Consider the following 57,671-nt stretch of genomic DNA (forward strand, 5'->3'; position numbering starts at 1 on the left):
TGTCAATTATACCGCTGATGCAAAAAAAGATGACGGAACTTGCACTTACCAAACCAGAGTGTCATTTTGGTTCAAGGAAAGCATGTCAAATACGCTGATATGGGGCGGGGTTGAAATACTGACCATGTATTTTGATGATGTTGCTCAGGGTACTATTGACCCCGCTAATTGGACACCCGGCCCTGATTGCGGCGGTGACGATTTTAATCTTGACTTGAACATGGGTTCTGAAAAATCAAAAACTATTTCATGGACCGCACGTGACCAATTTGGCAATTTACATTCCTTTGGTACTTTTACCATTGGTCCTAATGATTGTATGAGCATTGAATTGAATTAGTTTTTATTGTTTTAATCCGGATTTTAATTTGCGAAATCTATTTCAAGAGTTCTGCTAATACTTGGGGATAGTTGTTGGTAATAAGTGAGATCAATAATTCTTTTATTTCAATACCAACTCCCAACATCAAATTGAATTATCATCATGCTGTTACTTCCTTTATCACGTGAAATAATGCCTGTGAGCAAATTGGTTTCACTGTCATACACAAATTGAAATTCAGTTTTAAAAACATCACCCTCATAATAATTCATAGAATAGATATTTTTATTTTCATCATACGCGTAGGTATATTTAGATGCGTAATTTCCCATGTAGCTGCTTTGTGATGCACGTGACAAAATTTGATTTTCATTATTGTAATCAATTTCAGTAGTCTCTTTTCCTGAGCCTAATTTTGGATAAGATTCGGTTTTTGTTATTCTTTTTTTATGGTCAAGATAATAGTACTCGTTCTTGTAAATTTCATTGGCTGAATTGTGATAGTGTTTAATGTAGCTGGAGTCGCTGAGTTCAGTATACGTATATTTTTCTTTGAAATTTACAGTTTCTTCAGGCGGAATGTAATTGGTTTTATCTTGATTTGTGAAACTTTGCGCACGGTGTTGTGTTGAGGTAATTCGGTTTGAAGCATCATAGGTGTGATGTATAGAAAAGAAACCATATTTATCTGCCGAGCTTTTGATGATTAAATTGCTGCGTTCATCATAAACGTAGAGTGTATAAACGGTGTCACCATAATAGGTTTTGTATTCAAATGTCAATTCACCGAAGCGATTAAATTTATAATAGGCAGATTGATTTTCCGGTCTGATCACGTCATTGTCTGCTTTGCTGGAGTAGGTACAAAAAATTGATTTTATTCCCTTGGACATAATGAAAGTCCGATTGAATTCAGGCTTGCCCTCAAATGCGTGTAAGCGAGAATTGTCAAGCATTTGCGCATGTGCAGTGCAAGTTAAAATAAAAATAGAAATTAAGAATGTCCTACTCATTGAACTGCAAAGTAAAAGTTTATTCAGAACGGTTTTTGTGGTAATGGTTTCAAATCGTCAACAGCTTTGTTTTAATCAGCACCTCATCTTCTTGCGCATCTCCTTGATTTTAATTGATATTTTTGTACAAGAATCGTGCTGAACATGAAATTTACTATTCAGCATTAATATGGATAACATGAAGACAATGATTAGTCAATTCAAAAACCGGTGGAATGTAGTTTTATTTCTTTTGGTATTGCTTTCCTCAGCAAGTGCTTTTTCAACAGACACAACAAAGTATAAAACACGCTACGTCATTGTAATGGTGATGGACGGACCAAGGTGGACAGAAACTTGGGGTGATACTACGCATCAATATATTCCACACATGGCAAATGATATGGCGCCTCTGGGTATTGTTTCAACAGCTTTCAGAAATAATGGACCAACCTATACCAACGCGGGGCACACGGCAATTACAACGGGTATTTATCAAAACATCAAAAACAATGGATTGGAATTCCCGAAAAATCCTTCCATGTTTCAATATTGGTTAAAAGCAACCAGTAAACAACGCAATGCAGCGTATGTCATTGCCAGTAAAGATAAATTAGCTATTCTCACAGATTGTAAAAATAAAAAATGGAAAGGAAAATATCGCCCATATTCTGACTGCGGTGTAAATGGTTTGTACACCGGTTATCGCGGTGATGATGTCACGTTTAAAAACTCAATTCGCATTCTGGATACTGAACACCCTGAGTTGGTTTTGATCAATTTTCAGCAACCTGATTCATGGGGTCATGGAAATAATTGGGAGAAATACCTTAACGCCACAAAACTCTCAGACAATTACATTTATATGGTGTTTGAGTTTTTAAGAACCAACGAGTTCTACAAGGATAAAACAACCATTTTTGTAACAAATGATCATGGCCGGCATTTAGATGGACACAAAGATGGTTTTGTTTCTCACGGTGATAATTGTGAAGGATGTCGTCATATTAACTTCTTTGCTTACGGTCCCGATTTTAAATCAAATGTAATTCTTGATACTCCGGCTGAACTTATTGATATTCCGGTTACCATTGGTGAATTAATGGGTTTCACTATAGATGGTTCTGAGGGACGGGTTATGACTGAATTATTCAAGTAGTTTGAATATTATTTTTCTGTAACCTGATGTAAGCCGCATCAAATCAGGTTTATATAATATTTTTGTTTTTTTAAATGGTCGTGTTTTCAAAAGTTTAAATAGCTATATTTGCCTTCCTTAAAAAAAAGAACCATGGCAGAAGTTAGATATTCAGACAAGGATTTGACAATGTTCAAAAAGATTATTGAAGAGAAATTGGTAGAGGCAAAAGAAGATCTTGCATTGCTTAAAGGACAACTCGACCATAGTGATGATCACGGAACAGATGATACCGGTCGTTCATTCAATATGATGGAAGATGGTTCTGAAACTATGTCACGTGAAGAGATGGCGCAATTGGCATCTCGTCAAGAAAAATTCATTCAGAATTTGCAAAATGCGTTGGTACGTATTGAAAATAAAACATACGGAATTTGTCGTGTAACCGGAAAACTCATCAGCAAAGAGCGTTTGAAATTGGTGCCGCACGCAACACTGAGCATTGACGCAAAAAACCAACAAGGATAGTCTCTTGACACTGGGTAGAAAAATTATCCTTCTTATTGCCGCGATTTTAATCATTGACCAGTTGGTTAAAGTCTGGGTGAAAACATCTTTTTATCCCTATGAAGATGTAGATGTAATCAAAGGATTTTTCCAAATGTATTATATTGAAAACCGCGGTATGGCGTTTGGTACCACGCTGGGTTCAGGTGTTTGGGCAAAATATGTTTTGTCTATTTTCAGATTAATTGCTATTGTGGTTATTGCCTGGTATTTATTCAAACACATTCGTGAAAACAAGGTACACAAAGGACTGATATTTTGTATGGCACTTATTTTTGCTGGTGCCACCGGCAATTTGATTGATGGCATGTTCTATGATTTTATTTTTCCATTAGATCCTGATGTGACCTGGAATTATGAGTTGGATAGTAATGATCAGGTGATGCTTGACGAGTTTGGAAAACCCGTTTTGCGTGACACCGGATTTTTATTGGGTAGCGTTGTGGACATGTTCCGCTTTACTTTGGTGTGGCCTGATTTCATGCCAAAATCAATGGCAGGCAAAGAAATTTTTGGCGCTATCTGGAATATTGCTGATGCTGCAATTTCAGTTGGTGTTTTGCTTATCATTTTTAGATATCGCACCTTCTTCAAAAAACCGGTTGACACTGAACAAAAAGAGTCGGTTAATTCTTGAATTTTTTTAAAATTATTTTCATCTGGTGTAACTTCTTTTACTTGCAGAGTTATTTAAACAAACTGGTGCTATGGGAAGAGGAGGTATGTTGCTGTTAATGCTCTGTGCGGCATGGTCAGCCAAAGGGAAAGATATTTTGCTTGAGTGTGGAACCAACACCGGAAACGGTTTCAACGGCTGGAGCATTGCCCCTTATAAAGTGTTTTCTGAAGTAAATTTTTCTGAAGAAACGGTTTCATTTTATTCTGCTGCAGGAGGTGATTACAACATCACGCTCACAAGAAAAATTTCTGCCCTGCGTGAATATGCCCATCTCTATTTTAATCTTGATGTAAAAACCTTGCAAAATTGCGCTGTTAACGGGGTTGATATCTATACTTCTGCTGATGAAAAAGAGTGGACTGCTGTTAAAACGGATCAATCTAATTATGAAGGTGAATACCTCAATGAATCAGGGCATGAATTTGTGAAAATTGTAGTAAACGTGAGTTTTAAAAATGATGGATTGATTGAATGCGCATATTTGAAAATTGAAGGAGAAAATGATGCAGAAATGGAAACCGTAGAATTGGAAGATTCTGCCATTACCGATGAGCCGTTTTTTATTTTCAGCTTCAATCGCAGTATCAATGTGGAAACAAAACGTGAAGATGAATATCAAGTGATCATTACCAACCTTGCAGGTCAAGTAGTATACGTTGAAACAACAACGGGTAGTACCCGCATTGAACCTGAGCTAACAGATGGAATTTATATTCTGTCAGTCATATGTAAAAATGAAATTGCTGAGAGTAAAAAAATAGTATTGCAGGCAAATTGATTATCTCAGATTTAGCAAAGGAATTTTGAAGATATATTTTCGGGTTGCAAATTATATTTTTCCATTGTTTAATCTTGGATTATAAAAATCCTAATTCAAGCTGAGCTTCTTCACTCATCATGTCTTTAGTCCAAGGTGGATCAAAAACAATGTTTACTTTGCACTCAGTAACTTGCGGCAAACTTTCTATTTTAGATTTCACATCTACCGGTAATGATTCAGCCACCGGGCAATTTGGTGAAGTGAGGGTCATGTCAATTTCAACATAACCATCATTTTTTATTTTTACTTCATAGATGAGACCGAGCTCAAAAATATCTACCGGAATTTCAGGGTCGTAAATTTCCTTTAGTGCTGTGATGATTAAACCTTCCAGCTCTTTTTTATCTTCTGTTTCCATACCTGTTTCGTCTGAAATAATCATGATTTCATTTTCAATGCAAGTGCGTAAATTTTCATTTGTTTCACCATAGCTAATAATCCATTGGAACGGGTTGGTGAAAGGTGTTCATGTAATCCAATTTCTTTTATAAAATTCAAATTTGCGTTGATGATGGTATCAGGTTCTTCACCTGACATAGCATAGATCAATAAAGCAATCATTCCTTTTGTAATAATGGCGTCAGCATCTGCCGTGTAAACTATTTTTCCATCTTTTTTTTCGGCATGCAGCCATACGGTTGATTGACATCCTTTGATGATATTATCGTCTGTTTTATACTGTGCATCAATCATGGGCAAATCTTTACCCAGTTCAATGATGTATTCATATTTTTCCATCCAGTCAGAATAGACAGAGAAATCATCAATAATGCTTTTTTCTTTTTCAGCCAGAGTCATCCGCGCAACATATTTACAGCCTTGTCAAGGGCTTTGATGAAGTAATCAATTTCGTCTGCAGTATTGTATAATGAAAAGGATGCTCGGATGGTTCCGGGTATACCAAAATAATCCATTACGGGTTGAGTGCAGTGGTGTCCGGTTCTTACGGCAATGCCTTGTTGATTCAATAGTGTTCCAATGTCGTATGGGTGAGTGCCATCAATTAGAAAAGACAGAATTGCTGCTTTACTTTTTGCGGTTCCAAAGATTTTAATGCCTTCAATTTTTTGAATTTCATCCGTAGCTTTTTTAAGCAAATTTTGCTCATGCGATAATGCTCCCGCACGATCAATATTTTGCAACCAATTAATGGCTGAAGCCATGGCAATACCTCCACTGATATGAGGCGTGCCTGCTTCAAATTTGTGCGGCAATTCATTATAGGTGGTTTTCTCCATGGTAACTGTTTTGATCATGTCTCCCCCTCCTTGATAGGGAGGCAATTGATCAAGTATTTTTTCTTTACCATATAAGATTCCTGTGCCGGTTGGTCCAAAAATTTTGTGTCCGGAAAAAACTAAAAAATCACAATCTAATTTTTGTACATCTATTGGCTCATGCTGAATTGACTGTGCTGCGTCTGCCATTACCCAAGCACCAACTTTGTGCGCTTTTTCAATAATTTGCTCAATAGGATTTATTGTGCCCAGCGAATTAGAAACATGGACAACTGAAATCAATTTTGTTTTTTCAGTTATTAATTCATCAAGTGCTTTTAATTCCAATTCACCACCAGGTGTGATGGGAATATATTTCAACTTCAGATTTTTTTCTTCTGCTATCATTTGCCAAGGAACAATATTGGAGTGATGTTCCATTTGGGTAATGATAATTTCATCGCCGGGGTTAAGTAGTTTTCCAATAGATGAAGCAACTAAATTGATACTTCCGGTTGTGCCTGAGGTAAAAATTATTTCGTGCGCATGGTGTGCATTGATAAATTGCTGTATAGTGTTCCTAGCCTGCTCGTATTTTTCTGTTGCAAGTTGACTCAAGAAATGTACCCCGCGATGTATGTTGGCATTTTCATCAGAATAATACTGATTTATTTCTTCAATTACTTGCAATGGTTTTTGTGCAGTTGCTCCATTGTCAAAGTAAACCAGTGGATACTTACCAACCTGCCGACTGAGAATCGGAAATTGTGCTCGTATGTCATCTATATTAAACAAGAGAATCTTTTTTTCTGCAAATTTACATGGTGTTTTCGGGATATTCAATCAATATTTAGAACAATTCTAAATAACGATGATTTCGATTCGCTAACTTGCACATGCTGTTAATTAAATTAGACTTTGATATCTTGTTTGAAAGACGTGATAACTAGCAGTGGCATCGCAGGCAATATTCCTGTTGCCATCAACCAAAAAGAATAAGAAAGAGATGAAATCAAAATTACCACAAGTAGGCACCACTATTTTTACCGTGATGTCAGGCCTGGCGAATGAATGCGGAGCAGTCAATCTATCACAGGGTTTTCCTGATTTTGAACCTGACCCAAATTTATTGCCTGCCGTTGAAAGGGCAATGAAAGAAAATCAAATTCAGTATGCACCTATGCCCGGTAGGTTAGATTTGCGCACCACTATTGCTCAATTGACGGGCAACAGATACAAAATTGCTATTCAACCTGAGAGTGAAATAACTATAACAGCCGGAGCAACTCAGGCAATTTTTACGGCTTTGGGTGCATTGGTTGAACCGGGTGATGAGGTGATTCTCTTTGATCCGGCGTATGATTGTTATGATCCCGCAATACGTGTTTTTGGTGGTGTGCCCGTTCACCTGAATTTGGTTTATCCAAGCTTTCATATTGATTGGCATGAAGTGGAACAAAAAATTACAGCTAAAACAAAAGTGATTGTTGTAAATAATCCGCATAATCCAACTGGCTCTGTCTGGTCATTGGAAGATCTGAATAGTTTAGAAAAATTATTACTGAAGCATCCGCAGCTATTTGTTATTTCAGATGAAGTGTATGAATATATTCGGTTTGATCAAAAACATATTTCTGTTCTTCAAAATGAAATTATTAGACAGCGCAGTTTTGTGATGTTTAGTTTTGGAAAAACACTGCATGTCACCGGTTGGAAAATCGGCTATTGTATTGCACCACCATCATTAACAACTGAGTTTAGAAAAGTTCATCAGTTCAATGTTTTTTGTGTGAATAATACCATGCAATATGCCATACAACATTACCTCACACATCATGCTCAACTTGAAAGTATATCGGTGATGTATCAAGACAAGAAAAATTTCTTTTTAAATGGTTTGCAAAACACCAAATTGAAACCGCTTGCTTGTAACGGAACCTATTTTGTGCTATGTGATTATTCTTCTATTGCGCAAATGAATGATGTATCTTTTGCAGAAAAGTTGACGCGTGAAATTGGAGTTGCGTCAATACCCGTGAGTGTTTTTTATGAAGATCAGACAGATCATCAGGTATTGAGATTTTGTTTTGCAAAAAAAGAAGAAACCTTAACCAATGCACTTAATAAACTATGCAAAATTTAACCGTTGCAATTATACAGGCAAACCAATTTTGGCAAGACAAAGAAGCGAATTTTGCTCACTTTGAAAATTTACTTGAACAAGCTAGCGGCTCAACTTGTGATCTGATCATACTGCCTGAAATGTTCAACACATCTTTTTCAATGGATGCAAAAAGCTTAGCCGAAGACTTAAGTGGAAAATCAATTCAATGGCTGACCAAGCAAGCAAAAAAATATAATACACAAATTTGCGCCACCTTGATTATTGAAGAAGAAAATAAATACTTTAACCGCTTAGTAATTGTTTCAGATAGAGGAATTGAAGCCAGTTATAATAAGCGACATCTTTTCCGTATGGCAGGTGAACATCAATATTTTGAGGGCGGATCAGAGAGGGTTATCTATCACTTGCAGGGCTGGCGCATTTTATTGCAGGTATGTTATGATTTACGATTCCCTGTATTTTCAAGAAATTGCACGTTGGAAGGTAAGCCTGAATATGATCTGGCTATTTATCCGGCTAACTGGCCAGAGCGCAGAGCTTATGCTTGGACCACCTTATTAAAAGCACGTGCCATTGAAAATCAAGTGTATGTCATAGGCGTAAACAGAGTAGGTAAAGACGGGAATGACTTGGCATATTCAGGTGACTCTGCCGTGATTGATCCCTGGGGGAATGATGAGTATCTGGCTACAAAAAATACCGAACAAGTGAAAATTTTAACTCTGGATGCTGATAAGCTTAATCAAGTGAGAGCAGTTTTTCCAGCATATTTAGATGCTGATGCATGGATTTCACCGTTCAATCAGAAAAAGATACCGTTCAATCAAGATCAGCCATCCAATTAGGAAGTTCAACAATTTTACCCTATTTTTACGACTCACTAACATTTAAACAAAGGAAAAATGAAAAAAGTTTACTTAGCTGCATCTGCACTTTTTGTTGCAGGTATCGCTGGTGCACAAGTTCAGTCTGAATCAAATCTGAAACATATTGCACCATACACAACTCAGGTTCATCAGGAGCATGTCGCCGGACAAGACCGTACTGGTGGTGATCCAATCCCTGGTGGAACAGATAATTTCTCAGCATCTACCAACTGGAACATGCCTGCTGATGCCAACTCACACACTTGGTTTTATGCAACATCAACTCCAACTGACGTTACTTCTTACATGGGCGCAATGGCATCATCAACTGCGGCAAACGGTTTCTGCGGATTCAATGGTGTTGAGCACTTGCTTGCAGGTAACGTAGAACCTCAAGATGTAGTTCTTGAATACATTCCTGCAGTTAACTGTACAGCTTATCCTGCAGTTACTTTGAAATTTGAACAACGTTATCGTGCTTTCAACTCTGATCAAACTTTTGTTGAAGTTTCAGGTAACAACGGATCAACTTGGACACAATTTGAAATCAACACATCTTATGCAACTAACAGCCCTGCTGTACAAAATGAGGTGGCTTTGAACATTTCAACTATTGCCGGTGGTCAGTCACAAGTAAAAGTTCGTTTCAGATGGTTTGAAACATCTGGTGACGATTCTTATGGTTCTGGTTACGGATGGATGGTTGATGATTTTGGTTTGTATGAAGCGTATAGCTATGACCAAGAATTAACTGCTGTTTATGCTCGTTCTGGAGTTGTTTATGATCCAGGGTTGGATTATTATTTGATTCCAACTTCACAAATTACTGCTATTGAATTCTCAGGTAAAAGAACTAACCAAGGTGCCTTTGCTCAACCGGGTGCTAAATTGAATGTTGAGGTTACTAAAGGTGGTGTAGTTTATTCAGGTACTTCTACTCCTGGTTCTATGGCTTTTGGTGCTTCTGATTCTGTTGGATGTACTACTACTTTCACGCCAGCTGCCGGTACAGGGGTTTATGACATTACTTATTGGGTAGATCAAACCAACCCTGAAGATGTAACAACCAATGACACTATGTATGGTTTTATTGAAGTAACTGACTGGGAATATTCACGTGATAATGGTGATGTGAGCGGTTCAATTGAGGCGGTATCTTCAAATCCTGAAGGTGTTTTAATGATTGGTAACGTGTTTGAAATTTTTGGTGATGCTACCATTTCAAAAATTCAAATTGGTATTGCTGATGAAGGTTCTAGCGAAGGTCAATTGATCTATGCACAAGTGTACAAATTTGACGGTACTGATTATATCTATGTTGAAGGCACTGATGACTATACAGTTCAAGCTGGTGACTTAGGTATGTTGATTTCTATTCCTTTGAACGCATGTTTGGATGTTACTACCGGTGATGACTTGTTAATTGTTGCTGGTCACTATGGTGGAACTGACCCTGTAGATTTCTATATGGCACAAGGAACTGATGAAGGAACAGTATTAGGTTATATTGACGGAAGTGCTTTCTATCTTTCATCTCCTCAAGCTATCATTGTTCGTGCTGACATGACTGATCCTTGCGATATCGGATTTGATGAAATCACAGTAGACAATTTCTCAATTGGTCAAAACGTACCAAACCCATTCAATAATACTTCAACTATTGCTTATACATTGAATGAAGGTGCTTATGTAACTGTAACAATCACTGATGTAACCGGAAAAGTAATCCAAACTATCGTTCCTGGTAACCAGGCTGCAGGTAGCTACACAGTAACTGTTGATGCTTCTAATATGGCTGAAGGTGTATATTTCTACACATTCACAATTGGTGGCGACACAATGACTAAACAAATGGTTGTTTCAAAAAAATAATTGAATAATCAGATATTAAAACCTCTCTTGCTTCTGGCGAGAGAGGTTTTTTTTTGCGCTGAAATTTGTAACTTGGCGTCATGAGTTCAAAACTAATTACCGTTTGTCTTGTCTTGCTGTGCAGTTTTTATATGAGCGCATGCGCAAAAGAAAATCAAACGAATAATCCATTTGATGTGTACAAATTCCCAATGAAGAATAGTTTTGTTGCTATATCTCCACTACCCGGCAGAGTTGATCTAGAGGCAGACATGAAAAAAATTGCAGACAATGAAATTACCCATGTGGTTACACTTGTATCACAGGAAGAGCTGAACAAGTATAATGTGCCCGCCTTATTAACAAGATTTGATGAAGCGGGTATTGAAGTGTTGCATTCTCCCATTCAGGATTACGGCTTGCCTGAGCCTGAGCAAATGAAATCTATTCTCACCTGGCTGCACAAGCGCGTAAAGTCTAAGCAAAATGTATTGGTGCATTGCGTGGGTGGTTTGGGTCGCAGTGGAACAGTAATGGCTGTTTACGCAAAAGCATATCTAGGCAAAAGCGGAGAAGAAGCTATTCAATACGTGAGATCAATTCGCGGACAAGACGCCGTGGAAACTGAACAGCAACAAGAGTTTGTAATCAACTGGGAATAATTCAGAATTGTAGATTTTCAAGGGATATAAAATCAGTATATGGTGATAGATTTGCCTTAGCTTGTAATTCAAGATATCTTTTCTCAAAAACATCTTCATTTTCTGCCGCGTTCAGATACTCCATTCTGTAACGGTCGTAGTTTTTTAACGCAGTTTTTTCATCATCTGTCATGGGTAAATCGTCAAAATATTTATCGCGAATATCATTGATTGATACCGGCAGTTGATTGATTTTACTATGTACAGAATCTTTGTTCACCTTGTTACAAAGGTATAAAATATCTGCCTCTTGAATTTTACGTCATTTTGAAATTTTCACAAGCGTATTGTGTAAAAGCTTACCCTGCAGTGGGATTCATGAGCTTAAAAATAATCTGAACGTTTCGACAACTAATTTGTACTTTTAGTCAAATCAATTAATTCAGAGGTATGAAACGCCTGCTTTCCATCATCATTGTAATGCTTTCAGTAAGCACTGTAATAGCTATTACTTCATCAGCCAGTTCTAAACCAATCTCTACCGGTACTGATCCGGAATTTAAAAAGGAATGGGCTAAGGTAGATTCATTAGAGCGTAAAGGATTATATCGTATGGCGCTAACTGAGGTTGGGCTAATATTTGATCAAGCTGCAAAAAATCAACAGCACACACAAGTTATTAAGGCGGTTTTGTATGAGTTGAAATACAATTCATATTTAGAAGAAGATGATTATGTACTTGGAATTTATCGGTTGAATGAATTGGTAGAAAAAGCGCCATCACCGTCAAAAGAAATTTTACACTCATTAATAGCTGAGGTTTATTGGGGATATTATTATTCTAATTCATGGAAATTTGCTGATCGTACCAACGTGGTTGAAATGGACATCAAAGACGTGCGCACTTGGGATTTAAAACGCATTGCCGAAAAAGTTAGAATGCACTATTTTCTCTCTCTTCAGAACAGAGAGTTGAGTCAGTCTGAGGACATTTCAAACTATGACGCCATTGCATCATACACGTATGAATCAAATGAAATCAGACCAACTCTTTTTGATTTTCTTGCACACCGCGCGTTAGATTTTTTCAAGAACAATACGTTTGCTGTTCCCGGTCCTGCTGAAACTTTTGTGATGGAGGATGAAAAATATTTTGGAAGCAGCTCTACTTTTTTAGGTATTCAGCCACAAACAAATGATTCACTAAACACACAATTTTTTGCCGTTCTTGTATTGCAAGAGCTCACCAAATTTCATACAGAAAAAGGCAATATAGCTGCCTTGTTTGAAGTAGATCTTGAGCGTATAAAATTTACCTATAACAAATCTGTTTTATCAAATAAAGATGCACTCTATTATGATGCGCTGAACAGACTCACAACAGCGTACGAAAAATTACCTTACGTATCTGAAGCATGGTATGAAATTGCCTTAGTTCATTCAACGCGTGGTGATCAATACAATTATCTTGCTGATACAACACATCGCTGGGATAAAAAAGTAGCCGTTGAAATTTGTACTAAAACCATGGCACGATACAAAGACACGTATGGAGCAAATCTTTGCGCTGCATTAAAAAGTGGAATTGAACAAAAAAATCTTACCCTGCGAGGAGAAGAAGGAATTATCCCTGATACGCCTTCAAAAGTTTTACTTGAATACAAAAATGTAAACAAGGTATACATGAAGGTTGCGCCGTATGATTATAAAAAGTATTACAACAATCGTATTGATTATGATAAATTCATCAAAGAACTGCGAGGTATAAAGGGTATTTATTCAAAAGAAATTGAGATCACTGATCCGGGAGATTATCAAAATCACTCAACTGAATTATTGTTGCCTGAACTCGGCAAAGGTTTTTATTTTGTGATCATCAGTACTGACCCATCTTTTGCTGACAGTAAAAATGCATTTGCCTTTATGCCTATGTGGGTTACCAATATTACATATCAAAATCGTACCACAAAAGAAAACAATCAAATCATGGTATCTGACCGTGCATCAGGTAAACCCATGGTGGGCGCTAAGGTTAATGTAACCTATGAAGAATACAATTATAAATTGCGATTCTATGAGCAAAAAACACTAGGCAATTTTACTACGGATGAAAATGGTTTAGTTGAGTATCCTTTGGGTGAAGATTACCGCACCTATATGATTTCAGTAACACATAACGGTGAAGTATATGCGCCAAATCAAGGTATCTACAGCTATAACTATTATTCATACTACGATTACCAGCAAGAGGTGTACACGTATTTTTTTACTGATCGTAAATTGTATCGTCCGGGGCAACCCATTTATTTCAAAGGTATTTGTGTAAGCTACTCAGGTAAAGACAGAAAAGTACTTGCTGATTATACCAGCAGTGTTGCACTCTATGATGCAAACGGTCAAGAAATAAAAAGACAAGATTTCACAACAAACAAATTTGGTTCTTTTGAAGGTACGTTCAATGCTCCGTATGATGTGCTTACCGGCAACATGACTATTTCAAACAGTTCAGGTTCTGCTTATTTCAGAGTGGAAGAATATAAGCGTCCGAAATTTGAAGTAACCATGAATCCGGTTGAGGGCGAAGTAAAAGTGAATGAGCCGGTAACTGTAACAGGCTTTGCTCAGGCTTATGCCGGCAACAGATTGGATGGCGCTGATGTCAAATATCGTATTACACGTACTACCGGTTTCAGTTGGTCATACTACTCTTATTGGTATTGGTGGAGACCATACTATCAGCCAAAAGAAATTCAACATGGTGACATGGTAACAGATGATAATGGAGAATTTAAAATCACCTTCAATGCTTTGCCTGATAAAGAAGTTGATCCAAAAAATCTGCCTTTGTTCACATATACTGTTTACGTTGATGTCACAGATATTAATGGTGAAACGCATACTACATCAACCAGTTTTGTGGTGGGCTATCAAAGTCTGCAACTGGGCAATAACTGGTCGGCAGATATGAATAATGAAGATGATCATTTCATTCGTCTTTCAGCAACAAATTTGAATGGTCAGAAAATTCCTGCTCAAGGAAAAATCACTGTTTCAAAATTGCAAATGCCTGATCGTCCGTTCTACAATAGATTGTGGCAACAGCCGGATATGCAGACTATTTCAGAGATCGAATTCAAAAAACTTTTTCCAAATGAACAATTCAAAAATGAAAGTGATTTCTATACCTGGAAAGAGGAGAAAACTGTTTTTGAAACAAACTTTAACACCAAAGAAACGGATAGTATTGTTATTGCAAACTATAAAACATGGACGCCTGGCGTATACAAATACTCGGCTGTGGCAAAAGATAAAAATGGTATTGAAGTGAAGGATGAATATTATTTTACTGTATATAATCCATCTTCATCTACAGCACCAAAGAACGATGTATTGTGGGTAAAAAATGTACAAAACACGGCGCAACCTGGTGAAACAGTTGATGTACTCATTAGCTCTAAAGAAAAAGATTTGTCTGTTTTTTATGATGTGGAAGTGCAGAATAAAATTGTTGAAAGCAAACGAATCACGCTGAATGATGAGCAGAAAAAACTTTCTTTCACGGTAACAGAAGAGCACAGAGGAAACTTCACGATTCACTTCACTGCCATCAAAAACAATCGTAAATTTTCTTCTAGCATTACTGTTGTTGTGCCTTATACCAACAAAGAACTTGATTTGTCTTTCTCAACTTTCAGAAACAAACTTTTACCCGGCGCAGAAGAAGAGTGGACACTGACCATCAAAAACAGAAAAGGAAGTGCTGAGCAAGCTGAATTATTGGCGACACTCTATGATGCTAGTCTAGATCAACTCTATACACCAAATTCATTTTACATGAGTATATGGCAGAGCTATTATGGATCAATGTACTGGGGAGAACCAGAAGGAATGCAATCTACAATGGCATACAATATCAACTATTATTGGAATGACTATGTAAACTATCCGTATCGCTATTTCCCAACACTGAATTATCATGGTTTCAACGCGTACTATTATGGTCGCTATTATTACTACGGTTATTATGAAGACGGTGATTATTCGTTGGATGCTGTATCCATTCAGACTAAAGAAGAAGGAGGTGGACGCCGAGACAACGAACGCAGCAAAGACAATAAAAACATGGAATTGTCAGAAGCTGAAGCTCCAATGGATGCCCCTGCAGGAGGTGCTTTATTTAGCACAACAGGAGCAAGTGGTGTAACAGCAAATGAACAAACCTTGAGTGGTGAAATGCAACAAATGCCGGTGCAAGGCAATGATGGAAAATTGATGGATCTTTCAAATGTATCTACGCGAGCTAATTTCAATGAAACGGCATTCTTTTATCCTCAGTTGACTACTGATGCAAATGGAGATGTCAAAATAAAATTCACCATTCCTGAATCACTCACTAAATGGAAATTCTTGGGTATGGCGCATACTACTGATTTGAAAGTTGGCACCATTCAAGAGGAGGTTGTGACGCAGAAAGATTTAATGGTTGTGCCTAATGCACCTCGCTTTTTCAGAGAGGGAGATAAAATTGTTTTCTCAGCAAAAATTTCAAACATCAGCAAAGAAAATTTAAGTGGTCGTGTACAACTTGATTTGTTAAATCCGTTTGACGAATCATTATTGAATGAGCAGTTCAAACATAAAGAGGTGCAGTTGCCGTTCAGTGTTGAAGCCGGAAAGAGTACCGTGGTTTCATGGTCTTTGGAAGTGCCTTATGCGGTAAGCGCGGTGAAATATAAAATTGTTGCCGCCGCAAATAATTTCTCTGACGGTGAAGAAAATGTTGTGCCTATTCTGTCAAACCGCATGTTGGTTACTGAAGCAATGCCAATGCCATTACGAGGTAATCAAAGCAGAACATTTAAGTTTGAAAAACTACTCAACAATAAGAGTAAAACACTCAAACATCACAGGTATACATTGGAATTTACATCTAATCCCGCATGGTATGCAATTCAGGCTATGCCTTATATGATGGAGTATCCGTATGAATGTGCTGAGCAAACTTTTACTAGGTATTATTCTAATGCAATAGCCTCACACATCATGAATTCAAATCCAAAAATTAAGGAAGTAATTGAGGCATGGGGTGAAAATTCGCCGGATGCATTTTTATCAAATCTTCAAAAAAATGAAGAATTAAAATCTGTGATATTACAAGAAACACCATGGGTACTTGATGCGCAGAATGAAGAACAGAGCAAACGTAACTTAGCCGTATTGCTTGATATGGAGCGTATGTCACGTGAGCTAGATAAAGCCTTGACTAAGGTGATTAAAGCACAATCAGTAAACGGAGGCTGGCCTTGGTTTCCGGGCATGCCTGAAAACCGGTATATCACACAACATATCATTACCGGTATGGGACATTTGGATCATCTTGGAATAAAAGATGTAAAAGAAAATCACAAAGTATGGCAGATGGTGAAAAAAGGAGTTGACTATTTGGATGGAGAAATTGTGCGTGACTATGTCTACATAAAAAAATGGGATCCAAACTATCTAGAGAATCAACATTTGGGATATACGCAAATTCAATATCTCTATGCGCGTTCATACTTTCCGCAACTTGGCATGAATAAAGCAACGGAAGAAGCGGTGGGATATTTTAAAGATCAGGCGGTGAAATTCTGGCTCAATTTTAATGTGTATGCAAAAGGAATGATTGCTCTTGCGGCGCATCGTTTTGAAATGAAAGAATTGTCAACTGATATTGTAAAATCATTGAAAGATAATGCCATTCGTCATGATGAATTTGGTATGTATTGGAAAGAATATCAGATAGGCTGGTATTGGTATGAGGCGCCAATTGAAACGCAGGCGCTTATGATAGAAATGTTTGATGAAGTAACAGATGATCAAGAAACGGTTGAAGAATTAAAAATCTGGTTGCTGAAACAAAAACAAACAACCAACTGGAAAACCACCAAACAAACAACAGAAGCCGTTTATGCTTTATTATTAAAGGGATCAGACTTATTGGCAGACGATTCATTTGTAGAAATCACAGTGGGTGGCCGTCCAATTGAATATGTAACAAATGCCGATGGCACAGATCCTTATAAAGTAGAAGCACAAGAAGGAACCGGTTATATCAAAACATCTTGGGCAAATGATGCAATCAAAGAAAATATGGGCGAAATTACCTTGAAGAAAAATAGCAAAGGCATTGCTTGGGGCGCCGCATATTGGCAGTATTTTGAAGATTTGGATAAAATTACATTTGCTGAAACCCCACTGAGTTTGCAAAAACAGTTATTCTTGGTTGAGGTTACAAATAGTGGAGAAGTACTCAAACCAATCAACGATAAAAATGTACTACATGTGGGAGATAAAATAAGATGCAGAATAGAATTGCGCACTGACAGAAATTTGGAATACGTGCACATGAAAGACATGCGTGCTTCAGGTTTTGAGCCGGTTAATGTATTGTCCATGTATAAATGGCAAGATGGTTTAGGATATTATGAAGCCACAAAAGATGCCGCAACAAACTTCTTCTTTGATTACATTCCAAAAGGAACTTACGTGTTTGAATATGACATGAAAGTGCAACACAAAGGAGATTTTTCAAATGGAATTACCACCATTCAATGTATGTATGCCCCTGAGTTTACCTCGCATTCTGAGGGGATTCGGGTGGTTGTGGAATGATGTCATCATAGGGGCGGAATTTATTTCGCCCCCATGATAACACGGAATAAATTTCTAAATTCACGCCATTATAAATTTCATGACCAACAACGACATCCTCAAAAAATTGCGTGTAGCGCTGAAACTCACTAATAAAGACATTGTACACATTTGTTCGCTGGTTGATTTCAGAGTGAGCGAAAGTGAGCTTGGCGCTTTGTTCAGAAGAGAAGATCATCCGAAGTATAAAAATTGCGGTGACCAAATTTTGCGAAATTTTTTAAACGGCCTAGTCATTCATTTACGCGGACCCATGCCGGAAAAAAAATCTGGAAATACTGAAGATGATTCTGATGAAAATGAATGAGCACATCTGAACACATAGAGAAAAGCAAGGCGTCAAGAATTTGAATTGTGTTCAATGCAGAAAATGATATTGGAGTTGAACCAGTTGAATCCGTATTGACAACATGAATATTTTAGTAATATTCCATCGTGTATATTGAAATAGCAAAGGGATTAATTAGTGTAGTCCGGGTTCAGTTATCGTAATTCTGTCAATATCTATTTCCAACAAAAAATACTCCTTTTTCGAAAGGTTGAGAATTGTTTGAAGATTATCAGAAAAAATTTTTAGCAAAGTATCATTGGAAACATTTCCAAGATTTATTTTAGTCGTTCCTTAATAACTCTTCAAAATATTGACATTCAATAATATAATGTTGATAATTAGTGCTTTTTGTGTGATATAAATTGCAAGATATTTTAGAAGGAATCTCTAAAATATTTTAGAAAAAAGAAAACAAAAACACCAAAAAAAAACACACCACACCCGGCCCCCGCTTCGGATTTTATCGATATGCGTCATGAATTGGTTTTGTTATCAAATAAAATGGATTGGAAATATTTTGAAAGAGAATTCTCAGTTCATTATTCAAATCCGGTCAGCCATCATGCCAATAAGATTTATGATTGATGTCTTTTGTTAAACCATTTACAATTTGGGAGATGAGACTCTGGCTAAGGCATGGGTGATCAATCCTTACATGCAGTATTTTTGTGGTGCATCAAACTTTCAACATATTTTCCCATGTGATCCAAGCGCCTGTTCACTTTCCCCAAACCAAAGGGGGGGCCCGGGGGAAAAAAAAAATGTTAACGTCAATAAATTCACGGAACAAAAGCAAAAAATCAGACTGTTATCTGATAACTGTTCAAGAAAACAAACCACTTTTCCAAGGGGGGAAAACTGGCAAAAAAAGTTATTGACAGTGCAATGCCATTGCCAAGAAGGGATTAACCAACGCCAAACGTACACTAGAACAAGAACAACTTGTGCGTGACACGCACAATTCACATCACCCTAAAAGAATAAAAAATCAAGAAAGGCAAAATTAAAACTACGCACAATGCAAAAACAACTTCGAGAACTAGAACGTGAGCTTCCACAAGAAACACCTTTAATAGTTGACTGACACAAACGCGCTTGATAAAAATAAAGTTTACAGTCTTCAAAAACCGTTTAACACTTGTTTTGTTAAAGGAAAGGGGAAAAAAAAAAAATGTTTTTTTTTTAAAATTGGATTGATGGTGAATCCAAAACATTAGTTCCAGATAGAAAGTTTTTCGGAAATCCGCATGACGGTAACACAATAGAACCTCTGCTTAATCAAATAAAAATAATCTAAACTATTTACCAAAGAAATTGTTTATGACAGAGGTGGAAAGGGGAAAAAAAAATAAGGGGGGGAAAAAATGGAACAACCCCAAAACCTACAAAAACACAACGCCTTATCAAAAATTTACGACCCGAAAAAAATTCCGTCGAAGAGCAGCCATCGAGCCAGTAATAGGACATCTTAAGACAGATCACAGAATGGAAAATACATGGGGCGAAAGTTCATCAAAAATCAATGCAATGTTCGCAGCCACCGGATGGAATTTAAAGAAACTAATGGATAAATTAGTTCGTGATATTTTTGGTGATTTTTCAAATTGGTTCAGAGTCGATTTTTTAATTGTTCGGACTCAAATAAAATTTGGTTGGTAAGGAACGACTATTTTAATCAATTTCTTGGGTGTTTTGTTCAAAAAGAAGGAATCTCTAAAATCGGCATCTTTCGTGATGACAACAGATTGATTTGAATCCGCATAAGGGGGGGGAGATCACCGGGGGAATTTCTAAACGAAGCTATAGTCAAGCCATTTGCACACTAAATTTACAAAAAAATCCGCTACTCAAACTTCTTGGATTTCATGAATGGAATGTAGTTTACTAAATCATATACTCTATCTCTTCTTTTTCTTGAAACTTGCTTTATCCCCTTCCATCAACTTCTTCCAATCTCTTTCTTCAGGGTCTTTGAAAGAAATGGTTTCATGATATTCTGACTTTTCAATTTTCAATACTTCAACCGGTTTGGTGATATAAGTTTCAATTTCATTGAGCATGCTTTTTTCTTCTTTTGCGCAAAATGAAACGGCTTGCCCTTTTTGTTTTCCGCGTCCGGTGCGGCCTATGCGGTGTACATAAGTTTCAGGGTGATCAGGTAAATCATAGTTGATCACAAAATCAACATGAGGAATATCAATGCCGCGAGCACTCACATCAGTAGCAATTAAAATGCGTAGATCACCGGTTTTAAATCTGGAAAGCACAGCTTCACGCTCGCGCTGGTCCTTGTCTCCATGAATGGTGTCTGTTTCTATTTGTACTCTTTCCATGGCTGATTTTACTCGCTCTGCGCGCACTTTGGTGCGTACAAAAACCAACATTTTTTTTGTTGAATTTTCTGTGATCAATCGCTCAAGAAAAAATCTTTTGTCATCCATTTCTATAAAAGCAACCGCATGTGCTACATTTTTTGAAACAGGATCTTTGGGTGAAATCTGTATGCGTATTGCACTTGTGTTCACTAATGAGTAGGCAAGTTTTTTTATTTTATCATCAATGGTTGCTGAGAAAAAAAGGGTTTGTCTTTTCTTTGGCAAATATTGAATGAGCTGTTCAATGTCTTCATAAAAACCAAGCGCCAGCATGCGGTCGGCTTCATCAAGAATTAAAATTTCACACCGGTTTAAATGAATATAACCTTGACTAGAAAGATCAAATAAACGACCCGGTGTTGTCACCAAAATATCAATGCCGTTTTCTAGCGCAGCAATTTGTTTATCTTGCTCAACACCGCCGTATACGCAAAAGGTGCGAAGTTTTGTGTTTCTGCCCAGTTTGTGAAACACCTCAGTTATTTGTAGCGCAAGTTCACGCGTTGGAACCATGACAATGCATTTAATTCCTTCAATTTTTTTCTTGCGTAAGAACTGCAACTTGTCAATTACCGGAATTGCGAATGCAGCAGTTTTACCCGTACCCGTTTGCGCAATGGCTAATAAGTCTTCTCCTTTTTGAATGTGAGGCAGCGTTTTAAACTGAATGTCGGTTGGTCTTACAAATCCCATTGCTGCAAGATTTGTTTTCAGTTCAGATGATATTCTGTATTCGTCAAAGCGCATGGGTCAAAGATACGGTGAATTGTGAAAATGGATGATTTATTGTTTGAACTGGAGTCATACTTCAGCAATACTGAAAAACTAAAATAGCCATGGAGCAGAGTCTGATTTAACGGCAACACCAAAGTAAAGTGATGCGTAGAACTTTTGATTACACCATTAATTCATAGCACGTTATCGGCTCTGATAATAAAATAGTTGTACATTTATCAAGAATACCTGAAGGGCTAAATTTTTAACGGGCATGGAATCAATTTTAGATTATATCGTAAGTGAAAGCTGGACATTTTTCACCATGTTCATCGTCCTCACTTTTGTGCCGGCCATATTATTCATTCATACTCCGGTAAAAAATTTAGTTTATCGGCGACTGATTCAAATTGGTGGAGCAATATTTTGCTTTTGCACCTTGATGTATTTGTTATTAAGTCATCATGGTTATGCTGTGCAATTTGTGTCAGCCTCAACAAATGGTGAAAAAATTGCACTGATTGAATTACACTTTGAAGGTGACGGTGACGGCGGATCTTATGAAACTTATCGTTTATACATTGTGGATGCTTTGACAGGTGAGCGAGGTATGAGAACAACAGTTTCATCTTCAACCATGCTTTGTATGTCTGAACAGGGTGTGATTTTTTTTGAGTGGGGAAAAGCGGTTGAGTATGATTTAAATTCAGGAAATGTTTTACGTGAATGGTCTAAAGAAAAAGGATTTGAAAAATTCCCTGAATTACAAAATGGCATTGCTGACATGAATTATCAGACAGGAAACAAGATGTCAAAAAATGAAGCATGGTTGACCATCAAGGCAAATAACGGCCATGAATATTGTTATAATTTATTGGAAGATATTTTAATTGAGGAACGATTTCCGAAAGTCCAAAATGAATCAGAGATTGATTTTAATGATTACGAAATTCATTTGGGGAATGACTATTACAACCGCACGTGGACATTTGATTTCAGAAATAAAACCGGAGACATTAAAACTTTGCACAGAACGGACAAAGAGGGCAGCATTGAATATCCTGATGAATATTTATATCCTGAAATTATTGGTGCTTATGAAGATGGAAATTTATTCATCTTGCGAGCTTACACCACGGTGGAAAAAAAATCTGCTTTTTATATTGCGATCAGTTTCAGTGGTGAAAAATTATGGAAACTAAATCAGGAAGAAATTATTTCTGAAGATAAATGGGGTACTGAGCCATCATCCGGAATAGCCTTTACTTATGACCAATTTCTCTACATCACTATTGGCGGCGGCATTGCCTGTGTTGACATGAACACCGGACAACTTGTTTGGAAAAGTATTTTGTAATGATTAAAGAACAACTACTTTTCTCATCTCCAACGCCTCGCCCTGCAATACTGAAATAAAGTAAACTCCCGCAGCTAAAGCATCAATCACAATCTGCTGATCAGTTGTTGTGATAATTTGAAGTTGTGATCCGGTTTCAGAATAAATGGTGATGGTTTTTGATTCTGTATTCAGACCTTCAATAATAAAGTTACCTGACGCAGGATTAGGATAAATACTGAATGAATGAATCTCGCCGTTTTCAACTCCCAACGCCGGATTTCCGTTAATTAAATCGTAGCGGTAGTTTTCCAGAATCGCACGCATCATATCAATTTGACCTAGCGTGAAAGAATTCTGACAAGTTTCAGCAGAATAGTCCATATAATTTTCAACCATATCAGGCAAATCACCTAAAGTTCCAATGTTATCGGTGCAAGTATTTGATGAGAAATTACAATCTTGATTAGATTGATCAGCAGCGTTTGGTGTATCATCAATTCCATCTTCAGCGGTGCAATCACCATCACCCCAAATATGTCTTAAACCTAAGTAATGACCAACTTCATGAACGGTTGTTCTACCTTGTACATCAATTGGGCCACTGCCTGCATCAAGCTCATTGGGATTATTACTTCCAAACGCCTGATACTGGATTACTACACCATCACTCATGCCATCAGTTGAACCGGCCGGCCAATGAGGTAAATCAGCCGGTGGAGTAGCGTATCCAAGCAAAAAAGGAATATCAAATAATGACATATCACAAACCCAAATGTTGAGGTATCTTGATTGATCCCAAGGGTCAATGCCACCGTTGGCTGTTGATTTTACTCCTTCGGCAGGAGTACCGCCAACTCCAAAAAAGGAATTTTGAGCTGTGTAAGTTCTGGTAATACCGGTGGTTGGGTTTCCGTCAGGATCAAACATGGCTAGTTGAAATTCAATATATGAATCACCCACAATGGTTAAAAAAGTATCACGCGTATTCGTAGTATCTTCATTTAATCTGCGATAGTCTTCATTCAGCCTGGCTATTTGGTTAAAAATCACAGAATCATCCAAGTTCTCTTGTGGTGTATTGTAAACAATGTGCACCACAACCGGTATAATATAAACCGTGCTGCGATCTTGTGAACCGGTTTGTTTTGCCCTGTAAAAGGTTTCGTTTACATTTTCAAGATATCCCGGATGATTGGCATCATAATCAAGAATTGCCTGATGCGTACCGCAATGATTATATTGCTGCGCAAGTGAATTCAGTCCGGCACAAAGTGCAATTAACAAAACCGATTTTTTCATAGTGAAGTTTCTTTGGTTCTAAAATTAGACAAGATATTTTTTATTTATACGTGATTTACATGAACGGTGTTGGTATACTACTGATGGAATCTTCAGCTCCCCGCCCTATTTATTAATTATTCAAGTTGATTATTGCTGCGTATTGCATATCTACACCGCGGACTTGCTATCTTTACATCCATGTCTGATCACTTGAAAGATAAAATAAAAACTTTACCTGATAGTCCCGGGGTGTATCAATATTTTGATAAAAACGGAACCATCATTTATATTGGTAAAGCCAAAGATTTGAAAAAAAGAGTGACCTCTTATTTTGTGAAAGAACATGATAATGCAAAGACAACAATTCTGGTCAGAAAAATTGCAGACATTAAATATATTGTTGTTGAAACAGAATTAGATGCTCTGTTGCTTGAAAATAATCTGATTAAAAAATATCAACCCAGGTATAATATTCTTTTGAAAGATGATAAAACGTATCCCTGGATTTGTATAAAAAATGAAGAATTTCCACGTGTCTTTTATACACGACGAGTAATTAAAGATGGCTCAAAATATTTTGGTCCCTATGCCTCAGGAAAAATGATGCACACCTTACTTGATTTAATACGCGATGTTTATCCGCTAAGGAATTGTACACTGAATCTTTCAAAAAAAAATATTGATCAAAAAAAATATAAAGTTTGTCTTGAATATCATATTGGAAATTGCAAAGGACCATGTATTGGTGAACAAACCGAAAAGGAGTACGATGATTACATCCATGAAATTAAAAACATTTTACGGGGTAATGTTTCCTCTGTTATCAGTGAACTTAAACAACTGATGAAAAAAAAATCTGAAGCTTTGTTATTTGAAGACGCTTTGTTGATCAAAGAGAAAATTGAGACGCTTGAGAACTATCATAGCAAGTCTGCTGTCGTGAGTCCGGCAATTCACAATGTTGATGTTATCTCAATGGTTGAAGATGAAAACGAGGCGTATGTAAATTATTTAAAAATCAATAACGGAGCCATCATTCAAGGCCATACGGTTGAGGTAAAGAAGAAATTGGATGAAACGCCGGCAGAAATTATTCCGCTGGTATTAGTTGAAATGCGTGAGCGTTTTGGAGATGAAGCAAAAGAGATTATTTCAGAAATTGATATAAGCGAGATATTCAAAAATTTGATCATTACAGTGCCTCAACGTGGTGAAAAAAAGTCACTGCTTGAATTGTCACAGCGCAATGCAAAATTTTTCATGCTTGAAAAACATAAGCAAGAGAAATTAATAGATCCGGAAAGACATACTGAACGCATTCTTTCAACTATTCAAAAAGATTTCAGGTTAAAAGATTTGCCGTCACACATGGAGTGTTTTGACAATTCAAATTTTCAGGGAACAAATGCGGTGGCGGCATGCGTGGTTTTCAAAAATGGCAAACCTTCAAAAAAAGATTATCGGCATTTTAATATTAAAACGGTAGAGGGCCCAAATGATTTTGCGTCTATGGAAGAAATTATTTATCGCCGGTATAAACGATTGCTTGAAGAGAATGCTTCACTGCCTCAACTTATAGTGATTGATGGCGGAAAAGGTCAGTTGAGTGCCGCATTAAAAAGCATTGATGAATTAGGGTTACGAGGCAAAATTGCATTGGTGGGTATCGCAAAAAAACTGGAAGAAATATTTTTTCCCGGTGATTCTGTTCCGGTATATATTGACAAACGCTCTGAGTCGTTAAAAGTAATTCAGCACATGCGTAATGAAGCGCATCGCTTTGGTATTACGCATCACCGAAATAAGCGGAGCAAAGCTGCCATAGGTTCTGAGCTCACTTGGATTGATGGTATAGGCGAAAAAACAGCTGAAGAATTGTTACGTCATTTCAAGTCAATCAAACGTATAAGAGGAGCCAATGAAAATGAACTCACCGAAATAATTGGTCAGGCAAAAGCAAAGTTGGTGATTCAATACTTTCAAAATTCTAGTGGATAAGTACTGATCTGAAGGTTGAATAATTATTGGTTGACACGATTACTAGAAATGATCTTTTAGTCGTCGTGCTGATAGGTGCATTCGCAGGCGGCTACTTGCGCCTACGAATACGAGAACGATTGGAAATGTAATTTTTAACCCTCAAAATTCTTGAAAAAATTATTGTGTAATCTGGATTAATTGTATCTTGGTATGAACAGTGTGTAATGACAATCTGGAATCAACATGTCAATTTATTGAACTAATAATTGACAACAGAAATCACAAATATCACACACAAAAAATAACTACATAGATGAAAGATCAGATTGTTAAGTTGATTGAAGTTTGCAATAGAGCATTGAGTAATATAGTTGTTGAATCAGGCACCGTGCCACGACACAGGGTAAACGCAGAATTATTTGCTCAACTGAGAAGTGGTGCTTTGGCATGTATTTACCAGCACTATGGTGAAAAGCATCCGTTTTATCTTGAGTTTGAGAACTTCGTAAAAACGCCTGATAAAAGAGATACTGAACGCGCAAAAGGAATTCTTGCTGCAGTAAAATCTGATCTGGAAAAACAATAATTATCTTCTTGGAAGAACCGACATCATACCGCTGATAACTGTATTGGTATTGTCAAGCGGAACACTTTCAGTAGGATCTTCATAGCGTGTATTCATTGATATTAACGCCGGATTTGAAGGATCATACACTACCATGGTATTAGCATACTCCATGGGTGCAGGCTCATCACTTGATGATGTTTCAGGGTTCATTGCATAACCTTCAGGTACATGCTGTGATTCTGATGAATTGTCTGCTATGTGAGAAATGGAAGCATCTGAAAAATCTGACTTCTCAACAGGGGCATGATTAGCAAGTAGCAGTGTTGCAGGCTCACTCTCATTTTCAGATTGAATTGACTCATAAGCCTCAATCATGGAAAATTCAATGCCTTCACGAAAAGATCCATCTCGTGATGTCAGCTGGTTGACTAGGTCAAGATACCTTGTCAATACCATTGCAGTGAGTAATATGATTCCGATATTCTGAATCTTCATTTTTTTCAAAAGGGTAACGAAGGTAACAAATTCCACGAAAAATCAAAGGTTTACGCAGATATTTTCTTTACCATTCCCGTGCCATATACAACGTAGCCCAGTGTCTACGGTTGTCTCCGAAGGATATTAATTTACTCTTATCAATATATGCTCACCTTGTTAAAACGCTTAAAAACAGACTGAAACAATCCAAATGAATACATTATTTGATAAACGGCTAAGGCGTAAAGGGTTTTCTTTTTATCTTGTGCTGATAATCAACAGAGGTTTTAAGTATCAATTCATCATAGGCTATCAATTGCATAGGTTTCAATTTTGTTGAAATCGCTAGCGCAAAATGAATGGCGAATAATTAGAAAAAAGTAGAACACATGAAAAACACATTTTTGATTTTATTCTCTTTAGCAATCATGTTAAATATTGCTCGGGCTCAACAAGAGAATCTTCCGAGGTATATGACGCCTGAAGAATATCAGATAATGGATGCATATCTTCAAAGTTTTGATGAAAGAGGAATAACCACTCCACCACCTTTCACTTCACTGCGCACAGCAGCTGAGTGGGAAGAAGTGCAGGCGCTGGTTGTCACTTGGACTGATCAATACAATACCATACACCGTCAAATAATTGATGCGGCGCAAGAAGAGTGTCTAGTCATTATAATGTGTACTGACTCAAATGATGTGAAATCCAATCTCACATCCAACGGGGTGCCTGATGTAAATATTTCATACATTGAAATCGGATGGAACTCAGTTTGGATTCGTGATTATGGCGCTAATTCTGTTTATGTAAATGATGTGGATTCTCTCATTTTGGTTGACTGGATTTATAATCGCCCTCGTCCGCTGGATGACGTGATTCCGGATGCGTATGCAGCCATGCTGGGAATTAATATTTACTCCATGACAGCCAATCCTTATAAAATCGTAGCTACCGGTGGAAACTGGATGTCTGATGGCGCCGGTCAAGGTTTTTCATCAGAGTTAATTTTAGATGAAAATGATGGATCGGGCTCAGGTGGCCTTGCTTCTTATCCTACACATACTGAACCTGAAATTAATGATTTGTACAATGATTGGATGGGTATAACTTCCTACATTAAAATGACCGTGTTGCCTTATGACGGAATTCATCACATTGATATGCACATGAAAATTGTAGATGAAGAAACTTTGCTTGTTGGTGAATATCCTGATGGCGTTGCTGATGGTCCACAAATTGAAGCAAATCTGCAATATGTTCTTTCTAATTTTACAACCAAATTTGGAACCCCGTATAAGGTGGTGAGAATTCCGCAACCACCAAGCACAAGTGGTTTATATCCTGATGGTGGTGGATATTATCGCACGTATGCCAATCAAACTTTTGTAAATAATACTATTTTGTTGCCTACCTATCGTGAAGAATATGATACCATTGCACTGAATATTTTGGATAGTTTAATGCCGGGTTATACCATCGTTCCAATTGATGTAGATAATACAGGTATGAATTTGATTTCTGCTGGTGGGGCAATTCACTGTATCACTCATACAGTTGGCGTGAGTGATCCTTTATTGATATCGCATAAAAAATTGGAAGACACGTATGATGATGTGAATCCATATTTGGCAAGTGCTGAAATAAAACATAAATCAGGTATAGTAAATGCTAGTATTTTTTATAAAACAACTTTAGCTGGCGCCTATACTGAAATCCCAATGACAAATACCGGAGCAGATACTTGGACTGGTTCAATTCCGGCACAGGCAGTGGGTACTACGGTGTATTATTATATTGGAGCAGAAGCAGTGAATGGTCGTCAGACAGAACATCCAATTCCTGCACCTGATGGTTATCACCAATTTAAAGTATTGGATGGTGGCAATGTTGATATTGCATCTGAAAATCCTGTAGTGATGAATGCTATTTATCCAAATCCGGCTAAAGCAATTACAGTAATTCCTGTTACTTTTTCTCAGGCAGTTTCAGCAAAAATATATTTGACAAATATGTTGGGTGAACTTGTTGCAGTAATTCATGATGGAAATGTAAGTGTCGGTGAACAGAATTTTTTCATAGATGCTTCACAATTTGAAGCTGGAATTTATCAGGTTGTTATCGCGGTGGATGATTATCGCACGGTGCAGAAATTAATTATTCAATAGTCGGATAAGTATTGTGCTAAACGCTTCAGTCAGGAAATTTTTATTCCTTTTATCTTTCATTGAAGGTTCGTCAGTAATGGCGTGTGAGTTGTTTGGTGCAAAGTTGATTGCTCCATTTTTTGGCGGATCTCTCTATGTGTGGGCCGCCGTTCTTGGTGTTACTTTATTGTCACTCATGTCGGGATATTATCTTGGAGGATATCTTTCAAAAAAGTACAAACACACTTCGCTCGTCTATTTCATTTTAATTTGTGCCGGAATTTTTATGATCATCATGCCACACACCAGCTTGTGGATCATGACAGCAACATTAGATTTTTCTGTACAATGGGGCACTACTATTTCGTTGATGGTATTTATGTTTCCCGCTCTTTTATTGATGGGTACTACCAGTCCGCTCATTATTAATCTGATCAATGATGCTGCAGATAATTCAGGTAAGAGCGCCGGATCAATTTATGCATTTTCTACACTGGGAGGAATTTGCGCCACTTTTTTAGTGGGATTTTATTTATTGCCTGAATTTGGAATTAAGTGGCCTTGTTATTTTTTTGGATTATTACTTGCGTTATTTCCTTTACTCGCTTTAGTCGGCAAAAAATATTTCAAAGCATTTATTTTTTTAGTTCCTTTTGGTTTAACCGCATTTATCAACGCACAAAAAAATTTGGATCAAGAAAATTATCATGTCTTGTATGAGTCTGAAGGAATTTTGGGTCAGATTAGAGTGGTTGACATGCCATATTATACATCAACACGTGGTTGGAAAAATGGGCGCGCATTGCTGGTAAATAATACAGCGCAATCAATCATGGATGTTGATAATCCGGAATATGATTTGTGGGATTGGTCTTACTTTTTTCCAACGGCGGTAAGTATATTTCCAAAAGGAAGTGATGCACTTTTATTAGGTCTCGGTGGAGGAACCATTGTTCATCAATTTAATCGCCTTGGTTTCAATACTGATGTGGTTGAAATTGATCAGCGGGTGAAAGAAGTTGCCTTGAAATATTTTGCTGTTCCTGATTCAACCAATATTATTGTTGATGACGCGCGCAGGTATATCAATACCTGTAAAAAAAAGTATGACATTATTACGCTTGATCTTTTTCTGAATGAAACTCCTCCTTCACATGTGCTCACAGTGGAATGTTTTTCTACCCTGAAGAATATGTTAAAACCTGGTGGTCTTGTAATGATGAATTTTTACGGGTTTATTTCTGGTGAAAAGGGACATGCTTCACGCTGTATTTTCAAAACATTTCAACAAGCAGGATTTTATACACAAATTGTTGCTACTCCAGGTGCTGAGAACAACAGAAATTTAATTTTTTTAGCACAAGTAGATACGCTTGATTTTACCAGATGTAATTATACTGAACCACATGTTCAACCTGTTTCTGATCTGACAAAATATTTCATTGCTATTGATGAAGTTGATATGAATGACGCCATCATTTTATCTGATGAAATTCCGGCTCTCGAAAAAATATATTTACCCGCTGCGCTCGATTGGAGAAAAAGTACCATCGATTATCTTTTAAAGCCCACTTTGGGAAGGTAAATCCTCGCAATCTTACGCGTTAAATATATAACAAAGCTATGCTCTAAATAACAATTCGCTTATTATCGCTTAAACCATGTTTTAAAACGAAATATTTGTTTAACCAAAATGTATATAAACATCATATTTACAACAAGATAGGATGTTGATATTTTTTTGAGATAAAAGCATCCTTTTTTATGAATTTCAGGCAACTTCACATTTAACGATTCGTCAAGTTAATGTTAAATAGTGCTTATGAAATTCCTACAATCATTGATTTTAGTTTTTGCGGTTAGTGTCTGCTTTTCTCAGGCAGGTTCCCCTAACAGCAGAGTAGTAGATTTTTTGGGATCTGAAAAATATCAAGAGACATTATCATCCAACCCCGGATTGATAAAATATTTGGAAGCAAAACTGCAATTTGGTTTTGAATTGACTGACAAAATAAATGAGAAGTCAACTGGTTTAAAAACGCTAGCAGATATTCCGTACTCCGAATTTTCAAAAGATGGAATACTCAGTTCAGTAGATTTTGTGAATTCATTTCTGGCTGGAAGTTTAAATGTCCTCCATATTCAATTACCCGCAGATCCTAACGCAGATAATTATTATGTAATAGGAAGTACAGGTTATATTTTAGTTGTAAAAAGTAACAGTTATATCAATAGTCAGATTAAATAATAATTAACTGAAAATTTCATGAAGAGAATAAGTTCAATTATATTCATTGTGTTTATTAGTCTGACGGCATTTGGTCAAACCTATAACATGACCAATGGTAGTGTTACAACCTGTTCAGGTACTTTTTATGATTCAGGTGGCTCAGGCGGAGATTATGGAATTAGTGAAACGTTTGTGTTTACAATTTGCTCATCTGTTGCTGGTCAATCCCCACAACTAAATTTTACTTCATTTTCAATTGAGAGTGGTTGGGATGATCTTTATATTTACGATGGTGCAACTACAGGGTCTCCGCTTATTGGGTCCTACACAGGTACAGGTTCTCCCGGTGTTGTTACCGCATCAGGTAGTTGTATCACAATACAATTTACATCTGATGGTTCAGTAGTGTATCCTGGATGGGCGGCAACAATTTCATGTGTTACTCCACCCCCTCCAGGCTCAAATGTGAACATGTCTAATGGAAGCACTTCTTTGTGTAGTGGAAACTTTTATGACTCCGGTGGTCCTTCGTCAAATTATGGCTTTAGTCAAAATTTAACGTATACAATTTGCCCTTCTACTCCTGGCAGTATGGTGCAGGTAAATTTTACTTCGTTCGATTTAGAAAATAATTACGATTTTCTCACAATTTATGATGGTAACTCAACTGCCGCGCCTACATTAGGATCGTATACCGGTAGCGCTGGGCCCGGCATAGCCCAAGCAACTCCTGGAAATCCCACAGGTTGCCTAACTTTTGTCTTTACTTCGGATGGAAGCTTTAGCTACACAGGATGGGCTGCTACTATTTCTTGTACTCAGCCTTGCCAAACTATCACCGCCAATATTGCTTCAGTCACCCCTGCACCTGTTGCTGGTTATGTTAAGATATGTCAGGGTCAATCTGTAAATTTTACTGGATCAGGTACTTTTTCTTCTAGTGGGGCCGGAGCAACTTATTCTTGGAATTTCGGAGATGGAACATCAGGAACTGGAACTAGTGTATCTCATGCCTTTCCTACTTCGGGCAGTTATGCTGTTGGTCTCACCATTACTGATCCAAGTGGTTGTTCCAATTCTAACTCAGCAACACAAGTAGTTCAAGTTTCAACAACACCTACAATCGTAACTAATGCCGCACCAAATCCAATATGTTTAGGGCAAAGTTCTAACCTCACGGCCAATGTTACGATGACTCCGTATGTGCCTAATTGCACCCCGCCGGTATCCGGCACAACTTTCTTGCCTGACGGCTCTGGTGTTTCATACACAACTTCTATTACTGTTAATTGTTTTAATTCCGGTCAAACTATTACCAGTGCTGCTGATTTCTCTAACATTTGTTTAAATATTGAACATTCCTTTTTAGGAGATTTGGATATTGTCATCATTTGTCCGAATGGGCAAAGTATGACTCTGAAGGATTATCCAGGCGGAGGAGGCACATATCTTGGGGGGGCACTAGATGATGGGTCAACTACTCCCGGAACGGGCTCAACATATTGCTTTACTCCCGGTGCAACCACACTCTTGGTTGATGGATCAACCGTTACTGCAGGGAGTCCTGCTGGTGCCTCAATCACGCCAGGAAATTATATGCCTGTTGATCCTTGGTCAAATTTATTCGGTTGTCCGTTAAATGGAGCTTGGACAATACAGGTGACCGATAATCTTTCCATTGATAATGGCTACATTTTCAACTGGGATGTGAATTTCACCGTTCCTCCGGCTGCTGGCGGTTTTACACCTACCATCGCTTCACAAGGTTGGGTTGCTACTCCGGGACTTACCTCTACAGGTGCAACCACGGCCTCTGTTACACCTACGGCTGCTGGCACACCTTGTTATACATATTCTGTTACCGATAATTTTGGTTGTACCTATACCCAAACTCAATGTGTAACTGTCAATAATGCCCCAAGCATGACCAGCGCCAATACAGCTTCGATTTGTTCAGGCGGTACTGTGAGTATCCCACTTACAAGTACAATGGCAGGAACAACTTATACCTGGGTTGCGACAGCTAACCCGAATGTTACAGGTGAAAGTACAGGGACGCAATCAACGAGTACCCTTAGCAATACGCTTACTAATTCAACTGGTGCAGTTCAAACTGTTACCTACACCGTTACCCCAACTGCTGGTGGATGCGCGGGAACGCCACAAACTGTTACGGTTACCGTGAATCCGATTCCAACAGTAACTGACCCTGCAAATCAAACCCTCTGTGCCAATACTGCAACAACTGCGGTGAACTTCACAGGAACAGCAGGGGCCACCTTCAACTGGACTAACAACAACACCAGCATTGGTCTGGCAGCCAGTGGCAGTGGTAATATCGCATCCTTCACGGCTACCAATGCCGGTGCTACTCCAATTACTGCAACAATTACGGTAACACCCACGCTCGGGGGATGTACAGGGACGGCACAAACGTTCACTATCACGGTAAATCCAATACCAACAGTAACTGACCCAGCCAACCAGACACTCTGCGCGAACACAGCAACTACAGCAGTAACATTCACGGGTACAGCAGGAGCTACATTCAACTGGACAAACAATACACCTTCAATCGGTCTAGCAGCAAGCGGCAGTGGAAACATAGCATCATTTACAGCTATTAATGCAGGCACCACCCCGGTAACAGCAACTATTACGGTAACACCAACCTTGGCAGGCTGCACGGGTACTGCGCAAACATTTACTATTACGGTGAATCCAATACCAACAGTAACTGATCCTGCCAACCAGACACTCTGCGCGAACACCGCAACAACTGCGGTAAACTTCACAGGCGCAATTGCAGGGACAACATATAACTGGACAAACAGCAACACCACCATTGGTCTAGCAGCAAGTGGAAGTGGAAACATAGCATCATTTACAGCTATTAATGCAGGCACCACCCCGGTAACAGCAACTATTACAGTAACACCAACCTTGGCAGGCTGCACGGGCACTGCGCAAACATTTACTATTACGGTGAATCCAATACCAACGGTAACTGACCCAGCCAACCAGACACTCTGCGCGAACACGGCAACAACTGCGGTAAACTTCACAGGCGCAATTGCAGGGACAACATATAACTGGACAAACAGCAACACCACCATTGGTTTAGCAGCAAGCGGCAGTGGAAACATAGCATCATTTACAGCCACCAATGCAGGCACCACCCCGGTAACAGCAACTATTACGGTAACACCAACCTTGGCAGGCTGCACGGGTACTGCGCAAACATTTACTATTACGGTGAATCCAATACCAACAGTAACCGACCCAGCCAACCAGACACTCTGCGCGAACACGGCAACAACTGCGGTAAACTTCACAGGCGCAATTGCAGGGACAACATATAACTGGACAAACAGCAACACCACCATTGGTTTAGCAGCAAGCGGCAGTGGAAACATAGCATCATTTACGGCTATTAATGCAGGCACCACCCCGGTAACAGCAACTATCACGGTAACACCAACCTTGGGTGGCTGCACGGGTACTGCGCAAACATTTACTATTACGGTAAATCCAATACCAACAGTAACTGATCCTGCCAACCAGACACTCTGCGCGAACACGGCAACAACTGCGGTAAACTTCACAGGCGCAATTGCAGGGACAACATATAACTGGACAAACAGCAACACCACCATTGGTCTAGCAGCAAGCGGCAGTGGAAACATAGCATCATTTACGGCTATTAATGCAGGCACCACCCCGGTAACAGCAACTATTACGGTAACACCAACCTTGGCAGGCTGCACGGGTACTGCGCAAACATTTACCATTACAGTCAACCCAACACCAACAGTTACAGATCCGGCTGACCAGAGTATTTGTGCAGGAGGATCAACCACGGCGGTGAACTTTACCGGATCGATAGCGGGTACAACATATAACTGGACCAACAATAACACCAGTATTGGCCTTGCGGCAAGTGGTACAGGAAATATTGCATCATTTATAGGAGTTAACGGTACTGGAGCTCCAATTACAGCAACAATAACGGTTACTCCAACCACAGGCGGCTGTACGGGAACACCACAGACTTTTACGATTACAGTTACGCCAAATCCGGTGATTGCGGTTGCAGGCACCAACCCAACCATTTGTACCGGCACAGACGGAACCATAACGATCACGGGACTAGCAGCCAGCACGGCATATAGCGTGAGTTATACAGATGACGGCGTACCTGTTGGACCATTAGCGATGACCTCTAATGCGGGAGGGTCAATAGTGATAACGGGTCTTAATGCCGGAGCGTACACTAACTTCCAGGTTAGCATGGGATCATGCGTGAGCACGAGCGCAACGTTGATCACTTTAGTAGATCCAAACCCTCCAATGGTCAACGACCCGGCGGATCAGACCTTGTGTTCAGGCAATGCAACCACAGCGGTAAACTTTACGGGTACAGCTGGGGCAACATTTAACTGGACGAACAGCAATACATCCATAGGTCTAGCCGCAAGTGGCAGTGGCAATATTGCGTCATTTACTGCAACCAATGCAACAGCACTTCCAATCACAGCAACAATTACGGTTACACCAACACTTGCCGGATGTACGGGTACAGCGCAGACATTTACCATTACAGTAAATCCAACTCCAACAGTAACTGATCCGGCGGACCAGACTTTGTGTTCTGGCAACGCAACGACAGCGGTGAACTTCACAGGTACAGCTGGAGCCACGTTTAACTGGACCAACAGCAATACAGCGATAGGTTTAGCAGCGAGTGGTAGTGGTAATATTCCATCGTTTACCGCAACCAATGCAACAGCACTACCAATCTCGGCTACGATTACGGTAACACCGGTCTTGGGTCCATGCACTGGCACACCACAAGCATTCACTATAACGGTAAACCCAACACCAACGGTGACAGATCCGTCAGATCAAACTTTGTGTTCAGGCAATGCAACCACAGCAGTAAACTTTACCGGAACAGCGGGAGCAACATTTAACTGGACAAATAGCAATACTGCCATTGGTCTAGCAGCAAGTGGTAGTGGTAATATTCCATCGTTTACCGCAACCAATGCAACAGCACTACCAATCTCGGCTACGATTACGGTAACACCGGTCTTGGGTCCATGCACAGGCACACCACAAACGTTCACTATATCGGTAAATCCAACACCCACGGTGACAGATCCTGCAGATCAAAGTGTTTGTGCAGGAGGAACAACAACAGCTGTAAACTTTACGGGTACAGCCGGAGCGACATTTAACTGGACAAACAACAATACAGGCATAGGTCTTGCAGCCAGTGGCACAGGCAATATTGCATCATTTACGGGAATCAATGGCACAGGTGCGCCAGTAACGGCAACCATTACCGTGACTCCGGTACTTGGACCATGTACAGGTACCCCACAAACATTTACCATTACAGTGAATCCAAATCCGGTGATTGCGGTTGCAGGCACCAACCCAACCATTTGTACCGGCACAGACGGAACCATAACGATCACGGGATTAGCAGCCAGTACGGCATATAGCGTGAGTTATACAGATGACGGCGTACCTGTTGGACCATTAGCGATGACCTCTAATGCGGGAGGTTCGATCGTGATAACGGGTCTTAATGCCGGAGCGTACACTAACTTCCAGGTGAGCATGGGATCATGTGTGAGCACGAGTGCGACGTTGATCACTTTAGTAGATCCAAACCCTCCAATGGTGAACGATCCGGCTGATCAAACACTCTGCGCGAACATGGCAACTACAGCGGTAACATTCACCGGTACAGCAGGAGCTACATTCAACTGGACAAACAATACACCTTCAATCGGTCTTGCAGCAAGCGGCAGTGGAAACATAGCATCATTTACAGCTATTAATGCAGGCACCACCCCGGTAACGGCAACTATTACAGTAACACCAACCTTGGCAGGCTGCACGGGTACTGCGCAAACATTTACTATTACGGTAAATCCAATACCAACGCTAACCGATCCAGCGGATCAAACCCTTTGTGCAAACACGGCAACCACAGCAGTAACATTTGTAGGTACCGCAGGAGCAACTTTCAACTGGACGAATAACAATACAAGTATTGGTTTAGCAGCAAGCGGCAGTGGTGATATCGCTTCGTTTACGGGATTAAATCCAACACCTGGAACAACAGCAACCGCGACTATCACAGTAACCCCGGTATTAAGTGGATGCAGTGGTACTCCACAAACATTTACCATCAGTGTAATTAATACCCTTCCAACGCTGACATGTCCGGGTAACCTCACGGCTGTATGTTCAATTACAGAACAACCGGCTTATGCAAACTATGCTGCATTTGTGGCAGCGGGAGGTTCATCCTCATCGGTGGGAGGCACCATCAATACGGCAAGTTTTACTTTGGTGAGCGAAGTATCAGATGGCAATACTTGTCCTGAAACAGTAACAAGGACATATAGTATACAAGATGATTGTGGCAGTACGGCAACGTGTACTCAAACTATTGTGATTAATGACAATATTAACCCAACCGCCACGGCCCCGGCAAACATTACGGTTGAGTGCATAGGTGATGTTCCAGCCGCAGACCCAACGTTGATTACCGATGAAGCGGACAACTGTTCAGTACCGACAGTAGCTTTTGTAAGTGATGCAAGCGATGGCAACACCTGCCCCGAGACCATAACAAGAACTTATTCAATCACGGATGCATGTGGAAACACCATCACGGTAACACAAACAATCGTGGTAGATGATACAACTAATCCGACAGCATCAAACCCGTCAAGTATAACAGTTCCCGGAGGCCCAGCCCCGGCGCCGGATCCAACGGTTGTTGTAGATGAGGCAGACAACTGCACGCTGAACCCAACGGTAGCTTTTGTAAGTGATGTAACGGACGGCAACTTGTGTCCTGAGACTATTACAAGAACGTATAGTGTAACGGACAATTGCGGCAATCAAATTACGGTAACGCAATTAATTTTGATTACTGATCCAATCATGCCAACGGCGTCAAATCCGGCTCCTGTTACAGTAGAATGTATAGCAGATGTACCAGCACCGGACCCAACGGTGGTGATAGATGAGGCGGACAATAATGGAGTACCGACCGTTGCATTTGTGAGTGATGTATCAGATGGATTAACTTGTCCAGAGACGATCACAAGAACGTATTCAGTAACGGACAACTGTGCCAATGTAATCACAGTAACACAAACTATTACGGTGAATGATATCACTAACCCAACGGGGACAGCCCCGGCAAATATTACTGTTCAGTGTATAGCAGACGTACCGGCGGCTGATGTAACGTTGATTAACGATGAAGCAGACAACTGCACAGCAAATCCGGATGTACAATTTGTGAGTGATGTATCAGATGGTAATACTTGTCCAGAGACTATTACAAGAACCTATAGTATCACGGATGATTGCTCAAACACAATCAACGTAACACAGACCATCGTTGTTGATGATACCACCAACCCAACAGCCACGGCCCCGGCAAACATCACGGTTGAGTGCATAGGTGATGTTCCAGCCGCAGACCCAACGTTGATTACCGATGAAGCGGACAACTGTTCAGTACCGACAGTAGCTTTTGTAAGTGATGCAAGCGATGGCAACACCTGCCCCGAGACCATAACAAGAACTTATTCAATCACGGATGCATGTGGAAACACCATCACGGTAACACAAACAATCGTGGTAGATGATACAACTAATCCGACAGCATCCAATCCGGCAAGTATAACAGTTCCCGGAGGCCCTGCACCGGCGCCGGATCCAACGGTTGTTGTAGATGAGGCAGACAACTGCACGCTGAACCCAACGGTAGCTTTTGTAAGTGATGTAACGGACGGCAACTTGTGTCCGGAGACTATTACAAGAACATATAGTGTAACGGACAATTGCGGCAATCAAATTACGGTAACGCAAACCATTTTGATTACAGATCCAATCATGCCAACGGCGTCAAACCCTGCCCCTGTTACAGTGGAATGTATAGCAGATGTACCGGCAGCTGACCCAACAGTAGTGATAGATGAGGCGGACAATAATGGAGTACCGACCGTTGCATTTGTGAGTGATGTATCAGATGGTAATACGTGTCCAGAGACGATTACAAGAACATATAGTGTAACGGACAACTGCGCAAACCAAATCATGGTAACACAACAAATTATTGTGAATGATATTACCAATCCAACGGGAACAGCCCCGGCAAATATTACTGTTCAGTGTATAGCGGACGTGCCGGCAGCTGATGTAACGTTGATTACCGATGAAGCAGACAACTGCACAGCAAATCCGGATGTACAATTTATGAGTGATGTATCAGATGGTAATACTTGTCCAGAGACTATTACAAGAACGTATAGCATCACGGACGATTGTGGCAACAGTATCAACGTAACCCAAACAATCGTTGTTGATGACACCACCAATCCAACGGCGTCGAATCCGGCATCAGTGACGGTAGAATGTATAGCAGATGTGCCGGCAGCAGATCCATTGGTAGTGATAGATGAAGCGGACAACTGCTCTGTTCCGACAGTTGCTTTTGTGAGTGATGCAAGTGATGGCAATACTTGTCCTGAGACCATAACAAGAACTTATTCAATCACGGATGCATGTGGAAACACCATCACGGTAACACAAACAATCGTGGTAGATGATACAACTAATCCGACAGCATCAAACCCGTCAAGTATAACAGTTCCCGGAGGCCCAGCCCCGGCGCCGGATCCAACGGTTGTTGTAGATGAGGCAGACAACTGCACGCTGAACCCAACGGTAGCTTTTGTAAGTGATGTAACGGACGGCAACTTGTGTCCTGAGACTATTACAAGAACGTATAGTGTAACGGACAATTGCGGCAATCAAATTACGGTAACGCAATTAATTTTGATTACTGATCCAATCATGCCAACGGCGTCAAATCCGGCTCCTGTTACAGTAGAATGTATAGCAGATGTACCAGCACCGGACCCAACGGTGGTGATAGATGAGGCGGACAATAATGGAGTACCGACCGTTGCATTTGTGAGTGATGTATCAGATGGATTAACTTGTCCAGAGACGATCACAAGAACGTATTCAGTAACGGACAACTGTGCCAATGTAATCACAGTAACACAAACTATTACGGTGAATGATATCACTAACCCAACGGGGACAGCCCCGGCAAATATTACTGTTCAGTGTATAGCAGACGTACCGGCGGCTGATGTAACGTTGATTAACGATGAAGCAGACAACTGCACAGCAAATCCGGATGTACAATTTGTGAGTGATGTATCAGATGGTAATACTTGTCCAGAGACTATTACAAGAACCTATAGTATCACGGATGATTGCTCAAACACAATCAACGTAACACAGACCATCGTTGTTGATGATACCACCAACCCAACAGCCACGGCCCCGGCAAACATCACGGTTGAGTGCATAGGTGATGTTCCAGCCGCAGACCCAACGTTGATTACCGATGAAGCGGACAACTGTTCAGTACCGACAGTAGCTTTTGTAAGTGATGCAAGCGATGGCAACACCCGCCCCGAGACCATAACAAGAACTTATTCAATCACGGATGCATGTGGAAACACCATCACGGTAACACAAACAATCGTGGTAGATGATACAACTAATCCGACAGCATCAAACCCGTCAAGTATAACAGTTCCCGGAGGCCCAGCCCCGGCGCCGGATCCAACGGTTGTTGTAGATGAGGCAGACAACTGCACACTGAACCCAACGGTAGCCTTTGTAAGTGATGTAACGGACGGCAACTTGTGTCCTGAGACTATTACAAGAACGTATAGTGTAACGGACAATTGCGGCAATCAAATTACGGTAACGCAATTAATTTTGATTACTGATCCAATCATGCCAACGGCGTCAAATCCGGCTCCTGTTACAGTAGAATGTATAGCAGATGTACCAGCACCGGACCCAACGGTGGTGATAGATGAGGCGGACAATAATGAGTACCGACCGTTGCATTTGTGAGTGATGTATCAGATGGATTAACTTGTCCAGAGACGATCACAAGAACGTATTCAGTAACGGACAACTGTGCCAATGTAATCACAGTAACACAAACTATTACGGTGAATGATATCACTAACCCAACGGGGACAGCCCCGGCAAATATTACTGTTCAGTGTATAGCAGACGTACCGGCGGCTGATGTAACGTTGATTAACGATGAAGCAGACAACTGCACAGCAAATCCGGATGTACAATTTGTGAGTGATGTATCAGATGGTAATACTTGTCCAGAGACTATTACAAGAACCTATAGTATCACGGATGATTGCTCAAACACAATCAACGTAACACAGACCATCGTTGTTGATGATACCACCAACCCAACAGCCACGGCCCCGGCAAACATCACGGTTGAGTGCATAGGTGATGTTCCAGCCGCAGACCCAACGTTGATTACCGATGAAGCGGACAACTGTTCAGTACCGACAGTAGCTTTTGTAAGTGATGCAAGCGATGGCAACACCTGCCCCGAGACCATAACAAGAACTTATTCAATCACGGATGCATGTGGAAACACCATCACGGTAACACAAACAATCGTGGTAGATGATACAACTAATCCGACAGCATCAAACCCGTCAAGTATAACAGTTCCCGGAGGCCCAGCCCCGGCGCCGGATCCAACGGTTGTTGTAGATGAGGCAGACAACTGCACACTGAACCCAACGGTAGCCTTTGTAAGTGATGTAACGGACGGCAACTTGTGTCCTGAGACTATTACAAGAACGTATAGTGTAACGGACAATTGCGGCAATCAAATTACGGTAACGCAATTAATTTTGATTACTGATCCAATCATGCCAACGGCGTCAAATCCAGCTCCTGTTACAGTAGAATGTATAGCAGATGTACCAGCACCGGACCCAACGGTGGTGATAGATGAGGCGGACAATAATGGAGTACCGACCGTTGCATTTGTGAGTGATGTATCAGATGGATTAACTTGTCCAGAGACGATCACAAGAACGTATTCAGTAACGGACAACTGTGCCAATGTAATCACAGTAACACAAACTATTACGGTGAATGATATCACTAACCCAACGGGGACAGCCCCGGCAAATATTACTGTTCAGTGTATAGCAGACGTACCGGCGGCTGATGTAACGTTGATTAACGATGAAGCAGACAACTGCACAGCAAATCCGGATGTACAATTTGTGAGTGATGTATCAGATGGTAATACTTGTCCAGAGACTATTACAAGAACCTATAGTATCACGGATGATTGCTCAAACACAATCAACGTAACACAGACCATCGTTGTTGATGATACCACCAACCCAACAGCCACGGCCCCGGCAAACATCACGGTTGAGTGCATAGGTGATGTTCCAGCCGCAGACCCAACGTTGATTACCGATGAAGCGGACAACTGTTCAGTACCGACAGTAGCTTTTGTAAGTGATGCAAGCGATGGCAACACCTGCCCCGAGACCATAACAAGAACTTATTCAATCACGGATGCATGTGGAAACACCATCACGGTAACACAAACAATCGTGGTAGATGATACAACTAATCCGACAGCATCAAACCCTGCAAGTGTAACAGTTCCCGGCGGCCCAGCCCCGGCGCCGGATCCAACGGTTGTTGTAGATGAGGCAGACAACTGCACGCTGAACCCAACGGTAGCTTTTGTAAGTGATGTAACGGACGGCAACTTGTGTCCGGAGACTATTACAAGAACGTATAGTGTAACGGACAATTGCGGCAATCAAATTACGGTAACGCAATTAATTTTGATTACTGATCCAATCATGCCAACGGCGTCAAATCCGGCTCCTGTTACAGTAGAATGTATAGCAGATGTACCAGCACCGGACCCAACAGTAGTGATAGATGAGGCGGACAATAATGGAGTACCGACCGTTGCATTTGTGAGTGATGTATCAGATGGATTAACTTGTCCAGAGACGATCACAAGAACGTATTCAGTAACGGACAACTGTGCCAATGTAATCACAGTAACACAAACTATTACGGTGAATGATATCACTAACCCAACGGGGACAGCCCCGGCAAATATTACTGTTCAGTGTATAGCAGACGTACCGGCGGCTGATGTAACGTTGATTACCGATGAAGCAGACAACTGCACAGCAAATCCGGATGTACAATTTGTGAGTGATGTATCAGATGGTAATACTTGTCCAGAGACTATTACAAGAACCTATAGTATCACGGATGATTGCTCAAACACAATCAACGTAACACAGACCATCGTTGTTGATGATACCACCAACCCAACAGCCACGGCCCCGGCAAACATCACGGTTGAGTGCATAGGTGATGTTCCAGCCGCAGACCCAACGTTGATTACCGATGAAGCGGACAACTGTTCAGTACCGACAGTAGCTTTTGTAAGTGATGCAAGCGATGGCAACACCTGCCCTGAGACCATAACAAGAACTTATTCAATCACGGATGCATGTGGAAACACCATCACGGTAACACAAACAATCGTGGTAGATGATACAACTAATCCGACAGCATCAAACCCGTCAAGTATAACAGTTCCCGGAGGCCCAGCCCCGGCGCCGGATCCAACGGTTGTTGTAGATGAGGCAGACAACTGCACGCTGAACCCAACGGTAGCCTTTGTAAGTGATGTAACGGACGGCAACTTGTGTCCTGAGACTATTACAAGAACATATAGTGTAACGGACAACTGTGGCAATCAAATTACGGTAACGCAAACCATTTTGATTACAGATCCAATCATGCCAACGGCGTCAAACCCTGCCCCTGTTACAGTGGAATGTATAGCAGATGTACCAGCACCGGACCCAACAGTAGTGATAGATGAGGCGGACAATAATGGAGTACCGACCGTTGCATTTGTGAGTGATGTATCAGATGGATTAACTTGTCCAGAGACGATCACAAGAACGTATTCAGTAACGGACAACTGTGCCAATGTAATCACAGTAACACAAACTATTACGGTGAATGATATCACTAACCCAACGGGGACAGCCCCGGCAAATATTACTGTTCAGTGTATAGCAGACGTACCGGCGGCTGATGTAACGTTGATTACCGATGAAGCAGACAACTGCACAGCAAATCCGGATGTACAATTTGTGAGTGATGTATCAGATGGTAATACTTGTCCAGAGACTATTACAAGAACCTATAGTATCACGGATGATTGCTCAAACACAATCAACGTAACACAGACCATCGTTGTTGATGATACCACCAACCCAACAGCCACGGCCCCGGCAAACATCACGGTTGAGTGCATAGGTGATGTTCCGGCCGCAGACCCAACGTTGATTACCGATGAAGCGGACAACTGTTCAGTACCGACAGTAGCTTTTGTAAGTGATGTAAGCGATGGCAACACCTGCCCTGAGACCATAACAAGAACTTATTCAATCACGGATGCATGTGGAAACACCATCACGGTAACACAAACAATCGTGGTAGATGATACAACTAATCCGACAGCATCAAACCCTGCAAGTGTAACAGTTCCCGGAGGCCCAGCCCCGGCGCCGGATCCAACGGTGGTGATAGACGAGGCAGACAACTGCACGCTGAATCCAACGGTAGCCTTTGTAAGTGATGTAACGGACGGCAACTTGTGTCCGGAGACTATTACAAGAACGTATAGTGTAACGGACAATTGCGGCAATCAAATTACGGTAACGCAATTAATTTTGATAACCGACCCAATCATGCCAACGGCGTCAAATCCGGCTCCTGTTACAGTAGAATGTATAGCAGATGTACCAGCACCGGACCCAACAGTAGTGATAGATGAGGCGGACAATAATGGAGTACCGACCGTTGCATTTGTGAGTGATGTATCAGATGGATTAACTTGTCCAGAGACGATCACAAGAACGTATTCAGTAACGGATGCCTGTGCTAACCAAATCATGGTAACACAACAAATCATGGTGAATGATATTACTAACCCAACGGGGACAGCCCCGGCAAATATTACTGTTCAGTGTATAGCAGACGTGCCGGCAGCTGATGTAACGTTGATTACCGATGAAGCAGACAACTGCACGGCAAATCCGGATGTACAATTTGTGAGTGATGTGTCAGATGGGAATACTTGTCCAGAGACTATTACAAGAACGTATAGCATCACGGACGATTGTGGCAACAGTATCAACGTAACCCAAACAATCGTTGTTGATGACACCACCAATCCAACGGCGTCGAATCCGGCATCAGTGACGGTAGAATGTATAGCAGATGTACCGGCAGCAGATCCATTGGTAGTGATAGATGAAGCAGACAACTGCTCAGTTCCAACAGTAGCTTTTGTGAGTGATGCAAGTGATGGCAATACTTGTCCTGAGACCATAACAAGAACCTATAGTGTAACGGATAACTGTGGAAATACGATCAACGTGACCCAAACTATTGTTGTAGATGATACAACTAATCCAACAGCATCCAATCCGGCAAGTGTTACGGTAGATGTGATAGCCAATGTACCAGCAGCAGATCCATTGGTAGTGATAGATGAGGCAGACAACTGCACACTGAATCCAACGGTGACTTTTGTAAGTGATGTGTCAGATGGATTAACTTGTCCAGAGACGATTACCAGAACATATAGCGTAACGGATAACTGCGGTAATCAAATTACGGTAACGCAAACCATTATTGTATCAGACATCATTTTGCCAACGGCATCGAACCCGGCAGGGGTAACGGTAGAATGTATAGCAGATGTACCTGTGCCAGATCCATTGGTTGTGATAGATGAAGCGGACAATGGAGGAGTACCGACAGTAGCTTTTGTGAGTGATGTATCAGATGGCAATACCTGCCCTGAAACTATTACAAGAACATATAGTGTAACGGACAACTGTGCCAATCAAATCATGGTAACACAACAAATCATTGTGAATGATATTACCAACCCAACGGGAACAGCCCCGGCGAATATTGCGGTTCAGTGTATAGCCGATGTACCGGTGGCTGATGTAACGTTAATTACAGATGAAGCAGACAACTGCACGGCAAATCCGGATGTACAATTTGTGAGTGATGTATCAGATGGTAACACGTGTCCTGAGACGATAACAAGAACGTATAGTATCACGGATGATTGTGGAAATACAATCAACGTAACACAATTAATTATTGTGGATGACACCACCAATCCAACGGCGTCGAATCCGGCATCAGTGACGGTAGAATGTATAGCAGATGTGCCGGCAGCAAACCCTGCAGTTGTTATCGACGAGGCCGACAACTGCACGGCATCACCACTTGTACAATTTGTGAGTGATGTATCAGATGGCAATACGTGTCCTGAGACGATTACAAGAACGTATAGTGTAACGGACAACTGCGGAAATCAAATCACGGTCACACAACAAATCATTGTGAATGATATTACCAATCCAACGGCATCTAACCCTGCCCCAATCAATGTATCATGTGCATCCAATGTACCTGCTCCGAATGTTACGGCAGTGATAGATGAGGCGGATAACTGCACGGCATCACCGGTTGTAGCGTGGGTATCAGATGTGTCAGACAACAACACCTGCAACGGAGAAATCATCACGCGAACATATAGCGTGACAGATAACTGCGGCAATCAAATTACGGTGACCCAACAAATTATCATTGGTGTAACCACACCGACAGTAAACGCAGGAGTTGATGTTACATTATGCGAAGGAGAAGTAGTCACCCTTACAGCAAGTAATCCGGATGCTGCGGTTATTAGCTGGGATAACGGAGTAATCAACAGCACTGCATTCACGCCACCGGTGGGCACAACAACCTATACTGTAACGGCTACTCAATGTGGTGGAGAATGTTCATCAACCGATCAGGTAGACGTGGTTGTTAATCCGCTTCCGGATGTGGTGTTTATGGGGGATAGTTTGATTGGATGTTCTCCAATGCCTGTGAACTTCACAAATCTTACGATACCGGCAGGATCTAACTGTAGTTGGGATTTTGGAAACGGACTATCTGCGAATGGTTGTGGAATAGTTTCAACACTCTATGATATGGCAGGATCATATGACGTGACATTAACAGTTACATCTGATGAAGGCTGTGTTGCAACAGAAACGTATAATGACTACATTACAGTTGTTGAACCACCGGTAGCATCATTTATGTATTCGCCAGGTTATGTTGCCGTTTCTAATCCTGAAGTTGAATTCTTGAATGAGTCAATCAATGCAGATTCTTATTACTGGGATTTTGGTGATGGAACCTACTCTTTACAAACAGATCCAGAACATGCATTCCCTGCAATTGGAAACATGACCTACACAGTAACGCTCACTGCAACAAACTCGGTAGGATGTTCAGACACAGCATCTGTACAAATTGAAATAATGGATGAAATTCTCTTCTATGTTCCAAATGTATTTACGCCAGACGGAGACGGAAATAATAACACGTTCTTCCCTGTATTTACAGCAGGTTATGATGTCTATGATTATCACTTAACCATTTTCAACCGCTGGGGTGAAGTGATATTTGAATCCTATGATGCGTCTGTTGGTTGGGATGGAACCTATGGTGATCAAGGTCTGGTTGAAGACGGAGTTTATATATGGCAAATTGAGTTTGGTGAAACCATGTCTGACAAGCGCCATAGAGTAAGAGGACATGTAACAGTATTGAAATAAAAAAGTAAGAACAAAAAAGTAAGGAGGCTGCAAACAAAGGCAGCCTCTTTTTGTTTTTGTATGATGTACTTTTTACAATTATTGTGCAATCGGTCTGGTTATCTCTTGAAAAAAATGAGCCAAATTCAAATCTCAATAATTTTCAAAACAGTCAAATATCTGCAAATGGTATATTTTTATCAAAATAAATTGAGATCTTAAATTTGTATTATGGGAGAAGATATAATTAATAAAGTTGCTGAAGCAGGCATTGAGCAAATAGATCTTAAAATGTTTATGCCAGATAAAAAACAAATTATTCTGCTTGACATAAAAGATCAACTTTGGAATAATTTAGTCATAAAAGAAAAAGAATTCAGGGCTTGGATAAAAAATCATAACTGGATGCAGTATGAGGGAAAAACGGTAGCTGTGTTTTGTTCTGCTGACGCTATAATTCCGGCCTGGGTGTATATGCTCATTACATCTGAATTAAAAAATTCTACGGTGATATATGGAGATTTGGAGGCAGCGACAGAAAGTTTGTTCTTCAATTCTCTTTCCAGCTATGACAGCAGCAAATTACAGGACAAAATTGTGATGGTAAAAGGTTGTTCTGATATACCTTGTCCTGAAAAAGCATATGTTGTGCTAACAAAAAAACTGTTGCCATTTGTAAAATCGCTGATGTTTGGCGAACCTTGTTCTGCTGTTCCGGTTTACAAAAGAAAATGATAATCACATCATGATTACGCTAAGGACAATTATTTTGGTTACTAATCGAATTTTCAAAGAGTAGAAAATACTACATCAGAGTTCACAACTTTTCTCTGATTGATCTATTATATTTTCCAGTTACTGATGATAGATATGTCCTTTTTTGAAATAGCAAACTGCGTTTGATATGGTATCATCCATGCTTCTGAATTTAAAATTTAACTGCTGACAGATTTTTGCATTTGAATAGAAAACAGAAGCCATAGCGCTGCGTGCCGTTTCACGTGTAATGGTTGGTTTTTTTCTTAGAATAAATGACAAGAAAGCTTCAAACCTCCAATAGATAGCAGCCATCCAGGGTTTGGCACAAATGGATGGTGATTTAACCTGAAATGCAGCAGCAATTTGGTTAAACAAATTTTGATAAGATAAATTTTCACCGATCACTAAATATCTTTCGTTGAATATTTTTTTGTCAGAAAGTTCACAGAGAATATAAGCAACATCTCGGGCATCAACAAAAGCATTTGAACCAGGTGTATAAAATTTTAGGCCATCGCGAATTTTGCGGAAAATAGTGACAGAACTTTCATTCCAGTTACCCGGACCAAGAATGACAGAAGGGTTAATGATAACCGCAGGTAAGCCCTCTTCTATTCCTCTCCAAACTTCAATTTCAGCAAGGTATTTACTAACGGCGTATCCTGAATTTTCAGATGAAGAAATGAATTTACAGTTTTCGTCTAACACACTTTTATTCGGTGTTTTTCCGATTGTTGCTGTGGAGCTAACATAACATAAATGACTCACCCCGGCAGTGAGGCAAACATTAACGACGTTTGCTGTACCTTCTTTATTATTTTTAATAAGACGATTAAAATCTTTTTTTCTGAATGACACTAAAGCAGCACAGTGATACACCACATCACAACCTTGAATGGCCTTTTGGAGAGAACTAATATCCAATATATCACCATCAATCCACTCTATTAAGTTTAATTTGTCAGGAGCATTCTCTTTGAAATAATAATTGAATACTGATTGCAGGGCAGACAAATCAGAAGTTGGTCTTTTTAGTGCCCGCACGGCTTGACCTCTGGATGTTAGTTCAGCCAGTACATGTGTGCCTAATAATCCCGTTGCTCCGGTAACAAGTATCATACTGCAAAGGTAAGGGTTATTCAGGATTTCAATTCTGTTACCCATGCTTAGCGCAAATAGGCACATAAATTGTTTATCTTTGTTAACTAGCAAACAATGAGATATTACTATTGATTTTGCTGAATAAAGAAAATTTCAACGCTGATTAATAAATAAAAAGATGATTATGAAAATTATAGTTTCAATTTTACTCGTTCTAATTGCCGGATTTAGTTTTACACAAACTGACTTACAAGATGGAATATATGCCAAAATTACAACGGCAAAAGGAGAAATACTTATCAAACTGGAGTATGAAAAAGTGCCAATAACAGTGGCAAATTTTGTTGGTTTGGCAGAAGGAAATTTTACCTATGATTCTATAAAAATTACCAAACCATATTATGACGGATTAAAATTTCACCGGGTGATTGCTGATTTTATGATTCAGGGTGGAGACCCCGCAGGTAATGGATCAGGTGGGCCAGGGTATGCATTCCCTGATGAAATTGATACTACGCTTTATCACACGGGGCCAGGTGTTTTATCAATGGCTAATGCCGGACCGAATACGAACGGAAGTCAATTTTTTATCACGCATAAAGCAACACCTTGGTTAAATGGAAAACACGCCGTTTTTGGACAGGTAATTGAAGGACAAGATGTCGTTAATGCGATAAAGCAAGGAGATGTGATGGAAAAAGTAGAAATCATTCGTGTTGGTGAAAAAGCTCAAGCATTTGACGCATCAACTGCATTTGCAGAAGGAATAGCAGCTCTCAAAGAAAAAGAAAGACTGGCTTTGCTTGAAAAGAACAAAGCTTTTTTTGCAGAGGTAAAAGCCTTAGATAAAAAACTTTACAAAAAGGCAAAACAGACTGCAAGTGGTTTGGTATACCTCATCACTACAGAGGGTAATGGAACATTTCCACAAGTGGGAGAAAATGTGGAAGTACATTATACCGGATATTTTACTGATGGAAAAAAGTTTGACTCATCAGTTGACAGAAATCAAACATTTAAATTTTTGCTGGGTCGTGGAAAAGTAATTAAAGGTTGGGATGAAGGTATTCAACTCTGCAGTGTTGGTGGTCACATTCGTCTAGTTATTCCTTATTGGTTGGCTTATGGTGAACAAGGACGCGCCACCATTCCGCCTAAGGCAACATTGATTTTTGATGTACAGGTTATTGCATCAGCTAAATAAATAGATTGATCAAATTGTGCATATTGGTTCACGCTAGTTGAACTTTTGTATGGATTTTTTTCAGTGAATTACTTTAGTTTTTTCACTTGATGCTTGCAGAAAATCACCCAACTACAATGGGTATTTATACGTATTTGAGTCATGGGTAATCTGAAATTACGATATCAATTTCTTTTGTTGATTGCATTGATGCATTGTGTTCATTCTCATGCTCAAATTCTTTTTGATCCAACCACAAAGTATGCGCAAGCCGGACAATTCTATCATTACGGACACATCAGTACGCTTTCAATAAATTTCTACAATCCTGATCATCATGCCATATTAAAATACTGGAAAGAAAACTACATTGAAAACGCCCTGCCGGCAACTCTAACTTATGGCAGTATTTTTCTTGACAGTGTTGCAGTAAAATATAAAGGCAATTCAACTTTTGCTGTGCCTAATATGTTTGGTAATCAGAAATTGCCTTATAATATTGACCTCAATGATTTGATCAGTGGACAACAAATTCAGGGTTTCAGAAAATTGAAATTAGGCAATGCCTGGTTTGATCCCACTTTTTGTAAAGAACTGATGGCATCATTTATTTATAAGCAATACATGCCTTGTTATGAGGCTAACCTGGTGCGACTGGTTGTCAACGGAAATTATTTGGGTGTGTATGTGAATCAAGAAGATGTGGGCTATCAATTTTTGAAAAAACATTTTGGTGAAAATGATGGAGCATTTTTTAAATGTGAACCCATGACAGAAGAACAAGCAGGGCATCCGGTTGATTGGCCGGGATTGGTTTGGGAAGGGTCAGACACGCTTGATTATTATGAATCATACGAAAGAAAATCACCAACGGGTTGGACTGAATTTCTGGAGATGATTTACACACTCAATATTAACCCAGGCAATATTGAAAGTGTTATTAATGTTGATCGCGTGCTATGGAATTTTGCGGTTTCTCAAGTTTTGTCAAATGAAGACACCTATAACACCACCATCATTCATAACTACTATATGTACCAAACAGCCGATGGAAAATTTCAGATGTTGCCGTGGGATTTAACAGAAAGTTTTTGCGGAATTTTATTTTCAGGTGGATCACCGGAGTCGCATTATGAACTTGATCCGTTGTATGGCTTGTCGCCTTATTTTTCTGACCGGCCATTAGTTTTTCAATTACTGTCTAATGATTATTATCGTAAAAAATATTTTGCACATATCCGCACCATAATGAATGAATATTATTCTGCCACATGGATTAAAGATTGGATTACCGCAAGACAATCAACCGCATATTCTGCCGTGAACTCTGACCCAAACAAACCGCACAACATGACTAAGTTTACACAGAACGTAGATTCGCCGGTGAACTATTTGCTTATGTATACTATTGCGGGCATAACAGATGTGATTACAAACAGAAAACCTTATCTTGAAAACTATTCAGATCTAACGTATTCGGCTCCGTTGATTTCAGGTGTAACACAAAGTATTCAGCATCCTTCTGCAGATGATACGGTATTCATTTCTGCACAGGTTTCTAATGCAACCGGTGTTTCATTGAAAGTGACAAATAATCCTGCGCCTTATGCGTCTGACTTTACAACAATAACAATGACTGATGATGGATTGAACGGAGATCTTGTTGCAGGTGATGGTATTTACACTGCGGAGGTTCCTTATCATACCAGCAATGACCACGTGAAATATTATATTGAAGCAGAAAATGCGCAAGCCATGAAGTTGAATCCTGAGCGGGCTGAATTTTTTTACTATCACTATTATATAGACCAGGTTGTTTCAGCCAAAGAAAAATCCAAACCTCAATTTGCTGTTTACCCAATACCCGCAGATCATGAGATTAACATTCAGCCTATGGTTGATGACAAGTTGTATGATGTGTTAATTTACAATAAAGCCGGACAGGTTGTTTACAAAGCACTTCAGCTTTCAGGACATACACAAATTGAAGTGAGTGAATTAATTCCGGGCAACTATATTCTGGAAATTTCTACAGAAAAAAACACCCAAAGATCAAAGGTTATTATCCTTTAAGAGTTTGTTCAAGTTTATCAAGAAAAGTTGTGAGGCGTACATTTTTAATGAGTGAAGGATCGCCTGTAACCAATACGTTTTTTGGTTTGTTATTTTCAAGCCAGAATTTCAATGAGCCAGCAGAGGCACTCATGGTTGCATTAATATCAACCTGATGTACTGATTTATGGTGACTTTCCAGTAGTTCACGCAATTCTTTATTCTCACGTGAAATATTATAATCTTCATGTAGTATTACTAATGACTCAACCAAGTCAGTGAGACTTTCTTTCCCATCAAAAAACGCCACCGGAATATTTTGTTTTTCTGCCCAAGATGCAAGGGTATTTTCAAATGCATCCTGATTGCGCAGGATTATTTTTTTTAGCAGCATATTTTTTTCAAATCAGTTACAAAAATAAGTATCGGTCTGAGCTATGGTTACAAAATGGAGCAGAAAAAATATCAACCGTTGATCTGTTTAAAACAATTGAGAAAATATAATTGGTTATTCAAAATTTCAGAAATGATGTCATTACAAATTGAATTCAAAGCAATATTCTAAAATATTTGTAGTTTAGACATTTAAAGACACATTGTAGAAACTAAAAGATATACCATGAAAGTAGGAATTAGTGTTGCAGCGTTATTTATTTTTCTCCATGCCTCAGCGCAGGATGAGATTAAATATTTAGAGAAGGGACAATTTGCACCTGGGTTGCGAATGACCACCAGTGTGTTTGGACATGATCCGGTACCAGGTCTCGGAGTAGGTGGGCAAATGCGTTTGCAGATTCTTGATTACATAAGTACAGATTGGTTTGCAGATTATATTACCATGGATTTGAATGGAGCAGGCACAAGAAACAATGCGCATATTGGTTGGTCAGTGCTTTTTTATCCAAAACAACTTGATCGTTTTGTGCCTTATGTCATTGCCGGACATTGTTTTGATTTTGCAAAAGTGATTCCGTTGAGCACACCATTTGATGATCGTAGTAATGAAATCGTGCAGCGCTGGAGTTCTGCCGTGCAAGCCGGTTTAGGCACTCATTATTTTTTGACAGAGAAATTTCATCTCACTTTCTCAGCTCAGTTTATGATGCACTTAGGAAATCATTTAGACTATACCTTGGATGAAACCAGTTCAGGAGGCTACTATCTCACTACAAATCCTGCTTCACACACGCATGACGAGCGCCTTGAAAGTCACGTGTTGCTTACGCTAAGTTTAAATTACAGAATTGCTGATTTCTGGTAATCATTTTTTTGTATCACTTGGAAAATATTAATGTATGAAAAAGTTATTTGTTATAGTTTTTACCCTTCAGATAGTAACTGGTCAGGCGCAAGAATCAAGAGACTGGAGAATAAAAACTGCATTTTCATTTGCACCGGGTCTGCTCACAGAAAAGACCTATTCATTGCAACTTCAGGGATATCTCGCTTTTATTCAAGAAAAAATTGAATTTCGTGGTGAGGCATTTTATTTTTTAAATCAATTTGGTGAAAGACCAAGATTCAGCATGAATCACCAAATTTATACGGGGGCATTTTATCATTTTACTGAAGGTGCATTCCAACCCTATGTGGGTTTTCAACCGGGCATTGCCATCTCTCAATCATCAGAGTATGGGGCATTGAACGAAGAGACCAATGAACTGAATTATAAAATTACTGCCAACCCGGTTGGTTCTATTGGTGGTGGTTTTGATTTTTATGGACAAAAATGGTTCTATCTCTTTGCTGAAACTCGGTATATATTTGGCAAACATAAATCTGACACATATCCTGTATACCTTGATGAATGGCGCTGTTCGTTTGGGCTGGGAGTCTACTTTTAAACATTTTCAGATGATTTTAAAAGAATTCTTAATTTTGACACATGGAAAATTTCAGGCTTGAGGGTACACCCAAATCTCCGCGCGTTGATTTTAATGCCAGTAATGGTCAATTAATTATCAGCGGACGCAGCATACCTGAAAATGCCAGAGAGTTCTATCGCCCTTTGATTGACTGGATTGAACACTATGGTCATAATCCCAAACCTAATACGGTATTTGATGTTTGTCTTGAATATTTCAATACCTCATCTTCAAAGGCACTTTTTGATTTATTTAAAACGGCTGAAGAAATTCAGTTGAATGGAAAATCAAACGTAGTTGTAAGGTGGAAATACGAAAATGACGATTGGGAAATGCGTGATGCCGGCTTAGAATACAGCCGAATTATTCAGATTCCGCTTGAAATGATTGAAATTGAAGTTTGATCTTCCTCTCATACCTTGTCTTATGCGATTTTTATTTTTATTTCTTTGCGTAAATGCATGTATTTGCTCATGCACCTCGTTTATTTTTGCCCAAGATTACACATCTTATTTTACAGGCAACTCAACTGATGTGATAACTCAACCTTATGGTGGTGTATGCCTGATGGGTGGCGCAACGGAAGATGATAATGCCATGATATGGTTTCTTGAACAGGCTAATGGAGGTGATGTTTTAGTTTTGCGTGCCAGCGGTTCTGACGGATACAATGATTATTTCTATACTGATTTGGGAGTCACAGTTAACTCTGTTGAAACCATTGTTTTTAATAATGCGGCCGCATCAAACAGTGCATACGTTCAACAAAAAATTGAACAGGCTGAAGCTATTTGGTTTGCCGGGGGTGATCAATGGAATTATATTTCATATTGGAGAAATACGCCGGTAGATAGTTTGATTAATATAGCCATCACTGAAAAAAATATTGTTGTTGGCGGAACATCGGCGGGCATGGCTATTCTGGGTGATGTGTACTTCACTGCTGAAAACGGAACGGTGTCGTCAGCCACTGCGTTAAATAATCCTTACGCATCTGCAGTAACCATTGATTCTGCTGAATTTATAAATGTGCCATACATGAACAGCGTGATTACTGATACGCATTATGACAGCCCTGACCGACGCGGAAGACATACCGTTTTTTTAGCAAAAATGTTTGTTGATTTTGGATATGAATTCCCGCTTGGTATTGCGTGTGAAGAATATGTTGCTGTTTGTATTGACACATTGGGTATTGCCCATGTATATGGTGGATATCCAACGTATGATGAACAAGCATTTTTTATTCAGCTAAATTGTGAGATGAATGATATAGTATTGATGCCTGAAGTATGCAGTGATGGTAATCCTCTCACGTGGTCTTATAGCCAGGCTGTTTTGAAAGTATATAAAGTAAACGGCACATCATCTGGGGCAAATTATTTTGATTTGAATGATTGGGAAAATGGCAGTGGTGGCGTATGGGAAACCTGGTATGTTGAGGCAGGAAGTTTTGATGCTGTTTCATCTACGCAGCCTGATTGTTCAGTTTCAATTCAGGAGCATCCAACAAACGCAGTAGATTTTATTCTTTACCCTAAACCTACTGAGTTCAGTATTTATATTGCGTCGTCTTCAGAAAATTTGATTGAGCAAATAAGAATTTTTGACAGCGCAGGTAAATTGCACTCAGATAAATTAATTGGTCAAAAGGATACAACCATTAGCACAAATGGACTTGAAACAGGTGTCTATTACTTACACTGTCTCGTAGGTGGGACCTGGTCTACCGCCCGATTTGTGGTTTTGTAAACGAGTCTTGATTTTGCGTTAATCGCAAATAAATAAATCTATCTGCTGAATTCAATTTTAATCTGAGAAATTGATGTCACAACTTTGGGTCATTAAAACAATGATTTTATGATAACCAAAGTTCAACTTTATTCTTTCAATGCATCCAATGCAAAAACCGTATCTAAACGTCAAATTAAAATGAAGTTTGCGTCAAAGCGAGCTGAAATTATTGCGTGGTCAGTTTTTTTTGGAGTTGGTGTTCTCTATTATTTTGCAACCTTGATGGTGGCTTTGGTTTATTGATGGAGATTTGATGCAAGCTCCGTTTTTTTCTTGAGATGGTTCTTTTGAAATGGTGAAATTACCCAAAAGTTACCCTTTGTCTAGTATGCAATTTTTTTGTTTCCGAGTTGGCCAAGGGTCCCAGGCTGCCTGTGTCGCCTAAAAATTTGTCGATTGGGTACTACGCCCAAAGCTTGTGGCCATTGTTGGTTGTTTTAAACCCAGCTAATCGGCTTTTCTGTCCCAAATTATTTTGAATTTCGGTTTTACCACTTAGATAATTCCTTAAGTGCGTCGTTATGAGAAACTGAATTGCCTTTTTCGATGCGAGCAACCGCGTCGTTGATTTCTTTGTTGTATTGTTTGCGAGTGATCCGCTTAACGTCTTTGTCGACGTTTAACAAGGTCTTAATCATTTCAAGAACTAAAGTCTGCTGTTTTGAAGAGAGTAGGGGAAGATAATTGTCTACTTGTTTTTTTATAGCGGTCGCCGTCATGGTTGAAACTATTATTAAAACGAATTTACGAAAAATAATTGCAAAAGACAAGGTCCGTCGCAAGTCACTCGTTAAATAAGGCTTAAATGTAAGGGATTTGTCAGTCGAATGTTTTTTTCCGAGGTTTGTCCTGGAGCATTGCTGGTAACGGCAGGTCGTCCAAAACCTCATTTACACTTTCCACATGATTAAAATTAATCAATCAAATGAC

The 57,671-nt window shown here is 39.7% G+C and carries 39 protein-coding genes; 28 read left to right on the forward strand and 11 right to left on the reverse strand.

The annotated features are described in order from the left end of the window. Positions 1-340 (forward strand): hypothetical protein (locus IPH66_00005; GenBank protein MBK7127733.1); only part of this gene is annotated, 340 nt, incomplete at its 5' end. A gap of 107 nt (positions 341-447) precedes the next feature. Here IPH66_00005 and IPH66_00010 read toward each other — a convergent pair. Next, positions 448-1,335, reverse strand: coding sequence for a hypothetical protein (locus IPH66_00010; GenBank protein MBK7127734.1), 888 nt, complete (start codon positions 1,333-1,335; stop codon positions 448-450). A 178-nt stretch (positions 1,336-1,513) separates the two neighbouring features. On the opposite strand from IPH66_00010, the gene IPH66_00015 reads away from it, so the two are divergent. The 4 genes from IPH66_00015 (at position 1,514) to IPH66_00030 (ending at position 4,476) form a co-directional block, all read left to right on the forward strand. Further along, positions 1,514-2,473, forward strand: coding sequence for a sulfatase-like hydrolase/transferase (locus IPH66_00015; protein MBK7127735.1), 960 nt, complete (start codon positions 1,514-1,516; stop codon positions 2,471-2,473). A 132-nt stretch (positions 2,474-2,605) separates the two neighbouring features. Continuing rightward, complete coding sequence (locus IPH66_00020; protein ID MBK7127736.1) at positions 2,606-2,980, forward strand: TraR/DksA C4-type zinc finger protein; 375 nt, start codon at positions 2,606-2,608, stop codon at positions 2,978-2,980. A gap of 61 nt (positions 2,981-3,041) precedes the next feature. Continuing rightward, complete coding sequence (locus tag IPH66_00025) at positions 3,042-3,656, forward strand: signal peptidase II (GenBank protein MBK7127737.1); 615 nt, start codon at positions 3,042-3,044, stop codon at positions 3,654-3,656. A gap of 70 nt (positions 3,657-3,726) precedes the next feature. Next, positions 3,727-4,476 carry a T9SS type A sorting domain-containing protein gene (locus IPH66_00030; protein ID MBK7127738.1) on the forward strand — a complete coding sequence of 250 codons (750 nt, stop codon included), beginning with the start codon at positions 3,727-3,729 and terminating at the stop codon, positions 4,474-4,476. Positions 4,477-4,555: 79 nt separating this feature from the next. On the opposite strand, the gene IPH66_00035 is transcribed toward IPH66_00030, so the two are convergent. From IPH66_00035 to IPH66_00045, 3 genes are read right to left on the reverse strand one after another with little or no spacing between them, the layout of a single operon-like run. After that, positions 4,556-4,876 carry an SUF system Fe-S cluster assembly protein gene (locus IPH66_00035; protein MBK7127739.1) on the reverse strand — a complete coding sequence of 107 codons (321 nt, stop codon included), beginning with the start codon at positions 4,874-4,876 and terminating at the stop codon, positions 4,556-4,558. 20 nt (positions 4,877-4,896) lie between these two features. Next, the gene (locus IPH66_00040) at positions 4,897-5,316 is read right to left on the reverse strand and encodes a SufE family protein (protein ID MBK7127740.1); all 420 of its coding nucleotides are present in this window, start codon (positions 5,314-5,316) and stop codon (positions 4,897-4,899) included. Beyond that, the gene (locus tag IPH66_00045) at positions 5,313-6,530 is read right to left on the reverse strand and encodes a cysteine desulfurase (GenBank protein ID MBK7127741.1); all 1,218 of its coding nucleotides are present in this window, start codon (positions 6,528-6,530) and stop codon (positions 5,313-5,315) included. Before IPH66_00045 ends, IPH66_00040 begins: the two co-directional genes overlap by 4 nt. A gap of 211 nt (positions 6,531-6,741) precedes the next feature. Between IPH66_00045 and IPH66_00050 the strand changes: the two genes are divergently transcribed. From IPH66_00050 to IPH66_00065, 4 genes are all read left to right on the forward strand, one after another. Beyond that, on the forward strand, positions 6,742-7,878 hold the full coding sequence (locus tag IPH66_00050) for an aminotransferase class I/II-fold pyridoxal phosphate-dependent enzyme (protein ID MBK7127742.1): 1,137 nt from the start codon (positions 6,742-6,744) through the stop codon (positions 7,876-7,878). After that, positions 7,866-8,705 carry an amidohydrolase gene (locus IPH66_00055; GenBank protein ID MBK7127743.1) on the forward strand — a complete coding sequence of 280 codons (840 nt, stop codon included), beginning with the start codon at positions 7,866-7,868 and terminating at the stop codon, positions 8,703-8,705. The genes IPH66_00050 and IPH66_00055 overlap by 13 nt, the downstream gene beginning before the upstream one ends. A 57-nt stretch (positions 8,706-8,762) precedes the next feature. Continuing rightward, positions 8,763-10,598, forward strand: a complete 1,836-nt coding sequence (locus IPH66_00060) for a T9SS type A sorting domain-containing protein (GenBank protein ID MBK7127744.1) — start codon at positions 8,763-8,765, stop codon at positions 10,596-10,598. Positions 10,599-10,678: 80 nt separating this feature from the next. Continuing rightward, a complete protein-coding gene (locus IPH66_00065; GenBank protein MBK7127745.1) occupies positions 10,679-11,239 on the forward strand; it encodes a dual specificity protein phosphatase family protein in 561 nt (186 codons plus the stop codon). 1 nt (position 11,240) lies between these two features. Here IPH66_00065 and IPH66_00070 read toward each other — a convergent pair whose 3' ends face one another. Beyond that, positions 11,241-11,498 carry a hypothetical protein gene (locus IPH66_00070; GenBank protein ID MBK7127746.1) on the reverse strand — a complete coding sequence of 86 codons (258 nt, stop codon included), beginning with the start codon at positions 11,496-11,498 and terminating at the stop codon, positions 11,241-11,243. 170 nt (positions 11,499-11,668) lie between these two features. On the opposite strand from IPH66_00070, the gene IPH66_00075 reads away from it, so the two are divergent. The 3 genes from IPH66_00075 (at position 11,669) to IPH66_00085 (ending at position 19,898) form a co-directional block, all read left to right on the forward strand. Then, on the forward strand, positions 11,669-17,869 hold the full coding sequence (locus IPH66_00075; GenBank protein ID MBK7127747.1) for a hypothetical protein: 6,201 nt from the start codon (positions 11,669-11,671) through the stop codon (positions 17,867-17,869). 79 nt (positions 17,870-17,948) lie between these two features. Next, complete coding sequence (locus tag IPH66_00080) at positions 17,949-18,215, forward strand: DUF1456 family protein (protein ID MBK7127748.1); 267 nt, start codon at positions 17,949-17,951, stop codon at positions 18,213-18,215. A 1,344-nt stretch (positions 18,216-19,559) separates the two neighbouring features. Further along, positions 19,560-19,898: a hypothetical protein gene (locus tag IPH66_00085; GenBank protein MBK7127749.1), complete on the forward strand. Its 339-nt coding sequence runs from the start codon at positions 19,560-19,562 to the stop codon at positions 19,896-19,898. Here IPH66_00085 and IPH66_00090 read toward each other — a convergent pair. Then, a complete protein-coding gene (locus IPH66_00090) occupies positions 19,877-19,975 on the reverse strand; it encodes a hypothetical protein (protein MBK7127750.1) in 99 nt (32 codons plus the stop codon). The genes IPH66_00085 and IPH66_00090 overlap by 22 nt on opposite strands. A 162-nt stretch (positions 19,976-20,137) precedes the next feature. Beyond that, a complete protein-coding gene (locus IPH66_00095) occupies positions 20,138-21,361 on the reverse strand; it encodes a DEAD/DEAH box helicase (GenBank protein MBK7127751.1) in 1,224 nt (407 codons plus the stop codon). A gap of 241 nt (positions 21,362-21,602) precedes the next feature. Between IPH66_00095 and IPH66_00100 the strand changes: the two genes are divergently transcribed. Next, positions 21,603-22,685 carry a hypothetical protein gene (locus IPH66_00100; protein ID MBK7127752.1) on the forward strand — a complete coding sequence of 361 codons (1,083 nt, stop codon included), beginning with the start codon at positions 21,603-21,605 and terminating at the stop codon, positions 22,683-22,685. A 3-nt stretch (positions 22,686-22,688) separates the two neighbouring features. Here IPH66_00100 and IPH66_00105 read toward each other — a convergent pair whose 3' ends face one another. Beyond that, the gene (locus IPH66_00105; GenBank protein ID MBK7127753.1) at positions 22,689-23,966 is read right to left on the reverse strand and encodes a T9SS type A sorting domain-containing protein; all 1,278 of its coding nucleotides are present in this window, start codon (positions 23,964-23,966) and stop codon (positions 22,689-22,691) included. Positions 23,967-24,146: 180 nt separating this feature from the next. Between IPH66_00105 and uvrC the strand changes: the two genes are divergently transcribed. Together uvrC and IPH66_00115 are read left to right on the forward strand one after the other, a co-directional pair. Then, positions 24,147-25,946 (forward strand): excinuclease ABC subunit UvrC, encoded by a 1,800-nt coding sequence (gene uvrC / locus IPH66_00110; GenBank protein MBK7127754.1) that lies wholly within the window; start codon positions 24,147-24,149, stop codon positions 25,944-25,946. 295 nt (positions 25,947-26,241) lie between these two features. Further along, on the forward strand, positions 26,242-26,514 hold the full coding sequence (locus IPH66_00115; GenBank protein MBK7127755.1) for a hypothetical protein: 273 nt from the start codon (positions 26,242-26,244) through the stop codon (positions 26,512-26,514). Here IPH66_00115 and IPH66_00120 read toward each other — a convergent pair whose 3' ends face one another. Continuing rightward, positions 26,515-26,991: a hypothetical protein gene (locus IPH66_00120; GenBank protein ID MBK7127756.1), complete on the reverse strand. Its 477-nt coding sequence runs from the start codon at positions 26,989-26,991 to the stop codon at positions 26,515-26,517. A gap of 371 nt (positions 26,992-27,362) precedes the next feature. Between IPH66_00120 and IPH66_00125 the strand changes: the two genes are divergently transcribed. The 6 genes from IPH66_00125 to IPH66_00150 all read left to right on the forward strand — a co-directional run bounded on the left by IPH66_00125 (position 27,363) and on the right by IPH66_00150 (position 48,722). Beyond that, on the forward strand, positions 27,363-29,141 hold the full coding sequence (locus IPH66_00125; GenBank protein ID MBK7127757.1) for an agmatine deiminase family protein: 1,779 nt from the start codon (positions 27,363-27,365) through the stop codon (positions 29,139-29,141). A 76-nt stretch (positions 29,142-29,217) separates the two neighbouring features. Then, entirely contained in the window at positions 29,218-30,705 is a 1,488-nt protein-coding gene (locus IPH66_00130; protein MBK7127758.1) for a fused MFS/spermidine synthase, read from the forward strand. A 237-nt stretch (positions 30,706-30,942) separates the two neighbouring features. Next, positions 30,943-31,368 carry a hypothetical protein gene (locus tag IPH66_00135; protein MBK7127759.1) on the forward strand — a complete coding sequence of 142 codons (426 nt, stop codon included), beginning with the start codon at positions 30,943-30,945 and terminating at the stop codon, positions 31,366-31,368. An 18-nt stretch (positions 31,369-31,386) separates the two neighbouring features. Further along, the gene (locus IPH66_00140) at positions 31,387-41,331 is read left to right on the forward strand and encodes a PKD domain-containing protein (protein MBK7127760.1); all 9,945 of its coding nucleotides are present in this window, start codon (positions 31,387-31,389) and stop codon (positions 41,329-41,331) included. After that, positions 41,328-48,008 (forward strand): gliding motility-associated C-terminal domain-containing protein, encoded by a 6,681-nt coding sequence (locus tag IPH66_00145; protein MBK7127761.1) that lies wholly within the window; start codon positions 41,328-41,330, stop codon positions 48,006-48,008. The genes IPH66_00140 and IPH66_00145 overlap by 4 nt, the downstream gene beginning before the upstream one ends. Before the next feature lie 210 nt (positions 48,009-48,218). Then, positions 48,219-48,722 (forward strand): DUF2480 family protein, encoded by a 504-nt coding sequence (locus tag IPH66_00150; GenBank protein MBK7127762.1) that lies wholly within the window; start codon positions 48,219-48,221, stop codon positions 48,720-48,722. 120 nt (positions 48,723-48,842) lie between these two features. Here IPH66_00150 and IPH66_00155 read toward each other — a convergent pair whose 3' ends face one another. Then, positions 48,843-49,910 carry an NAD-dependent epimerase/dehydratase family protein gene (locus IPH66_00155; protein MBK7127763.1) on the reverse strand — a complete coding sequence of 356 codons (1,068 nt, stop codon included), beginning with the start codon at positions 49,908-49,910 and terminating at the stop codon, positions 48,843-48,845. Positions 49,911-50,031: 121 nt separating this feature from the next. On the opposite strand from IPH66_00155, the gene IPH66_00160 reads away from it, so the two are divergent. Together IPH66_00160 and IPH66_00165 are read left to right on the forward strand one after the other, a co-directional pair. Further along, positions 50,032-51,051, forward strand: a complete 1,020-nt coding sequence (locus tag IPH66_00160; GenBank protein ID MBK7127764.1) for a peptidylprolyl isomerase — start codon at positions 50,032-50,034, stop codon at positions 51,049-51,051. Positions 51,052-51,192: 141 nt separating this feature from the next. After that, positions 51,193-53,103: a CotH kinase family protein gene (locus tag IPH66_00165; GenBank protein ID MBK7127765.1), complete on the forward strand. Its 1,911-nt coding sequence runs from the start codon at positions 51,193-51,195 to the stop codon at positions 53,101-53,103. Here IPH66_00165 and IPH66_00170 read toward each other — a convergent pair. Continuing rightward, positions 53,093-53,476 (reverse strand): hypothetical protein, encoded by a 384-nt coding sequence (locus tag IPH66_00170; protein MBK7127766.1) that lies wholly within the window; start codon positions 53,474-53,476, stop codon positions 53,093-53,095. The genes IPH66_00165 and IPH66_00170 overlap by 11 nt on opposite strands. 225 nt (positions 53,477-53,701) lie before the next feature. Between IPH66_00170 and IPH66_00175 the strand changes: the two genes are divergently transcribed. The 5 genes from IPH66_00175 to IPH66_00195 all read left to right on the forward strand — a co-directional run bounded on the left by IPH66_00175 (position 53,702) and on the right by IPH66_00195 (position 56,984). After that, positions 53,702-54,343 carry a hypothetical protein gene (locus IPH66_00175; protein ID MBK7127767.1) on the forward strand — a complete coding sequence of 214 codons (642 nt, stop codon included), beginning with the start codon at positions 53,702-53,704 and terminating at the stop codon, positions 54,341-54,343. Between the two features lie 34 nt (positions 54,344-54,377). Beyond that, on the forward strand, positions 54,378-54,926 hold the full coding sequence (locus IPH66_00180) for a hypothetical protein (protein MBK7127768.1): 549 nt from the start codon (positions 54,378-54,380) through the stop codon (positions 54,924-54,926). Positions 54,927-54,967: 41 nt separating this feature from the next. Beyond that, positions 54,968-55,351, forward strand: coding sequence for a DUF1987 domain-containing protein (locus IPH66_00185; protein ID MBK7127769.1), 384 nt, complete (start codon positions 54,968-54,970; stop codon positions 55,349-55,351). A gap of 22 nt (positions 55,352-55,373) precedes the next feature. After that, entirely contained in the window at positions 55,374-56,699 is a 1,326-nt protein-coding gene (locus IPH66_00190) for a Type 1 glutamine amidotransferase-like domain-containing protein (GenBank protein ID MBK7127770.1), read from the forward strand. Positions 56,700-56,807: 108 nt separating this feature from the next. Further along, positions 56,808-56,984 (forward strand): hypothetical protein, encoded by a 177-nt coding sequence (locus IPH66_00195; protein MBK7127771.1) that lies wholly within the window; start codon positions 56,808-56,810, stop codon positions 56,982-56,984. Positions 56,985-57,671: the final 687 nt, after the last annotated feature.

It is taken from the genome of Crocinitomicaceae bacterium (assembly GCA_016708105.1).
Lineage (GTDB): Bacteria > Bacteroidota > Bacteroidia > Flavobacteriales_D > Crocinitomicaceae > JADJGJ01.

Excerpts from the sequence above, each read along its gene's own strand:
- IPH66_00100 (MBK7127752.1), top strand. The coding sequence starts at position 21,603 with ATGGAATCAATTTTAGATTATATCGTAAGTGAAAGCTGGACATTTTTC.
- IPH66_00140 (MBK7127760.1), top strand. The coding sequence starts at position 31,387 with ATGAAGAGAATAAGTTCAATTATATTCATTGTGTTTATTAGTCTGACG.
- IPH66_00035 (MBK7127739.1), bottom strand. The coding sequence starts at position 4,876 with ATGGAAACAGAAGATAAAAAAGAGCTGGAAGGTTTAATCATCACAGCA.
- IPH66_00170 (MBK7127766.1), bottom strand. The coding sequence starts at position 53,476 with ATGCTGCTAAAAAAAATAATCCTGCGCAATCAGGATGCATTTGAAAAT.
- IPH66_00075 (MBK7127747.1), top strand. The coding sequence starts at position 11,669 with ATGAAACGCCTGCTTTCCATCATCATTGTAATGCTTTCAGTAAGCACT.
- IPH66_00085 (MBK7127749.1), top strand. The coding sequence starts at position 19,560 with ATGACAGAGGTGGAAAGGGGAAAAAAAAATAAGGGGGGGAAAAAATGG.
- IPH66_00190 (MBK7127770.1), top strand. The coding sequence starts at position 55,374 with ATGCGATTTTTATTTTTATTTCTTTGCGTAAATGCATGTATTTGCTCA.
- IPH66_00175 (MBK7127767.1), top strand. The coding sequence starts at position 53,702 with ATGAAAGTAGGAATTAGTGTTGCAGCGTTATTTATTTTTCTCCATGCC.
- IPH66_00105 (MBK7127753.1), bottom strand. The coding sequence starts at position 23,966 with ATGAAAAAATCGGTTTTGTTAATTGCACTTTGTGCCGGACTGAATTCA.
- IPH66_00185 (MBK7127769.1), top strand. The coding sequence starts at position 54,968 with ATGGAAAATTTCAGGCTTGAGGGTACACCCAAATCTCCGCGCGTTGAT.
- IPH66_00020 (MBK7127736.1), top strand. The coding sequence starts at position 2,606 with ATGGCAGAAGTTAGATATTCAGACAAGGATTTGACAATGTTCAAAAAG.
- IPH66_00065 (MBK7127745.1), top strand. The coding sequence starts at position 10,679 with ATGAGTTCAAAACTAATTACCGTTTGTCTTGTCTTGCTGTGCAGTTTT.
- IPH66_00165 (MBK7127765.1), top strand. The coding sequence starts at position 51,193 with ATGGGTAATCTGAAATTACGATATCAATTTCTTTTGTTGATTGCATTG.
- IPH66_00030 (MBK7127738.1), top strand. The coding sequence starts at position 3,727 with ATGGGAAGAGGAGGTATGTTGCTGTTAATGCTCTGTGCGGCATGGTCA.
- IPH66_00040 (MBK7127740.1), bottom strand. The coding sequence starts at position 5,316 with ATGACTCTGGCTGAAAAAGAAAAAAGCATTATTGATGATTTCTCTGTC.
- IPH66_00195 (MBK7127771.1), top strand. The coding sequence starts at position 56,808 with ATGATAACCAAAGTTCAACTTTATTCTTTCAATGCATCCAATGCAAAA.
- IPH66_00055 (MBK7127743.1), top strand. The coding sequence starts at position 7,866 with ATGCAAAATTTAACCGTTGCAATTATACAGGCAAACCAATTTTGGCAA.
- IPH66_00120 (MBK7127756.1), bottom strand. The coding sequence starts at position 26,991 with ATGAAGATTCAGAATATCGGAATCATATTACTCACTGCAATGGTATTG.
- IPH66_00015 (MBK7127735.1), top strand. The coding sequence starts at position 1,514 with ATGAAGACAATGATTAGTCAATTCAAAAACCGGTGGAATGTAGTTTTA.
- IPH66_00050 (MBK7127742.1), top strand. The coding sequence starts at position 6,742 with ATGAAATCAAAATTACCACAAGTAGGCACCACTATTTTTACCGTGATG.
- IPH66_00080 (MBK7127748.1), top strand. The coding sequence starts at position 17,949 with ATGACCAACAACGACATCCTCAAAAAATTGCGTGTAGCGCTGAAACTC.
- uvrC (MBK7127754.1), top strand. The coding sequence starts at position 24,147 with ATGTCTGATCACTTGAAAGATAAAATAAAAACTTTACCTGATAGTCCC.
- IPH66_00135 (MBK7127759.1), top strand. The coding sequence starts at position 30,943 with ATGAAATTCCTACAATCATTGATTTTAGTTTTTGCGGTTAGTGTCTGC.
- IPH66_00010 (MBK7127734.1), bottom strand. The coding sequence starts at position 1,335 with ATGAGTAGGACATTCTTAATTTCTATTTTTATTTTAACTTGCACTGCA.
- IPH66_00155 (MBK7127763.1), bottom strand. The coding sequence starts at position 49,910 with ATGGGTAACAGAATTGAAATCCTGAATAACCCTTACCTTTGCAGTATG.
- IPH66_00125 (MBK7127757.1), top strand. The coding sequence starts at position 27,363 with ATGAAAAACACATTTTTGATTTTATTCTCTTTAGCAATCATGTTAAAT.
- IPH66_00060 (MBK7127744.1), top strand. The coding sequence starts at position 8,763 with ATGAAAAAAGTTTACTTAGCTGCATCTGCACTTTTTGTTGCAGGTATC.
- IPH66_00150 (MBK7127762.1), top strand. The coding sequence starts at position 48,219 with ATGGGAGAAGATATAATTAATAAAGTTGCTGAAGCAGGCATTGAGCAA.
- IPH66_00115 (MBK7127755.1), top strand. The coding sequence starts at position 26,242 with ATGAAAGATCAGATTGTTAAGTTGATTGAAGTTTGCAATAGAGCATTG.
- IPH66_00130 (MBK7127758.1), top strand. The coding sequence starts at position 29,218 with ATGGCGTGTGAGTTGTTTGGTGCAAAGTTGATTGCTCCATTTTTTGGC.
- IPH66_00180 (MBK7127768.1), top strand. The coding sequence starts at position 54,378 with ATGAAAAAGTTATTTGTTATAGTTTTTACCCTTCAGATAGTAACTGGT.
- IPH66_00160 (MBK7127764.1), top strand. The coding sequence starts at position 50,032 with ATGAAAATTATAGTTTCAATTTTACTCGTTCTAATTGCCGGATTTAGT.
- IPH66_00095 (MBK7127751.1), bottom strand. The coding sequence starts at position 21,361 with ATGCGCTTTGACGAATACAGAATATCATCTGAACTGAAAACAAATCTT.